General features: G+C 71.1%; 49 protein-coding genes and 3 pseudogenes (1 of these 52 cut by a window edge). 25 read left to right on the plus strand and 27 right to left on the minus strand.

The genetic code is table 11. From position 1 onward, the window contains the following. Positions 1–215: 215 nt before the first annotated feature. From ACFW2G_RS21060 to ACFW2G_RS21075, 4 genes are all read left to right on the plus strand, one after another. Positions 216–1439, plus strand: coding sequence for an arginine deiminase (locus ACFW2G_RS21060; protein ID WP_384456531.1), 1224 nt, complete (start codon positions 216–218; stop codon positions 1437–1439). Between the two features lie 72 nt (positions 1440–1511). After that, positions 1512–2513 carry an ornithine carbamoyltransferase gene (argF, locus tag ACFW2G_RS21065; protein ID WP_384456534.1) on the plus strand — a complete coding sequence of 334 codons (1002 nt, stop codon included), beginning with the start codon at positions 1512–1514 and terminating at the stop codon, positions 2511–2513. Positions 2514–2546: 33 nt separating this feature from the next. Continuing rightward, a complete protein-coding gene (gene arcC, locus ACFW2G_RS21070) occupies positions 2547–3500 on the plus strand; it encodes a carbamate kinase (RefSeq protein WP_384585585.1) in 954 nt (317 codons plus the stop codon). Continuing rightward, a complete protein-coding gene (locus ACFW2G_RS21075) occupies positions 3497–5026 on the plus strand; it encodes a YfcC family protein (protein WP_384585582.1) in 1530 nt (509 codons plus the stop codon). The genes arcC and ACFW2G_RS21075 overlap by 4 nt, the downstream gene beginning before the upstream one ends. Positions 5027–5730: 704 nt before the next feature. On the opposite strand, the gene ACFW2G_RS21080 is transcribed toward ACFW2G_RS21075, so the two are convergent. The 3 genes from ACFW2G_RS21080 to ACFW2G_RS21090 all read right to left on the minus strand — a co-directional run bounded on the left by ACFW2G_RS21080 (position 5731) and on the right by ACFW2G_RS21090 (position 8420). Next, a complete protein-coding gene (locus tag ACFW2G_RS21080) occupies positions 5731–6663 on the minus strand; it encodes a universal stress protein (RefSeq protein ID WP_384452712.1) in 933 nt (310 codons plus the stop codon). 86 nt (positions 6664–6749) lie between these two features. Next, complete coding sequence (locus tag ACFW2G_RS21085; protein WP_384452828.1) at positions 6750–7124, minus strand: sigma 54 modulation/S30EA ribosomal C-terminal domain-containing protein; 375 nt, start codon at positions 7122–7124, stop codon at positions 6750–6752. Positions 7125–7733: 609 nt separating this feature from the next. Beyond that, entirely contained in the window at positions 7734–8420 is a 687-nt protein-coding gene (locus ACFW2G_RS21090; RefSeq protein ID WP_384579997.1) for a CBS domain-containing protein, read from the minus strand. Between the two features lie 343 nt (positions 8421–8763). On the opposite strand from ACFW2G_RS21090, the gene gap reads away from it, so the two are divergent. The 3 genes from gap (at position 8764) to ACFW2G_RS21105 (ending at position 13580) form a co-directional block, all read left to right on the plus strand. Continuing rightward, the gene (gene gap, locus ACFW2G_RS21095; RefSeq protein ID WP_384452717.1) at positions 8764–9792 is read left to right on the plus strand and encodes a type I glyceraldehyde-3-phosphate dehydrogenase; all 1029 of its coding nucleotides are present in this window, start codon (positions 8764–8766) and stop codon (positions 9790–9792) included. Between the two features lie 231 nt (positions 9793–10023). Next, positions 10024–12681 carry a bifunctional acetaldehyde-CoA/alcohol dehydrogenase gene (gene adhE / locus ACFW2G_RS21100; RefSeq protein ID WP_384452720.1) on the plus strand — a complete coding sequence of 886 codons (2658 nt, stop codon included), beginning with the start codon at positions 10024–10026 and terminating at the stop codon, positions 12679–12681. 227 nt (positions 12682–12908) lie between these two features. Next, positions 12909–13580 (plus strand): response regulator, encoded by a 672-nt coding sequence (locus ACFW2G_RS21105; protein WP_384579999.1) that lies wholly within the window; start codon positions 12909–12911, stop codon positions 13578–13580. A 151-nt stretch (positions 13581–13731) separates the two neighbouring features. Here the strand turns inward: ACFW2G_RS21105 and ACFW2G_RS21110 are convergent. Further along, positions 13732–13839: pseudogene (locus ACFW2G_RS21110) on the minus strand (universal stress protein); the annotation flags it as partial. Positions 13840–13920: 81 nt separating this feature from the next. Here ACFW2G_RS21110 and ACFW2G_RS21115 point away from each other — a divergent pair. The 4 genes from ACFW2G_RS21115 to pflA all read left to right on the plus strand — a co-directional run bounded on the left by ACFW2G_RS21115 (position 13921) and on the right by pflA (position 20696). Further along, positions 13921–14793 carry a universal stress protein gene (locus ACFW2G_RS21115; protein WP_384452724.1) on the plus strand — a complete coding sequence of 291 codons (873 nt, stop codon included), beginning with the start codon at positions 13921–13923 and terminating at the stop codon, positions 14791–14793. Positions 14794–14867: 74 nt separating this feature from the next. Further along, positions 14868–17426: a pyruvate, phosphate dikinase gene (gene ppdK, locus ACFW2G_RS21120; RefSeq protein ID WP_384580001.1), complete on the plus strand. Its 2559-nt coding sequence runs from the start codon at positions 14868–14870 to the stop codon at positions 17424–17426. Between the two features lie 277 nt (positions 17427–17703). Further along, on the plus strand, positions 17704–19971 hold the full coding sequence (gene pflB / locus ACFW2G_RS21125) for a formate C-acetyltransferase (RefSeq protein WP_384452727.1): 2268 nt from the start codon (positions 17704–17706) through the stop codon (positions 19969–19971). After that, complete coding sequence (pflA, locus tag ACFW2G_RS21130) at positions 19968–20696, plus strand: pyruvate formate-lyase-activating protein (RefSeq protein WP_384580003.1); 729 nt, start codon at positions 19968–19970, stop codon at positions 20694–20696. The genes pflB and pflA overlap by 4 nt, the downstream gene beginning before the upstream one ends. 73 nt (positions 20697–20769) lie before the next feature. Here pflA and ACFW2G_RS21135 read toward each other — a convergent pair whose 3' ends face one another. The 3 genes from ACFW2G_RS21135 to ACFW2G_RS21145 all read right to left on the minus strand — a co-directional run bounded on the left by ACFW2G_RS21135 (position 20770) and on the right by ACFW2G_RS21145 (position 21831). Then, positions 20770–21072, minus strand: coding sequence for a 3-oxoacyl-[acyl-carrier-protein] synthase III C-terminal domain-containing protein (locus tag ACFW2G_RS21135; RefSeq protein ID WP_384452733.1), 303 nt, complete (start codon positions 21070–21072; stop codon positions 20770–20772). Further along, positions 21069–21509, minus strand: coding sequence for a hypothetical protein (locus tag ACFW2G_RS21140; protein ID WP_384580005.1), 441 nt, complete (start codon positions 21507–21509; stop codon positions 21069–21071). The genes ACFW2G_RS21135 and ACFW2G_RS21140 overlap by 4 nt, the downstream gene beginning before the upstream one ends. A gap of 121 nt (positions 21510–21630) precedes the next feature. Continuing rightward, positions 21631–21831: an acyl carrier protein gene (locus ACFW2G_RS21145; protein WP_384580007.1), complete on the minus strand. Its 201-nt coding sequence runs from the start codon at positions 21829–21831 to the stop codon at positions 21631–21633. Between the two features lie 14 nt (positions 21832–21845). On the opposite strand from ACFW2G_RS21145, the gene ACFW2G_RS21150 reads away from it, so the two are divergent. Then, complete coding sequence (locus ACFW2G_RS21150; RefSeq protein ID WP_384580009.1) at positions 21846–22121, plus strand: hypothetical protein; 276 nt, start codon at positions 21846–21848, stop codon at positions 22119–22121. A 121-nt stretch (positions 22122–22242) separates the two neighbouring features. On the opposite strand, the gene ACFW2G_RS21155 is transcribed toward ACFW2G_RS21150, so the two are convergent. The 4 genes from ACFW2G_RS21155 to ACFW2G_RS21170 form a co-directional block, all read right to left on the minus strand. Next, complete coding sequence (locus ACFW2G_RS21155) at positions 22243–23154, minus strand: universal stress protein (RefSeq protein WP_384580011.1); 912 nt, start codon at positions 23152–23154, stop codon at positions 22243–22245. Between the two features lie 262 nt (positions 23155–23416). Continuing rightward, positions 23417–23890 carry a universal stress protein gene (locus ACFW2G_RS21160; RefSeq protein ID WP_384580013.1) on the minus strand — a complete coding sequence of 158 codons (474 nt, stop codon included), beginning with the start codon at positions 23888–23890 and terminating at the stop codon, positions 23417–23419. A 214-nt stretch (positions 23891–24104) separates the two neighbouring features. Beyond that, the gene (locus tag ACFW2G_RS21165; protein WP_384580015.1) at positions 24105–25697 is read right to left on the minus strand and encodes an oleate hydratase; all 1593 of its coding nucleotides are present in this window, start codon (positions 25695–25697) and stop codon (positions 24105–24107) included. 248 nt (positions 25698–25945) lie between these two features. After that, complete coding sequence (locus tag ACFW2G_RS21170) at positions 25946–26146, minus strand: hypothetical protein (protein ID WP_384452752.1); 201 nt, start codon at positions 26144–26146, stop codon at positions 25946–25948. A gap of 266 nt (positions 26147–26412) precedes the next feature. Here ACFW2G_RS21170 and ACFW2G_RS21175 point away from each other — a divergent pair. After that, positions 26413–26760 (plus strand): annotated as a pseudogene (locus ACFW2G_RS21175) (hypothetical protein); the annotation flags it as partial. A 187-nt stretch (positions 26761–26947) separates the two neighbouring features. On the opposite strand, the gene ACFW2G_RS21180 reads toward ACFW2G_RS21175, so the two are convergent. Then, positions 26948–28471, minus strand: a complete 1524-nt coding sequence (locus ACFW2G_RS21180; RefSeq protein ID WP_384580018.1) for an aldehyde dehydrogenase family protein — start codon at positions 28469–28471, stop codon at positions 26948–26950. 53 nt (positions 28472–28524) lie between these two features. Then, the gene (locus ACFW2G_RS21185) at positions 28525–29835 is read right to left on the minus strand and encodes a GAF domain-containing protein (protein ID WP_384580021.1); all 1311 of its coding nucleotides are present in this window, start codon (positions 29833–29835) and stop codon (positions 28525–28527) included. Positions 29836–30346: 511 nt separating this feature from the next. On the opposite strand from ACFW2G_RS21185, the gene ACFW2G_RS21190 reads away from it, so the two are divergent. Next, positions 30347–30529: a hypothetical protein gene (locus ACFW2G_RS21190; protein ID WP_037921642.1), complete on the plus strand. Its 183-nt coding sequence runs from the start codon at positions 30347–30349 to the stop codon at positions 30527–30529. Between the two features lie 190 nt (positions 30530–30719). On the opposite strand, the gene ACFW2G_RS21195 is transcribed toward ACFW2G_RS21190, so the two are convergent. Then, a complete protein-coding gene (locus ACFW2G_RS21195) occupies positions 30720–31718 on the minus strand; it encodes a polyprenyl synthetase family protein (protein ID WP_037921644.1) in 999 nt (332 codons plus the stop codon). A 502-nt stretch (positions 31719–32220) separates the two neighbouring features. Beyond that, a complete protein-coding gene (locus tag ACFW2G_RS21200) occupies positions 32221–33000 on the minus strand; it encodes a hypothetical protein (RefSeq protein WP_384452764.1) in 780 nt (259 codons plus the stop codon). 132 nt (positions 33001–33132) lie between these two features. Here ACFW2G_RS21200 and ACFW2G_RS21205 point away from each other — a divergent pair, with 132 nt between their 5' ends. Further along, positions 33133–34047 carry an oxygenase MpaB family protein gene (locus ACFW2G_RS21205; protein WP_384580023.1) on the plus strand — a complete coding sequence of 305 codons (915 nt, stop codon included), beginning with the start codon at positions 33133–33135 and terminating at the stop codon, positions 34045–34047. A gap of 149 nt (positions 34048–34196) precedes the next feature. On the opposite strand, the gene ACFW2G_RS21210 is transcribed toward ACFW2G_RS21205, so the two are convergent. After that, complete coding sequence (locus tag ACFW2G_RS21210; RefSeq protein ID WP_384580025.1) at positions 34197–34796, minus strand: class I SAM-dependent methyltransferase; 600 nt, start codon at positions 34794–34796, stop codon at positions 34197–34199. 176 nt (positions 34797–34972) lie between these two features. On the opposite strand from ACFW2G_RS21210, the gene ACFW2G_RS21215 reads away from it, so the two are divergent. From ACFW2G_RS21215 to ACFW2G_RS21235, 5 genes are all read left to right on the plus strand, one after another. Then, entirely contained in the window at positions 34973–35752 is a 780-nt protein-coding gene (locus ACFW2G_RS21215; RefSeq protein ID WP_384452831.1) for an MHYT domain-containing protein, read from the plus strand. 125 nt (positions 35753–35877) lie between these two features. Beyond that, positions 35878–38541, plus strand: a complete 2664-nt coding sequence (locus ACFW2G_RS21220) for a nitrate- and nitrite sensing domain-containing protein (protein WP_384580028.1) — start codon at positions 35878–35880, stop codon at positions 38539–38541. Further along, positions 38541–38984: a roadblock/LC7 domain-containing protein gene (locus ACFW2G_RS21225; protein WP_384580030.1), complete on the plus strand. Its 444-nt coding sequence runs from the start codon at positions 38541–38543 to the stop codon at positions 38982–38984. Before ACFW2G_RS21220 ends, ACFW2G_RS21225 begins: the two co-directional genes overlap by 1 nt. Before the next feature lie 16 nt (positions 38985–39000). Beyond that, complete coding sequence (locus tag ACFW2G_RS21230; RefSeq protein ID WP_384452779.1) at positions 39001–39384, plus strand: DUF742 domain-containing protein; 384 nt, start codon at positions 39001–39003, stop codon at positions 39382–39384. Further along, positions 39384–40064, plus strand: a complete 681-nt coding sequence (locus tag ACFW2G_RS21235; protein ID WP_384452782.1) for an ATP/GTP-binding protein — start codon at positions 39384–39386, stop codon at positions 40062–40064. Before ACFW2G_RS21230 ends, ACFW2G_RS21235 begins: the two co-directional genes overlap by 1 nt. A 23-nt stretch (positions 40065–40087) precedes the next feature. On the opposite strand, the gene ACFW2G_RS21240 is transcribed toward ACFW2G_RS21235, so the two are convergent. After that, positions 40088–40525: a PPOX class F420-dependent oxidoreductase gene (locus tag ACFW2G_RS21240; RefSeq protein ID WP_384452785.1), complete on the minus strand. Its 438-nt coding sequence runs from the start codon at positions 40523–40525 to the stop codon at positions 40088–40090. Between the two features lie 106 nt (positions 40526–40631). Between ACFW2G_RS21240 and ACFW2G_RS21245 the strand changes: the two genes are divergently transcribed. Both ACFW2G_RS21245 and ACFW2G_RS21250 read left to right on the plus strand, forming a co-directional pair. Continuing rightward, a complete protein-coding gene (locus tag ACFW2G_RS21245) occupies positions 40632–41030 on the plus strand; it encodes a roadblock/LC7 domain-containing protein (protein ID WP_037921662.1) in 399 nt (132 codons plus the stop codon). 101 nt (positions 41031–41131) lie between these two features. Further along, a complete protein-coding gene (locus tag ACFW2G_RS21250) occupies positions 41132–41980 on the plus strand; it encodes a DUF6397 family protein (RefSeq protein ID WP_384452788.1) in 849 nt (282 codons plus the stop codon). On the opposite strand, the gene ACFW2G_RS21255 is transcribed toward ACFW2G_RS21250, so the two are convergent. The 3 genes from ACFW2G_RS21255 to ACFW2G_RS21265 are packed head-to-tail and all read right to left on the minus strand — an operon-like array spanning position 41944 to position 45843. Next, positions 41944–42345, minus strand: a complete 402-nt coding sequence (locus ACFW2G_RS21255; RefSeq protein WP_384452791.1) for a YchJ family protein — start codon at positions 42343–42345, stop codon at positions 41944–41946. The two genes, ACFW2G_RS21250 and ACFW2G_RS21255, sit on opposite strands and share 37 nt — an antisense overlap. A 47-nt stretch (positions 42346–42392) precedes the next feature. Continuing rightward, positions 42393–43268: an acyl-CoA thioesterase gene (locus tag ACFW2G_RS21260; protein WP_384452794.1), complete on the minus strand. Its 876-nt coding sequence runs from the start codon at positions 43266–43268 to the stop codon at positions 42393–42395. A 52-nt stretch (positions 43269–43320) separates the two neighbouring features. Then, complete coding sequence (locus tag ACFW2G_RS21265; protein WP_037921670.1) at positions 43321–45843, minus strand: RNA helicase; 2523 nt, start codon at positions 45841–45843, stop codon at positions 43321–43323. Positions 45844–45985: 142 nt separating this feature from the next. On the opposite strand from ACFW2G_RS21265, the gene ACFW2G_RS21270 reads away from it, so the two are divergent. Beyond that, complete coding sequence (locus tag ACFW2G_RS21270) at positions 45986–46777, plus strand: metal-dependent hydrolase (protein ID WP_364853309.1); 792 nt, start codon at positions 45986–45988, stop codon at positions 46775–46777. A 176-nt stretch (positions 46778–46953) separates the two neighbouring features. On the opposite strand, the gene ACFW2G_RS21275 is transcribed toward ACFW2G_RS21270, so the two are convergent. The 5 genes and pseudogenes from ACFW2G_RS21275 to ACFW2G_RS21295 all read right to left on the minus strand — a co-directional run bounded on the left by ACFW2G_RS21275 (position 46954) and on the right by ACFW2G_RS21295 (position 52029). Continuing rightward, positions 46954–48735 carry an ABC transporter ATP-binding protein gene (locus tag ACFW2G_RS21275; RefSeq protein WP_384580032.1) on the minus strand — a complete coding sequence of 594 codons (1782 nt, stop codon included), beginning with the start codon at positions 48733–48735 and terminating at the stop codon, positions 46954–46956. Next, positions 48732–50627, minus strand: a complete 1896-nt coding sequence (locus tag ACFW2G_RS21280; protein ID WP_384452798.1) for an ABC transporter transmembrane domain-containing protein — start codon at positions 50625–50627, stop codon at positions 48732–48734. The genes ACFW2G_RS21275 and ACFW2G_RS21280 overlap by 4 nt, the downstream gene beginning before the upstream one ends. 158 nt (positions 50628–50785) lie before the next feature. Further along, the gene (locus ACFW2G_RS21285) at positions 50786–51094 is read right to left on the minus strand and encodes a hypothetical protein (RefSeq protein ID WP_384580242.1); all 309 of its coding nucleotides are present in this window, start codon (positions 51092–51094) and stop codon (positions 50786–50788) included. A gap of 55 nt (positions 51095–51149) precedes the next feature. Then, positions 51150–51520: pseudogene (locus tag ACFW2G_RS21290) on the minus strand (FAD-binding oxidoreductase); the annotation flags it as partial. Positions 51521–51573: 53 nt separating this feature from the next. Continuing rightward, complete coding sequence (locus tag ACFW2G_RS21295) at positions 51574–52029, minus strand: MarR family winged helix-turn-helix transcriptional regulator (protein WP_037921682.1); 456 nt, start codon at positions 52027–52029, stop codon at positions 51574–51576. Positions 52030–52162: 133 nt separating this feature from the next. On the opposite strand from ACFW2G_RS21295, the gene ACFW2G_RS21300 reads away from it, so the two are divergent. Both ACFW2G_RS21300 and mltG read left to right on the plus strand, forming a co-directional pair. Then, positions 52163–54025, plus strand: coding sequence for an ABC transporter ATP-binding protein (locus ACFW2G_RS21300; RefSeq protein WP_052030542.1), 1863 nt, complete (start codon positions 52163–52165; stop codon positions 54023–54025). Positions 54026–54088: 63 nt separating this feature from the next. Further along, positions 54089–54931: an endolytic transglycosylase MltG gene (mltG, locus tag ACFW2G_RS21305; RefSeq protein ID WP_384580034.1), complete on the plus strand. Its 843-nt coding sequence runs from the start codon at positions 54089–54091 to the stop codon at positions 54929–54931. Positions 54932–54952: 21 nt separating this feature from the next. On the opposite strand, the gene ACFW2G_RS21310 is transcribed toward mltG, so the two are convergent. Together ACFW2G_RS21310 and ACFW2G_RS21315 are read right to left on the minus strand one after the other, a co-directional pair. Further along, positions 54953–56056, minus strand: a complete 1104-nt coding sequence (locus ACFW2G_RS21310; RefSeq protein WP_384580228.1) for an NAD(P)-binding domain-containing protein — start codon at positions 56054–56056, stop codon at positions 54953–54955. A 123-nt stretch (positions 56057–56179) separates the two neighbouring features. Further along, positions 56180–56365: the 3' portion of an HAD family hydrolase gene (locus ACFW2G_RS21315; protein WP_384452808.1), read on the minus strand. Its footprint extends 501 nt past the window's final position; the window shows 186 of its 687 coding nt (coding positions 502–687); the start codon falls outside the window, past its right edge — the gene reads right to left on this strand; the stop codon is at positions 56180–56182.

A 56365-nucleotide genomic window follows, 5' to 3' on the forward strand; every position in this document is an offset into this window, starting at 1 on the left:
GCGCAGGGCCCTTCGGCCCTGCGCAGCGACCGAACGGGACCTCTCGGAGAGTGCCGACCGGCCCGCCACCGGGGACTGTTGCCGCCGGGCATGAGGGGGCGCGAGTGACAGAGTTCAAGTGCTCCCCGAGGCGCCCCCAGAGGACGCCCGGCCGGGTGCACATCCCATTACGGCGCCCGTCGAGCGCACCTTCCGTCTCATCTCCGGGGGACCCCATGACGTTTCACGTCGACTCCGAGACCGGCCGGCTGAAGCAGGTCATCCTGCACCGCCCCGACCGCGAACTGACACGCCTCACGCCCACCAACAAGGACGAGCTCCTCTTCGATGACGTGCTGTGGGCCAAGCGCGCCCGCGACGAGCACGACGCGTTCGCCGATGTCCTGCGGGACCGCGGAGTGCGTGTGCACCTCCTCGCCGACCTGCTTACCGAGACGTTGGACGGCATCGAAGCGCGGCAGCTCGTGTTGGACCGGGTCTTCGACGAACGCGAGTTCGGCATCCTCGGCACCGACCGGCTCCGCACGCACTTCGACTCCCTGGAGCCGGCCGCCCTGTCCACCTGCCTCATCGGCGGCGTCACCAAGGCGGAACTGCTCGAGCGCACGGGCCCGATACCGAGCGTACGCCTGCACGCCATGTCGCCCGACGACTTCCTCCTCGCGCCGCTGCCCAACCATCTGTTCACCCGCGACACCTCGTGCTGGGTGTACGACGGCGTGAGCGTCAACCCGATGAACAAGCGGGCACGCCGCCGTGAAACGGTTCACTTCGAAGCCCTCTATCAGCACCACCCCCTCTTCACGAAGGGGGAGTTCCACCGGTGGGCCGACGGGCAGGCAGCCTATCCCGCCACCATCGAGGGCGGCGACGTCCTGGTCATCGGCAACGGCGCGGTGCTCGTCGGCATGAGCGAGCGCACCACGCCTCAGGCCGTGGAGAATCTCGCCCTGCGCATGTTCGCGGCGGGTTCCGCCCAGCGGGTCGTGGCCGTCAGCCTGCCGAAGAGCCGCAGCTTCATGCACCTCGACACGGTCATGACGATGGTCAGCGGCGACACCTTCACCCGATACGCCGGCCTCGGCATGCTGCCTTCCTCCACGATCGAACCGGGGGCCGGCGGGGAGGGCCTGAGGGTCACCGACCACGCCCCCGAGGACATGGACCGGGCCATCGCCGATGCGCTGGGTCTGCCCTCCATCAACGTCCTCACCCCGAGCCAGGACCTGCGGTCCGCCGAGCGGGAGCAGTGGGACGACGGCTGCAACGTGCTGGCCGTGGAGCCCGGTGTGGTCGTCGCCTACGAGCGCAACGTGACCACCAACACTCACCTGCGCAAGAGCGGGATCGAAGTCATCACCGTGCGAGGCAGCGAACTCGGCCGGGGCCGTGGTGGTCCGCGGTGCATGACCTGCCCCATCGAGCGCGAGGCCGCCTGACCACCCCTCCCGCGCTCCCGCGTCCCCCTCACCGCCCGTCGCACACACCCCGTACATATCAAGGAGCTTGCCATGCACGACGACCTGCACCAGCGCCCGTTCGTGAAGGAACTCGACTTCACTCCCGAGGAGTTCCGCCACCTGCTGGAACTCTCCGCCTCCATCAAGACGGCCCGCCGTGAGGGGCGCGAGGAGCAGCGGCTGCGCGGCAGGAACATCGCCGTCATCTTCGAGAAGACGTCGACGAGGACCCGGTGCGCCTTCGAAGTGGCCGCGCACCAGCAGGGCGCGCACGTGACCTACCTCGACCCGGCCGGCTCCCAGCTCGGGCACAAGGAGTCCATCAAGGACACCGCACGCGTCCTCGGCCGCTACTACGACGGGATCGAATACCGGGGCAGCGACCAGCGCCTGGTGGAGGAACTGGCCCAGCACGCCGGCGTTCCGGTCTGGAACGGCCTGACGGACCAGTGGCACCCCACCCAGTCACTCGCCGACGTTCTCACCATGTGGGAGCACACCGACAAACCGCTGAACCAGGTGTCCTTCGCCTACCTGGGCGACGCCAGGAACAACGTCGGCAATTCCCTGCTGATCGTCGCGGCGATGCTCGGCATGGACGTACGCATGGTCGGCCCGCGATCCCTGCACAACGCCTCCGACGTCGTCGACCAGGCGCGGCGGGCGGCGGCCGTCAGTGGCGCGCGGATCACCCTGACCGAGGACGTGACCGAAGGCGTGGCCGGCGTCGACTTCGTCTACACCGATGTATGGCTCTCCATGGGAGAGCCGCCGGAGATGTGGGACGAGCGCATAGCCCTGCTCAAGCCGTACCAGGTGACAACGAAGACTCTGGAGGCGACGGGCAATCCGGCGGTCAAGTTCATGCACTGCCTTCCGGCCTTCCACAACAGCGACACCACCGTCGGAGCCAAGATCGCTGCGCGGACCGGCATGACCGCACTGGAGGTCACCGACGAGGTCTTCGAGTCCTCGCACTCCATCGTGTTCGACCAGGCCGAGAACCGGCTCCACACCATCAAGGCCGTCCTCGTCGCCACCCTCGGCGACTGAACCGGCATCCCCTCGACCTCCGGAGAACACGTCATGCGTGTAGTCGTCGCACTGGGCGGCAACGCCCTGCTCCGCCGCGAGGAGCGGCCGGACGCCGCCGTGCAGCTCGCCAACATCCGCGCCGCCGTGTCCGCGCTCGCCCCCCTCGCGCACGAGCACGAACTCGTCATCACCCACGGCAACGGACCTCAGGTCGGCGTGCTCGCTCTCCAGAGCGCCGCCGACCGCTCCCTGAGCAGCCCCTACCCCTTCGACGTCCTCGGCGCGGAGACCCAGGGCATGATCGGCTACTGGCTGCTCCAGTCCCTGCAGAACGCGCTGCCCGAACGGCAGGTCTGCGCCCTGCTCAACCAGACCCTTGTCTCCGCGGCCGACCCCGCCTTCACCGACCCGGCCAAATTCGTGGGCCCGGTCTACGACCGGACCGAAGCGGATCGACTGGCCGCCGAACGCGGCTGGACGGTCAAGCAGGACGGCGCCCACTGGCGACGCGTCGTACCGTCCCCCCGTCCACAACGGGTCGTGGAGACCCGGCTCATCCGGCTGCTGCTCAACTCGGGAGCGGTGGCCGTGTGCGCAGGAGGCGGCGGCGTGCCGGTGATCCGTGACGAACAGGGGCAGCTGACCGGCGTCGAAGCCGTGGTGGACAAGGACCTCACCGCCGCCCTCCTGGCCGAGGCGCTCGACGCCGACGCACTCCTGCTGCTCACGGACGTTCCCCACGTCTCGCTCGGCTACGGCACCCCCGGCGCCGAGCCCATCGGACGGACCACGCCCGCGGCCCTGAGGGCCCAGCAGTTCCCCGCCGGATCCATGGGCCCCAAGGTCGACGCCGTGTGCCGGTTCGTCGAGCTCACCGGCGGAATGGCGGCCATCGGCGCTCTCGAAGACGCCCGAGCCATCCTCGACGGAGCCGCCGGCACCGTCGTCACACCCAGCGGCAGCTACCGCGAAGCCCGCCATGACGGAACACAGGACCTGACATGACCCTGCAGAGCGCACCCGCATCCCCGCCGCCGGCCAGAGCCAGAACGGACTCCGGCGCGCCCGACGCCCCACGGCGGCTTCGGTTCCCGTCCGCCTTCACCGTCCTGATCGCCGTCACTGTCGCAGTCTGGGCCCTGACGTTCGTCATCCCCGCCGGCCGCTACGACACCAAGGACGGCAGCCCCGTACCGGGCACCTACCACTCCGTAGAACTGACCACCGGATTCTGGGAGCGGCTCAAAGACCTGTTCCTCGCCCCGGTCAACGGTCTGTACGGCGTCACCGATTCCGGGACCGGCCTCACCGCACCCGGCGGGACCGGCTCCTTCGCGGGCGCGGCCGGCGTGTTCCTCTTCATCCTGGCCGTGGGCGCGTTCATCACCGTCACGATGCGCACCGGGGCCCTCACGGCGGGAGTGGCGCGCCTCGCGCAGCGACTGCACCACCGCAGGACCATGCTGCTCGTGGTCCTGCTGACGGTGTTCTCCCTCGGCGGGACCACGTACGGCATGGCCGAGGAAACCCTCGGCTTCTACGGGCTGATGATCCCCCTGATGCTCGGCCTGGGCTACGACCGCATGGTCGCCGCGACAGTCGTCATGGTGGGAGCCGGGGTCGGCACCCTCGCCTCGACCGTCAACCCCTTTGCCACCGGGGTGGCCTCCGACAGCGCCGGCATCGGCACGGGAGACGGCATCGTCCTGCGACTGGTGATGTGGGCCTGCCTGACAGCCCTGGCAGCCGCATACGTCGTGCGCTACGCCCGCCGCGTCACCGAGGACCCCTCCCGGTCGCTGACACCCCTCACCGAGGACGACCTCCGCATTAAGGCTGAGGGCAGCGAAGCGGCGAAGCTCACGAGTCGCCAGCGCACGGTCCTGTACCTCTTCGCGGCCGCGTTCCTCTTCATGGTCTTCGCCGTCGTCCCCTGGTCCGATCTGCACGTCACCTTCCTGCCCACCCTCGGCTGGTACTTCCCCGAACTCGCCGCTCTGTTCATCGTCGCGGCGGTCGCCGTGGGGCTGGTCGGCGGCCTGGGCGAGAAGGGCACGGTGAAAGCCGTCACCGCCGGCGCAGGGGACTTCATCGGAGCGGCGTTGATCGTCATGCTGGCCCGCGGAGTCACGGTGATCATGAACAACGCCAGTGTCACCGACACCATCCTCGACGTCCTGCGGAGTGCTGTGGCCGACACGTCCTCCGGCGTGTTCGCCGTCCTGATGTTCCTGGTGAATCTCCCGCTGGCCTTCTTCGTCCCCTCCTCGTCCGGCCACGCGGCACTCGCCATGCCCATCCTCGCCCCCCTGGCCGACTTCGCCGGAGTGAGCCGGGCCCTGGTGGTGACCGCGTACCAGTCGGCTTCCGGATGGGTGAACCTCGTTACGCCCACCTCGGCCGTCGTCATGGGCGGCCTCGCCTTGGCCAAGATCCGCTACGACCGGTACCTGCGCTTCATGGCACCACTGATGGGCGCCCTGCTGGTGGCCGTCGCCGGATTCCTCGCACTCGGTGCGGCAGTGCGCTGAATCGCTGCGGGCAGGCAAGTGGCCGGCTGGTCGGGACACCGACCAGCCGGCCACCGTCGTGTGCCCGGCACGAGGCGGACCTGTGGGCTCCGCCGGACGGTGCCGACAGAGCCCTGGGCGCTTTTCCGGGCCGCGACCGTGAGCTCCGGCGAGTGCAGGGTGTCCGTGGCCGCTCAAGGAGGTGGGACCTCATGCCCGGACTGCCGGCCATCGGAGCGACTGCACGGGCGCGGTTCCCGTCCTCGCTGTGGACTGGCAGTGCGAGAGCGCCGACGGGCCACTGGTGGGACGCTCGCCTCCACCGCATGGCCGTGTCACTGCGGCTGCTGATGCGGATACGTTCACGGCGTCGGGCGGCCACCCATCGGGGGTGGCAGGCCTGAGAGTTGCGTCGGCGCAGGCGGGCGGGCAAGGCCTGCACGGACGCTGTGGTCGAGGTGGTGGGGGAAGGGCGGGGACGGCCGCAACGGTCCTTCGCGGCCGGCCTGTGGACCCGGACCGACCGCCCCATCGCGCCCCTCGCCGAGGTGGTTTCCGTCTTTTCCACCCGGTACGACAAGCAACGCACCGACCACTGCGGTCGCAGCACACCAGGAGCCCTCGTCGCGCAGCTGCGCGACGAGGGCTCCTGGTGTCAAGGGGCGACGGCGTCCGTCGGGGGACCGCAACCGGGGCGTATCCGTCCTGGGTGCGGCTCGCGACGATCAGAGATGAGGGACGACCGCCACGGGCGTCGTGGCGTGGTGCAGCACTGCGTGGGCGACCGGGCCGATGTGTGCTCCGACCGCCGCCCGGCGTATGCGCCGTCCGACGATCACCAGCGAGGCTTCCTTCGACGCTTCCACAAGGTGGCCCGCGGGCCGTCCCACCAGGCACTGCTCCTTGACCTCGACCTGGGGGAACTTGCCGCGCCACGACCGCAGTACGTCGGTGAGTGCGCTTGCCTCGCGCTGTCCCGGCGCGACGCCGTGGCCGGGGTCGGCCGCCGCAGGGTCGTACCCTTCGACCACCGGTACGCTCCAGCCGTGCACGACCCGCAGGGTGGCCGCTCGGGCAGCGGCGGCTTCGAAGGCGTACGCGAGCAGCTCGTCGCACGGCCTGGAGAGGTCGAGGCCGAGCACCACGTCAAGGCACTGCCCCTTGCGCTCCCGGTGGCCGCCCGTGCCGGGGAGCGGTTCACACTCGGCCCGTTCCCCGGCCCGTACAGCGACGACCGGACGCTCCGCGTGCGCGATGACGGGCAGGGACACCGATCCGGTCAGGAAGCCGGCCAGGCTACCCAGCCCTCGTGAACCCACGACCAGGACTTCCGCCTTCTCTGCGGCGGACAGCAACACCTCCGCGGGGCGGCCGTGCACCTGCTCGACGGTGATGTCCAGGCCGGGATGCGCGGCCCGCAGCCGGTCGGACGCGTCGTGGGTGACCTGCTCGGCGTAGTGCTGTGTGGCGGTCGCCCCCTCACAGGGCGTGGTGTCCAGGCCAGTGAACGGGGCGTGGGCGAAGGCCCGTGACCAGTCCTGCCAGACGTGCAGGAGGTGCAGGGGCAGGCGGCGCATCTGTGCCTCGCGGGCGGCCCAGTCCGCGGCGGCCAGCGACTCGGCCGAGCCGTCCACAGCGGCGATGACGGTACGTGACATGATTCCTCCGGGTGAGGGGTCTTCGGGTGGTTTGCGGCACGGGTCCGGGGACCGGCGGCCGGGCGCGCGGCGTCGCCCGGAACGTGTTACCGGGACGGAGTGATCAGCCCGTAGTGGCCGTCGTAGCGGTGGTAGAGGACGCAGCCCCGGCCGGTGGCCGTGTCGTTGAAGAAGACGAAAGGCAGCCCGGTGAGGTGCAACCGTGAAACGGCCTCGGTCACACTGCTCGTTGGCACGGGAACCGTGCTCACGCCGAGCAGACCGTCGACCTCCCGTTCCTGACCCAGAGGTCCCAGCGAAGCCATGCGATGCCGCCCGGTACGGACGTCGCGGTAGACGACGCTGTCGTGCCCGGAGGCCAGGTCCGTGAAGAGCCAGAAGTCGTGGTCCATGGCTTCCAGGTCGATCACGGCGTCCTCAGGCGTCTGGTGGACCAGGCTGAAGGACTTGTGCCGCACGATCCGGCGCTTTTCGGCGGGAACGTGATGCCGGTGCTGACGGTGGTCGTGCCCTGCGCCGTCCCTCGATGTCCGGCTGGGCGTGCTGTTGCGGTGGGGGCCGTCCGCCGCATACCGCCGTGGCCGGACGGTTTGCCGAAGTGTTGACGGCTTGCGTGAGCTTCACCCGCACGGTCAGCACGGGTCCGCGCACGTGGCCGATCACCGCTAGCATCTTTCCCTGGGCGTACACGTCCGCGCCATCGGGCACCTGCCCTCGGTTGCGGACCTGAACGTCGGCTGTCCGGCTGGTCTTGGGACCGCTCATGAGAACTCCTCCTCCATCCCTTCCAGCCTGTCTGTCGGCGGCCGCTCCCGGGCAGAGCCGTCCGGACCCCGCCACGGCGCCACTGGTACCGACACCACCCGAGAACCCGGGACTTCCGGTCGGCCGGGCAAGGCCGTTCGGCCTCCAGACCCAGGGACGGGTAAGTCGACGTGCCCCGGCCCGATATCGCGTGACGTGCCGGACGGACAGCACCGCTCGGGTCGGCGGCTCCAGGTCGCCGCGACCGGCCGCGGTGCCCGCCGCCGCTCGGCCGACGGAAGAGCCCGTGGTGTCCCGCCCTGTTGTCAGTGATCGCTCTCGCGGCCGGTTGTCAGCCGGTTCACCACACCCACCACACCGTCCACGCCCCACGTGACGCTAATCAACGTCGCTGAATCGAGGGCAGGTTCAGATAATCCCGCCATGGTGACCATCCCGTCGCGAACGTCGATGCGGAGCCCGTCGATGTGGTGGGCGGCCAGCGCCCGTCCGGAGACGGCATCGGCGACGTCCGCGAGGATCTCCTCGTCCGTCCTCAGGAAGACGCGCAGCAGATCACGCCGCGTGGTGATGCCGATCAGACGGTCCTCCTCGTCCACCACCGGCAACCGGTCGACGTGGCGACGTTCCATGATGCGCGCGGCGTCGGCGACGCGCTGTTCGGGATGCACGGTTACCGCTGGGCTGGTCATCAGCTCGCCTGCCGCCGGGGCGGGCCCCGCGACGGAGTGGGCGTCGGCCGGTCGCCATGGTGTGTGCGCCATCCGATGCCGCCCGGATTCGTGCCGGCCGAGACAGCCCTGTTGCCGGGCGAGGTCTTTCCGGGAGACGACGCCCATGACCTTGTCGTCGTCATCCACCACCGGCAGCCCGCTGATCCGATGGGCGATGAGCATGCGAGCCAGTTCTTCGAAGGAGGTGTCCGGGCGGGCCTGGACCACCTCGGTGGTCATGACTTGGCCCACCGTCCGCTTTTCGACCACGGTGCTCATCTCCACTCGTTGCGCAGGTTTCCGGATACCGCCGATGGCGCCGCGACCTCTGACTGCCCGCCGACCGCTGTGCTCAGCGCGCCGGGGGCCGGGAAGCCCCGGGTTCGTCTGCTCCTCATGCTTGCCGTTGCTTCCAGAGTGGGGCGGAGGACGGCCGGGGGACAGAACCGGTCAGGACCTGCACGCCGGGCCGTTCGGCCCGTGACAGGCCGGTCCGGGCGGGGCCGCCGGGGGGAAGGCCCAACGGCCCTGGCGTGCACCCCGTTCGACCCCTGCCCGCGGCGCGACATGCCCCCCAGGGTGGCACCACTCGCATCGGCACCCAAGGGAAGGGGCGGCGGAGATGACCGTACGCATCGGAATCAACGGTTTCGGACGCATCGGCCGGAACTACCTGCGCTGCGTCATGGAACGCGCGGAGACGAGCAACGGCACCCCCATCGAGGTGGTGGCCGTCAACGACCTCACCTCCCCGGCTGCGCTGGCCCATCTGCTCACCTACGACTCCACCTACGGCCGACTCCACCGCACCGTTGATCACGACGGCGAATCCATTACGGTGGACGGTCACCGCATCGCGGTCACGTCCCGGCGCGACCCCGCCGACCTCGGGTGGGACGCGCTCGGCGTGGACGTCGTCATCGAGGCCACCGGCCGCTTCCGCACCAAGGAGGAAGCCGGCCGGCACCTGACGGCAGGAGCACGCAAGGTGCTGCTGTCCGTCCCCGGCAAGGGCGTCGACGCCACCATCGTCATGGGCGTCAACGAGTCCGCGTACGATCCGCGCGTCGACCACGTGATCTCCAACGCGTCCTGCACAACCAACTGCGTGGCCCCCATGATGAAGGTCCTCAGCGAGCGCTTCGGCATCGTCAAGGGGCTGATGACCACCATCCACGGCTATACCAACGACCAGGTCGTGCTCGACGGCCCGCACAAGGACCTGCGCCGCGGCCGCACGGCCGCGGTGAACATCATCCCGACCAGCACCGGCGCCGCCCGTGCCATCGGCCTGGTGCTCCCGGAACTCGCGGGCACCCTGGACGGCATCGCCGTGCGCGTGCCGGTCGAGGACGGCTCGCTGACCGACCTCAGCCTGGTGCTGGCACGGCAGGTGTCCGCACAGGACGTCAACGACGCTTTCCGGGAGGCTGCCGAGGGACCACTGAAGGGTGTCCTGAGGGTGAGCGATGCCCCGATCGTCTCGCGCGACATCGTCGGAGACCCCGCCTCGTGCATCGTGGACGCCCCGCTGACGCAGGCCAACGGCGACCTGGTCAAGGTCTTCGGCTGGTACGACAACGAGTGGGGCTACACCAACCGTCTTGTCGATCTGACCCAGTACGTCGCCACGCTGCTCGACGCCCGGTGAGCCGGCGGCAGCCCGGGCAGCGGACGCCGTAGAGGCACGGAAGGCCCGGTGGTGGCGCAAGCCTCTGCGCTGCCACAGCGGCCGGAGACCATCGGGCCCCGTCGAGGGACCTTCGGGACCTCAGCCGAGGACGCGTCCCGGGCAAGGCTGTAGGTGACAGGACGGAACGGGTGGCCACCCCGGTGGCCGGCCACGTGTGGCCACAGTGCCACCCACACCAGGGAGCTTTCCATGACACAGGCGACCAGCGACCCCCGCACCACCACCGACGGCACCCCGTCGGACACGCTCATCTCCGTGAACCTCCTGGTCGACAATGCCACCAAGGCGCTCGCCGACTTCGAGTCCTTCACGCAGGAGCAGGTCGACCACATCGTCGCCAAGGCGTCGGTGGCCGCCCTCGACCAGCACACCGCCCTCGCCCGGCTGGCGGTGGAGGAGACCGGGCGGGGTGTCTTCGAGGACAAGGCGGCGAAGAACATGTTCGCCTGCGAGCACGTCACCCACAGCATGTCCCGGGCCAGGACGGTCGGCGTCATCGGCCGCGACGACATCGAGGGCATCATCGAGATCGCCGAACCCGTCGGCGTGCTCTGCGCGGTCACGCCCGTCACCAACCCGACGTCCACCACCATCTTCAAGGCGCTGCTGGCGCTGAAGACACGCAACCCCGTCGTGTTCGCCTTCCACCCCTCCGCGCAGGTGTGCAGCACCGCAGCCGCACGCATCGTGCGGGACGCCGCCGTCGCCGCCGGAGCGCCCGAGCACTGCGTGCAGTGGATCGAGGCTCCCTCCATCGAGGCCACGAGCCTCCTCATGCGACATCCAGGCGTCGCGCTGATCCTGGCGACCGGCGGCAACGCCATGGTCAAGGCCGCCTACTCGGCCGGCAAGCCCGCCGTCGGCGTCGGCGCCGGCAACGTGCCCGCCTACGTGCACCACAGCGCGGACCTGCGCCGGGCGGTCAACGACCTCGTCCTGTCCAAGTCCTTCGACAACGGCATGATCTGCGCGTCCGAGCAGGCGGTCATCCTGGACACCGACGTGTACGACGAGGCGCTCGCCGAGTTCCGGCGCCTGCACGCGTACATCGCGACGGCCGAGGAGAAGCGGAAGCTGGAGACCTATCTGTTCCCGCCGGACCCGGCCGGCCGACAGGGCCGCGTCAACCCGGCCGCCGTCGGGCAGAGCCCCGACCGGATCGCGGAGCAGGCCGGGTTCACCGTCCCAGCGGACACATCGCTCATCCTGGCCGAGGCGAGCCACGTCGGGCCCGACGAGCCGCTGACGCGGGAGAAACTCTGCCCGGTCCTCACCGTGCTGCGAGCCGAGTCGACGCAGGAGGGCTTCGACCTCGCGGCCGACATGGTCGACTTCCACGGACAGGGACACAGCGCGGTGATCCACACCGGTGACCCGGCCCTCGCCGAGCGCTACGGCCGCCGTATGAGGACCGTACGGATCATCGTCAACTCGCCGTCCTCGCAGGGAGCGATCGGCGGCATCTACAACCGTCTGGTTCCGTCCCTGACCCTGGGCTGCGGGTCCTGGGGCAGTACTTCGGTCTCGGACAACGTCTCGGCTGCCCAGCTGCTCAACATCAAGCGCGTCACCACCCGGCAGAACAACATGCAGTGGTTCAAGGTGCCGCCGAAGATCTACTTCGAGCCCCAGGCCATCCGCTACCTCGCGGCGATGCCCGACGTTCACCGCGTCACCGTGGTCACCGACGCGACCATGACCCGGCTCGGTTACGTGGAGCGCGTCAGCCGTGTCCTGCAACAGCGGCAGCAACCCGTGACCATCCAGGTCATCGACGACGTCGAGCCGGAGCCGAGCATCGACTCCGTACAGCGTGGCGCCGCCCTCATGCGCGACTTCCGGCCGGACACCATCATCGCCCTGGGTGGCGGATCCCCCATGGACGCGGCGAAGGTGATGTGGCTGCTGTACGAACAGCCGGACGTCGACTTCGCCGACATGCGGCAGAAGTTCTCCGACATCCGTAAGCGGGCCTTCCGCTTCCCCGTGCTCGGCAAGCAGGCCCGTCTCGTCTGCGTTCCCACCACCTCGGGAACCGGCGCCGAGGTCACCCCCTTCGCTGTGATCTCCGACCCGGCGACCGGCAAGAAGTATCCGCTGGCCGACTACGCCCTGACCCCCAGTGTCGCGATCGTCGATCCCGTCCTGACCGCCGGGCTGCCGGCGTCGCTCGCCGCCGACAGCGGCTTCGACGCTCTCACCCATGCCACCGAGGCGTACGTGTCCGTCTATGCCAACGACTTCACCGACGGTCTGGCGCTGCACGCCATCAGGCTGGTCTTCGACCACCTCGAGGCGGCGGTCACCGGCGAGTCGGCACGGCGGAGCGTGGCACGGGAGAAGATGCACAACGCGGGCACCATCGCCGGCATGGCCTTCGGCAACGCCTTCCTCGGCATCGTCCACGCGATGTCCCACACCCTGGGCGCCACCTTCCACATCGCCCACGGGCGGACCAACGCAATCCTCCTGCCGCACGTGATCCGCTACAACGGCACCGTTCCCGGCAAGCTGACGGGATGGCCCAAGTACGAGAGCTACCGCGCGCCCGAGCGCTTCCAGGACATTGCCCGTGCCCTCGGGCTCCCCGCATCCACCCCCGCCGAGGGCGTGGCCTCGTACGCCGCCGCGGTGGAACGCCTGCGGGACGCCGTGGGCATCGAACCGTCTTTCCGCGCCCTGGGACTTGACGAGGCCGCCTTCATCGGCGCGCTGCCGCAGCAGGCACTGAACGCCTATGAGGACCAGTGCGCCCCGGCTAACCCGCGCATGCCGATGCTGGACGACATGGAGGACATCATGCGTACGGCCTACTACGCCGGGCCCCGGCCGCTTCCCTCCTTCTGACCGCGCGTCGGGCGGCGGCCTCTCTGCGTCCGGGCCACCGTGACCGTGTGGGACCCGCTGCTCCAGGGCAGCCGTATGGGATGCGGCCGCGTATGAGGGCCATCCGGCCCTGGCTGAAGGTCATGCTCGCACGGCACGATGCAGTGGATCCGCCGGCGGGCGGACGATCCGGCGAACTCGGAGTGTGCGATGACGGACAGCAGCGGCGGCCTCACCGGAAGGAACCGGTGAGGGTCTTCCTCCTCGACGATCACGAGGTCGTGCGCCGCGGTGTGCACGATCTGCTGGATGCCGAGCCGGACCTGACCGTGGTCGGGGAGGCGGGCACGGTCGAGCAGGCGCTCATCCGGGTGCCCGCGCTGCGCCCGCAGGTCGCCGTCCTGGATGTGCGCCTGCCGGACGGGGACGGCGTGAGTGCCTGCCGGGAGCTGCGCTCCCGAATGCCCGACCTCGCCTGCCTGATGCTGACGTCATTCGACGACGAGGAGGCGCTGCTCGACGCGATCATGGCTGGCGCGTCCGGATACGTGCTCAAGCAGATCACCGGAACCGACCTGGTGAACGCCGTGCGGACGGTCGCCTCCGGCCAGTCCATGCTGGACCCCGGCGCCACGGCGCGGGTGATGGCCCGGCTGCGCGGCGGACCTCCGCAGGAGGAGCTTCCGCCGGGTCTGCCCGGCCTGACGGAGCGCGAGGGTGAGATCCTCGCTCTGGTCGGGGAAGGGCTGACCAATCGTGAGATCGGCCAGCGGCTCTACCTGGCGGAGAAGACGGTCAAGAACAACATCTCCCGGCTGCTCGCCAAGCTGGGCGTCGAACGGCGAGTGCAGGCCGCCGTCATCGCCACGCAGGCTCTGGCCGCCCAGGGAGACCAGATCGGGCGGCTCGGCAAGGTGTGACGACTGTCCCAGGAACTGAGCGCTGGTTCACGCGCCCGCGAAACGGCTGAGCGGCCCGGCCCGGCGTACTTCTCGGACGTCGGGCCGGGCCGCTTCCCCATGTCTGCCGGAGAGGCCGGGCCGGGGCCGCACCCGAAGCGGGGCGGGGCCGTCAGGCGTGCGGCACGACAGCTACGGGGCAGCGGGCGTGGTGCAGCGTGGCGTGGGCGACCGACCCGATGCGGGTACCGACAGGCGTGTGGCGTGCCCGGCGGCCGACCTGTGGCCCCTCTGCGGGCGGGTCGTGGGCAGGCCACTGTGGAGATGCAAGGCCCTTCCCCGTTCTCCCGAGGAGCCGTTCATGTCCCGCCCCGTCACCGTCGGCTTCGACGGATCCCGTGAAAGCCTCGCCGCCATGGACTGGGCTGCCGGGGAGGCAGTCCGCCGCGCGGCGCCGCTGCGGCTTCGCCAGGTCTGGAGCAAGGACGACGATCCGCGTACGCGTCTGGTGGCCCCGGCGACCGCCCAGGGGTGGGGTGAGCGGGAGCTCGGTACGGCGGAGAGGCGACTGCGCCGACGCCACCCGGGTCTGCGGACCGAAACGCGGTGGGTCTGTGGTGACCCGGTGGAGGAGCTGTGTGCCGCCGCGGACGAGACGGAGCTGCTGGTGCTCGGCTCCCGTGGCCTGGGCGGGCTGGCCGGCTTCCTCGCCGGGTCCGTCTCGCTGGCCGTGCTCGCCCGCACCCGGCGCCCGGTCGTCCTGGTCCGCCCGCACAACCGCCCGGCTGCCGGGAAGGACGGGCCGGCCGGAGAGGTCGTGGTCGGCCTGGACGTGTCCGCACCCGGCGACGAGGTGCTCGCCTTCGGTTTCGCGGCGGCCGACCGGTACGGCTGCGGTCTGCGGGTACTGCACGCCTGGGCCGTTCCGGCGCTCTACGGAGCCGACACGGGCGCTGCCCTGCAACTGATGTGGGCGGAGGTCGCGCAGGACGCGTGCCGGGCGCTCGACGAGGCGCTGGCCCCGTGGACGGAGAAGTACCCCGGTGTGTCCGTCGTCCGTGAATGCCGCCAGGGCCGGCCGGCGCAGGACCTCGTTGAAGCCTCGCGGGGGGCCCGGCTGGTCGTGGTCGGTCGCAGGAACCGGCGTGCGCGGATCGGCACGCACATCGGGGCCGTTACCCACGCCGTCATCCACCACTCCCTGGCTCCCGTCGCGGTCGTGCCGCACGACTGACCGACCAACCGGCCGCTACCGTGCCGCCCCGCTTCCCGGGACCCGACATCCACCGAAGAGACAGGCGAGCAGCCATGACTACCTACGTGTACGACTTCTCCGAGGGCGGCCGGGACATGGCCGGTCTCCTGGGAGGCAAGGGAGCGAACCTCGCGGAAATGGCGCGCATGGGTCTGCCCGTGCCGCCCGGCTTCACCGTCACCACCGAAGCCTGCCGGATCTTCCTCGCCACGGGGCGGGCTCCGGACGGCCTCGACCGGCAGATCGGCGAGCATCTCGCGGCGCTGGAACGAGCCGCCGGGAAGCGGCTCGGTCAGGTGGACGACCCACTCCTGCTCTCCGTCCGCTCGGGGGCGAGGTTCTCGATGCCGGGCATGATGGAGACCATCCTCGACATCGGGTTGAACGATCTCTCGGTCCTGGGCCTGGCCAAGACCCCCGAGCGCGAACGCTTCGCCTGGGACTCCTACCGGCGCCTCGTGCAGATGTTCGGCAGTACGGTCATGGGCGTCGACGGCTCCCACTTCGAGGCGGCGCTCGCCGCAGTCAAGCAGCAACACAGCCGGGGCGACGACACGCAGTTGGACACCTGCGACCTCATTCGGATCGTCGAGACCTTCAAGGACCTGATCCACGAGCGGACCGGGGAGGAGTTCCCGCAGGATCCGGCCGAGCAACTCCGGCGGGCGGTCCTTGCCGTCTTCACCTCTTGGAACGGCGAGCGCGCACGCCTCTACCGCCGACGCGAGCACATCCCGGACGACCTGGGCACCGCGGTCAACATCCAGACCATGGTCTTCGGCAATCTCGGTCCGGACTCCGGCAGCGGCGTCGCCTTCACCCGGGATCCGGCGACCGGCCGACCGGGCGTCTACGGCGACTACCTGCCCAACGCCCAAGGGGAAGACGTCGTCGCCGGCATCCGCAACACCGTGCCACTCCAGGACCTGGCAGGCATCGACCCCGCGTCGTTCGCGCGGCTGCGCGGCTACATGGGGCAACTGGAGGCCCACTACCGCGATCTGTGCGACATCGAGTTCACGATCGAACGCGGCAGACTGTGGATGCTCCAGACCCGCGTCGGCAAGCGCACGGCCCAGGCCGCCTTCGCCATCGCCTCCCAGCTCGCCGACGAAGGACTGATCAGCGAGCGGGAGGCGCTGGGCCGGGTCGGCGGCGAGGCGCTCGCACGGCTGATGTTCCCCCGCTTCGCCACCACGGACTCGAGCGAGGTCGTCGCGCGCGGCGTGCCCGCCTCACCGGGAGCGGCCGTGGGAGCCGTCGTGTTCGACTCGGCGGAAGCGGTCCGCAGGGCGGCCGCCGGCGAGAAGGTCGTGCTCGTACGTCAGGAGACGACGCCCGACGACCTGCCGGGCATGGTCGCCGCCCAGGCGGTGCTCACCAGCCGGGGCGGGAAGACCAGCCACGCCGCGGTCGTCGCACGCGGCATGGGCAAGGTGTGCGTCTGCGGGGCGGAGGGCATCGTCGTGGACACACGGGAGCGGCGCTTCGACGCCGGTGGCGTGACGGTCCACGAAGGCACGGTCGTCTCAGTCGACGGGTCGGAAGGGGTGGTGCGCCTCGGCTCCGTACCCCTGGTCGACTCCGACGTCGTGCGGTACTTCGAGGAGGGCGGTGTGCTGCCGGCCGACGGCACGGCCCGGCAGCAGGTGCGTGATGTCCACCGGCTCATGCGGCAGGCGGACGCCGTGCGGGGCATGGAGGTCCGGGCGAACGCCGACACCCCCGAGGACGCGGCCCGCGCCCGTCGCTTCGGTGCCCAGGGAATCGGCCTGTGCCGCACCGATCACATGTTCCTCGGCGACCGGCGCCCCCTCGTCGAGGCGATGATCCTCGCGCACGGCGACACCGAACGAGAGGCGGCACTCGCGGCGCTGCTGCCGCTCCAGAGGCAGGACTTCACCGGCATCCTCGAAGCGATGGACGGCCTGCCGGTCACCGTCCGGCTGCTCGACCCGCCACTTCACGAGTTCCTGCCGGACCGCACGGAACTCGCAGTCCGTCTCGCACGTGGCGAAGCGCTCGGCACACCGGCCGATCAGCACGGCAGCGAACTCCTGGCGGCCGTCACGCGCATGCACGAGGAGAACCCGATGCTCGGCCTGCGCGGCGTGCGCCTGGGGCTGGTGGTGCCGGGGCTGGTGGCCATGCAGGTACGGGCCCTCGCCGAGGCCGTCGTCGCGCGCAGGCGTGCGGGCGGCGACCCCCGGGCGGAGATCATGGTCCCGCTGGTGGACGCGGTCGAGGAGCTCCACCTCGTGCGGGAGGAAGTGGACCGGGTCCTGGCACAGGTTTCGCACGAGACGGGCGTCGACGTCACCTGCCCGGTCGGAACCATGATCGAACTGCCCAGGGCGGCTCTCACCGCCGCCCGGATCGCGAAGGAGGCGGCGTTCTTCTCCTTCGGCACGAACGACCTGACACAGACCACCTGGGGCTTCTCCCGGGACGACGTCGAAGCCGCGTTCTTCTCCGCGTACCTCGACAAGGGCGTCTTCCCCGTCTCCCCGTTCGAGACGATCGACCGTGAGGGCGTCGGCCGGCTGGTGCGGATCGCGGTCGAGGAGGGCCGGGCAGCCCTGGAAGCGAACGGCACCGACGCGAGCGCATAGCCCCCGAACCGTGCTGCCCGGGGGCGCGGAGAGCCACGTCGTCATGGACCCGTACCGCCGCGGCTGCGGGGTAGAGCTCGTGACGCTCTGCGGGAGGGCCCATGGTCCCTCGCCTCGACGGGACCACAGGCCCTCTCCCGCCCGGCTCACCAGGGCCGGTCAGCGGGCTCCGCCTCGCCTCTTCGACCCTGGCCGGCGACACAGCCGACGGGAACCATCAGCAGTGAGAAAGGGCGATCGCCCACCTCGCCTTCGTCCCGGCCCAGGAGATGACGACATGACCGTGACCGTCCAGCACCCTGCCGACGCCAGTCGCACCATTGCCCTGTGGCGCGGCTTCACCGGCGAGGAGTGGCAGCGACACATCGACGTCCGTTCCTTCATCCAGGCCAACTACACGCCCTACGAGGGCGATGCCGCATTCCTCGCCGGTCCCACGGAGCGCACCCGCACGGTGTGGAAGACCGTCACCGCGCTCTTCCCGGAGGAGCGCCGCAAGGGTGTGCTCGACGTGGACACCGCCATGCCGTCCACCATCACCTCCCACGCGCCCGGCTACATCGACCGCGACCGGGAACTGATCGTCGGATTGCAGACCGATGCTCCGCTGAAGCGGGCGATCATGCCTAACGGCGGGCTGCGGATGGTGGACAACGCGCTGCGCGCGTACGGCTTCGCACCGGATCCGTTCGTCACCAAGGTCTTCGGCACGTACCGCAAGACCCACAACGACGGTGTCTTCGACGCCTACACCCCCGAAATGCTGGGTGCCCGCAGGGCGGGCATCATCACCGGTCTGCCGGACGCCTACGGGCGAGGCCGCATCATCGGCGACTACCGCCGCGTCGCGCTGTACGGAACCGCCCGGCTGATCGAGGCCAAGCGAGCCGAGCGGACCCGGCTGGACGAGACACCGTCCACGGCCGACGTGATCCGCGACCGCGAGGAACTGGCCGAGCAGATCAGGGCACTGGGCGAGCTGGAACGGATGGCCGCCTCCTACGGCTGCGACGTGTCCCGTCCCGCAGCCACCGCGCACGAGGCCGTCCAATGGCTCTACCTCGGCTTCCTCGCCGCCGTGAAGGAGCAGAACGGCGCGGCGATGTCCCTGGGCCGCACCTCCACCTTCCTGGACGTCTACCTCCAGCGTGACCTCGACGAAGGAAAAATCGACGAGAGCCGCGCCCAGGAACTCATCGACGACTTCGTGATCAAGCTGCGGATCGTGCGGTTCCTGCGCACACCGGAGTACGACGCGCTGTTCTCCGGCGACCCCACCTGGGTCACCGAGTCCATCGGCGGCATCGGCGAGGACGGCCGCCCCCTGGTCACCCGCACGTCCTTCCGCTTTCTCCAGACCCTGTACAACCTCGGCCCCGCCCCCGAGCCCAACCTGACCGTGCTGTGGTCCCCCCGACTGCCGGAGGGCTTCAAGCAGTTCTGCGCCCAGACATCCATCGACACCAGCTCCATCCAGTACGAGTCCGACGACCTCCTTCGCCCCCGAACCGGCGACGACACCGCGATCGCCTGCTGCGTCTCCGCGATGGCGGTGGGCCAGCAGATGCAGTTCTTCGGTGCCCGTGTGAACCTGGCCAAGGCGCTGCTGTACGCCATCAACGGTGGCCGCGACGAGATGACCGGCGAACAGGTCGCCCCGGCGACGGCCCCGCTGACCGGCGAGCAGCTCGACTACACCGATGTGGCCAACGCGTACGACCGCATGCTGGACTGGCTCGCCGCGACCTACGTCAACGCGCTCAACGTGATCCACTACATGCACGACAAGTACGCCTACGAGCGCATCGAGATGGCCCTGCACGACCACCCGGTCCACCGCACGATGGCCTGTGGCATCGCTGGACTGTCTGTGGCGGTCGACAGCCTTTCGGCCATCAAGCACGCCCGTGTCACAGTCGTTCGGGATGCCACCGGGCTCGCCGTCGACTACCACGTCGAAGGCGACTACCCGGCCTACGGCAACGACGACGACCGCGCCGACCGCATCGCGGTCGACCTGGTCCGCTCCTTCATGGCAAAGGTGCGCCGCCACCCGGCCTACCGGGGTGCCGAGCACACGCAGTCGGTACTCACCATCACCTCCAACGTCGTCTACGGCAAGCACACCGGCAACACCCCCGACGGCCGCCGTGCGGGTATGCCGTTCGCCCCGGGCGCCAACCCGATGAACGGACGTGACCGACACGGGATGGCGGCATCGGCGCTGTCGGTCGCGAAGATCCCGTATGACCAGGCCCGCGACGGCATCTCCCTGACGTCCACCATCACCCCGGAGGGCCTGGGGCACGATCCGGCCGAACGCGCCGGGCACCTCGTCGGGATCCTCGACGCCTACACCGCCGCAAGCGGTTTCCACATGAACGTCAACGTCCTCGACCGAGCCACGCTCGAGGACGCCATGGAACACCCGGACAACTACCCTGACCTGACCATCCGCGTCTCCGGCTACGCCGTCAACTTCGTCCGCCTCACGCGCGAACAGCAACTCGACGTCATCAACCGCACGTTCCACGGTGCGCGATGACCACGGGCCGCGTCCACTCCTGGGACCTGTCCACCGGGGTGGACGGGCCCGGCACCCGGTTCGTTCTCTTCCTCAGCGGCTGTCAACTGCGCTGCCTGTACTGCGCCAACCCCGACACCTGGCACATGCGCGAGGGGCAGCAGGTCACCGTGGACGAACTGGTCGGGCGCATCGAGCGGTACCGGCAGTTCACCGCTCTGGCCGGTGGAGGCGTGACCCTGACCGGAGGCGAGCCCCTGCTCCAGTCCGCCTTCACCGCCGAGGTGTTCCGACGCTGCAAGGAGCTCGGCCTGCACACCGCACTGGACACCTCCGGCGCCCTCGGCACTCGCGCCGACGACGCGCTCCTGGCCGATACCGACCTGGTCCTGCTCGACATCAAGTCCTTCGACGCCGGCGTCTACCGGCGTCTGACCGGCGGCAACCTCACCGCCACCCTCAACTTCGCCGTCCGGCTGAACAGGCTCCGCGTCCGTACCTGGATCCGCTACGTCCTGGTCCCCGGCTGGACCGACGATCCGGCTGCCATCGATGGGCTGGGCCGCTTCCTCGCGGAACTGGACAACGTCGACCGTGTCGACGTCCTGCCTTTCCACAAACTCGGTACCCACAAGTACGACTTGCTCGGCATCCCCTTCCCGCTCCGCGACAAACCGGTTCCGGACGCCGCACTGGTCGAGCGCGTTCGCGACCAGTTCCGGGCGCACGGCTTGCGGGCACGGTGAACCAGCCGAATGCGCGTCACACGAGACAGTGCCGGCCTGTCCGCAGGCGGGCTTCTGCTCCGCCTTGGGGCTATTACAACCAGCGTTGTACGGTTCCGGCCCAGCTCATTCCGGCGCCGACAGCGGCGTGCAGAACGGTGGTCTCCGGGTGGATGCGGCCGTGGTCCCGCGCCACGTGGAGTGCCATCGGGAGCGAGGCCGCGCCCGTGTTGCCGAACGCATCGGCAGTGAGGACGAGTTGTGCGGCAGAGATGCCCAGTTCAAGACTCAGGGCTCGCAGCATACGAGGATTCGCTTGATGCGGAATGACGAGGTCGATCTCGTTCAGGGGCAGACCTGACAGTCGGAAGTAGGCCGCGACCTTCTTCCCGTTCATGTGGAGGTAGTGGCCGCCATCGGAGCGGGTGTGTTCGGCTGTGCGCTGCCGCCGGCACGGATTCCCACGATGTCGGCCAGCGCGCCATCAGTCCCCTGCGCGCTGCACAGGATCCCCCTTCCTGCAGCCGCACGGCCTACCACCGCTGCACCGGCACCGTCTGCGAACAGCACGCCTGTGGACCTGTCGGCGGGATTCTGGAACTTGGAGAACGTCTCGGCTCCGATGACCAGCGCGCGTCCATCGGGGTGGGATGCGGCGAGGATGTCGCGGGCCGTCTTCAAGGCGTAGAGGAATCCCGCGCATGCTCCGCCGACATCGGTGGCCCAAGCCCGGTCTGCGCCGAGACGGTGCTGTACCCGACAGGCTGTGGCGACCGCGAGGTGGGACGTGGCCTGGCCGGGCTCCGCGTACTGCCGCTGCCGGACACCGGTCATGCGCTCGAGCCACTCCGGGTCCACCCGTACTGGTCGGCGATGTCCGCATTCCTGACTCGGCGCTCCGGGATGTGCACACCCAGGCCCTGGATTCCCAATGCGATGGACGTCGCCTGGCCGCTCACGTGCGGACCTCCTTGGCGTTCGCCTTCTGCACCACGTGCGCACAGTGGGACACGGGCATGTCCTGCTCGGCCAGGAGCGTGTCGTCGATGGGCCTGCCGAATTCCTCCTCGGCTCGCACTGCGATCTCCACTACCTGAAGCGAGTCGAGGTCGAGGTCTCCGACAAGCCGGGATTCCCGCGGCGCGCCGACGAGCACAGGAGCGAGGTGTCATGACGACCACCGAGACGGCCACCACCGAAGCCGGCGAGATTCTCGTCCGCATCGACCCGGCGGAGAACTGGTACGCGAGCTTGGCCCGGGCAGCGGCAGAGGCCGAGAAGCGCGGGCTGGGGCTTCGCCTCGGCCATATCACAGCCCCTCAACAAGGCCTGCCCCCTGCCGCCGAGAGCCGAAGTGCCACTACCGGCCAGTGCCCCTCAGAAGAGGAACGGTGGGGCGAGGAAGACGTCCGTCGTGAAGAACGAGACACAGGCGGAACGCAGTAGCGCCAGGCACACGCCGAGCCCGGCCGGTGGTCATCACCCGGCCGGGCTCGGCGCGCATGGGTTGCTCCCAGGTCTGCGGTCAGCCGCAGACGGTCAGGGCAACCCGGCACACGTGATCGCTTCAAGCGTGCGGTACGACCGCGACCGGGGCTGTGGCGTGGTGGAGGACAGCGTGGACGACCGGGCCGAGATGGGTGCCGATGGCGGAGCGGCGTATCCGCCGGCCGACGACGACCAGTGAGGCGTCTGCCGAGGCTTCGACGAGCTGGTTGGCGGGTTGCCCCACCGAGCAGTCCACTTCGACACGGACTTCGGGGTACTTGTCGCGCCAGGGCCGCAGTTCGTCGGCGAGCGCCGTCGCCGTGGAGGTCGCCATGCCGTCGCGCACCTCGGGCGCGAGCAGCGTCGGGTCGAACGCGAAGGCGGGCGGCATGTTCCAGCGGTGGATCACGTGCAGTGGGGCCCGGCGTACGGCCGCCGCGTCGAAGGCGTGGTCGAGGAGCTCGGCAGACGGGTTGGAGAGGTCCAGCCCGAGCACGACCGACCGGTCGACCAATCTCCGTGCCCCGTCACTGCCGGATACGGGCAGGCAGTCGGCGTTCAGCCAGTCGCCCGGCCGCACGACCACGACCGGGCACTCGGCGTGGGCGAGCACGGCCTGGGAGACGGATCCGACGAGGAAACCGGTCATCGCCCCAAGCCCGCGCGAGCCGAGTATCAGTACCTCGGCCTCCTGCGCGGCAGCGACCAGGACGGTCAGCGGCCGCCCGTCCACCTGCTCCGTGGTGATCTCCAGGCCGGGGTGCCGCTCGGTCAACTGCAGCGCGACCTCCCGGGGGATGCGCTCAGCCCAGTACTGGGGTGACGGGGTGGACTCGGTCTGCGTCGTGTATCCGTAGGATGGGATCCACTCCTCCATGGCGTGCAACAGCTTGAGGGGGAGCCGGCGCCGCCGGGCCTCCCGGGCGGCCCACTCGGCGGCGGCAAGAGATGCAGGGGATCCGTCGATTCCCGCAATGACCGTACGTGACATGGTGTTTCCTCCGGAGCCTATGGGGCGAATACCGTCGTCGGCGGTGTGTGTCCCACCCTTCCCTTCCGTACCGTGGGGGAACGATGGTCCAGCAGACCCGGGGAATGGGCCGAACGTCCTACGTCGCCCGGCCGGACAGTGGCTGTGCCGGACACGGACGTGCGCGGTGCTCACACCGGTCACCAAGCACCTGCTACGCGAAGCAGCCCGCGTCCCTCACAGCGGGAACGCGGGCAACGGCGATGGGGAGCGCTGTGAAGGGTCAGTCGTGGGGGATTACAGCCACCGGTGTCCGGCAGTGGTGTAGGACCGTACGGGTCATACCTCCGGTGTGGGGACCGAGCCGGTGGGCCCGGGAGAAGGCGTGGTCCAGAACTTCGTCGCACGGGTGCGAGAGGTCCAGGCCGAGGACGATGCCGCCGTTCGGGATCGGAGCGCGGCCCGGAACCAGGACGACAGGATGCCGGGTACGGGCGACCACGGACAGGGCCACCAAACCGGACACGAACCCGGCGACCCCGCCCAGACCGCGGGAACCGAACACCAACAGCTCGGACTCCTCGGCGGCCCCGCACAGAACGGTGGCTGGCTCTCCGCACAGCTCCTGCGCGACCACGTCCAGGCCCGGATGCGTGCGCCGTATCCGCTCGGCCGTGGAGCGGGGTCCGCGTCGTACGGCTCCTGCCGGGGACGAGAGCCGATGAGTCGTGAATGGACGTCCGGTTCCAGGCCCCACACGTGCAGCAGGCGAAGGGCGAGACCGCGTCGGCGCGCTTCGTCCGCGGCCCAGGCGACGGGGCCAGGCTTTCGCGAGATCCGTCGAGACCAACGGTGATCGCCCGGGATCGCCGGACCCCGAGATCGGGTGGCGAGGTTGCTACGGGGGGAACACGGAAGGACCTCCGGGGCCGGGACGGCAAGCCGTGCGGTTGGGAGAGGCGAGCCGCAGCTCAGGCGAAGACGGCCTTGAGGGCCCGCAGCGCCGTCAACGGGTCGGACAGTGCGTGGTAGACGGCCGGAACCTCCTTGTCGACGACCAGCAGTTCGTACACCGCGTGCATCGCCCCGCGGACGGAGTACTCGACGGTGAAGACGACGTCTTCGGGGATCTCGGTGAACTGACCGAGGAAGGCGAAGTTGGCCGACCCGGAGGGGACCACCAACGGCCGGTCGTGGATGTCACGGCGCTCGAACTGGCTGGTGATGTAAGGCATCATCACGGTCGTGACGGCGGTGGTGGCGCACACCTCGTCGGCGATGTCGTCGAAGCCGAGATGCCCGAGCAGTTCGATGAGGATCTCCTGTCCCGTGGCCTCCGACATCTTCTTGCCGGTCAACTCGCCCGGCTCGTCCACGAACAGCCCGTACCCCCAAAGGGTGAAGACGTCTTCGGGCTGGCCGGCGAAGTGCGGCTGGTGGGGCACGACCACCGACATCAGCCACCGGGAGTCCTTGAACGTCATCAGCGCCCCGGTGCCGGGGGCATTGCCTGAGAACTCCTCGATCCGCTTGAGCAGTGCCGGGCTGCGCATCGTCAGAGTGAACGACTCCCACTTGGCCTCGTCGACGTTGCCGTTGAAGGATCCGGGCCGACCGAAGTCCGGGGCCTTGCGGGCCAGCGTCTCCCACAGGTTCCAGGCCCCGTCGCGCTTGTCGCGGACCAGCTCGGGGACGGTGTCGTCGCCTCCGTACCGGGCGTCCGCGGTCATGGAGCCGATGGTGATGAACGCGTAGTCCCGCGGCCCGATTCCGTACGATCCCGCTGTGCCGTCCCGCTCGAAGAGGATGCGCTCGGCCCGGCGCTCGCCGGCCTCGCCGACGGCGAACTCCACGTCGGTGACTCGGATTCCGTGCTCGATGCGGACTCCCTGCCGTTCCAGCCAAGCCTGTACCGGCAGAACGATCGAGTCGTACTGGTTCAGCCGCGTGCGCCGTACTCCGGCGAGGGTGTGGATACGGGGGAGTTCCTGGAGGAAGCGCAGGAAGTAGCGCTTGAGCTCGATGGCGCTGTGCCAGTTCTGGAAGGCGAAGGTGGAGCGCCACATCGCCCAGAAGTTGGTGGTGAAGAAGTGCTCGGAGAAGAAGTCCTCGATCCGGCGCGCGCCGATGACGGACTCGGGCAGGGCGAGCAGGCGGGCCATCTCCACCCGGTCGGCAGTGGTGAAGCCCAGCTCGGAGGCGTCGAGGATTCGGCCGGAGGCGTCGATGAGCCGGGCGTTGGCGTGGGTGAGCCAGCGCGCGTTGAACTCCTCGGTCTCCTGTAGGACGGACACGGTGTCGTTGCCGAGCGTGGGGATTGCCGCCAGGAGGTTCCACAAGCAGACGTAGGCTTCGTCCTCCAGCATTCGGCCACCCCGGGCGACGTAGCCGGTGTCCGGTGCACCACTGCCGTCGAGTGCGCCACCGGTCTGCGGCAGTTCCTCCAGGATGTGGATGTTCTCGCCGGGCATTCCCGCGTCCCGTACGAGGAAGACCGCCGCGGCCAGCGAGGCGATTCCTCCGCCGACCAGATAGGCATGGGAGCTCTGGGTTTCGTTCGTCATGGCCATGCCCTTCCAAGAGCGAGGTGCTTCCCTGCCACTCCGTCCAGTCAACTCCCCTGCCAGCAGGGCCCACAGGAGCCGAGGGGCCTGGTCGCCAGGTCCGTTGGTCCCTTCGGTGCCCCTGGTGGAGAATCGGTATCCGGGGGAGTACATGTGCCCGCCTTTGATGCGTCGCGTGTCGGCAGCCGGTCCTCACCGGGGCAGCTCCGGCCAGCTCCCAAGGGCACTTCTGCCCAGGGCAGGGACGATCACAGGCCAGTCGGCCTTCCGGTACCGCTGCCCTGACGGTCCAGGCTCGTGGCGGTAGCGAGAGCGATGAGGCCGACGGCCATCATGATCAGTCCGACCAGCGGCCGGTCGGCGGTGCGCCATTGCCAGTCCACAGCGAACGTGAGGATGGCGCCCAGACCGATCGATGTGATGGCGCCGATGGCAACGAGACCCGCCATGGCACTCACCTCCCTTGTCCGTCGTCCACGAGGCTCCTTGCCCCGTGCAGACCTCACTGTTCCGAAGGGTGCAGCGGGCTCCCAGGGGCCTGTCGGCCCCTCTCTCGGCCAACAGGGCCCTCACAGTGGCGAGAGCTAACCTTCCGGCCCCCGGCACTCTGCCCCCGCTTCCGAGATCGACGGTGAACCGCGCGGCCCTGACGGACCATTGGCGGCGCGGCGTAGGCCGTTCGCCCTCATGGCCCGCGCCCTCCGTGCGGGGACATTCCAAAGGCTTCCTGAGCCACGTCTCTGCCGGGCCGCTGGAGGAGACGTTCCACTCCTGGGCCGGGGCGGCCTGGGCCGACTGGACCTTCATGCTGGGACTGCTCGGCATCGGTCTCGCCTTGGCGAGCGGCGTCGCCCTACACGTCGCGGCTGGTGCGGGCACCACGATGATGGCGCTCATGTGGGCCCCCGAGTGGCCCCCTGCCAGGCACCTATCGGACGGCAGCCTCAGCATGTCCACGAATCCGTTGGTGGACTATCACGTCCTGTACGCGGCGGTTCTGGTGACCCTCGCGGCGATCGGAGCCGGACGCACCTGGGGTCTGGGCAGCCAATGGCAGAGCCTCACCGAGGCAGGCCACCCGCCCGGTGAGCGAGGTTTGGTCCGTGATTGGTCCGGAACAGCCGGTCTGGAGTGGGATACGGCTGGGAGGAACTGGCAGGAACAGTAAAAAAACAATGTCCGCGTCGAGCGGGTCGAGCCGACGGCGCCTGACGGGTAAAAGCCCAGGTCAGGCGCCGTTTTTCGGGCTCCTAGAAGAAGCCGAGCTTCTTCGGCGAGTACGAGACGAGGAGATTCTTCGTCTGCTGGTAGTGGTCCAGCATCATCTTGTGGGTCTCCCGGCCGATGCCAGACTGCTTGTATCCCCCGAAGGCGGCGTGCGCCGGGTAGGCGTGGTAGCAGTTCGTCCAGACGCGCCCCGCCTGGATCGCGCGACCCGCCCGGTAGGCCGTGTTGACATCCCGCGTCCAGACACCCGCCCCCAGGCCGTACGCCGTGTCGTTCGCGATGCGCACGGCGTCGTCGAAGTCCTCGAAGGCGGTCACCGACACCACCGGCCCGAAGATCTCCTCCTGGAAGATCCGCATGCGGTTGTCGCCCTCGAAGACGGTCGGCTGGACGTAGAATCCGCCGGCCAGGTCGCCTCCGTGGTCGATGCGGGCGCCCCCGGTCAGGATCTTCGCGCCCTCCTGCCGGCCGATCTCCACGTACGACAGGACCTTCTTCAACTGCTCCTCCGACGCCTGGGCGCCGATCATCGTGTCGGTGTCCAACGGATGCCCGGGAACGATCAGTTCGGTGCGTGCGACGGCCGCGTCGAGGAAGTCTCCGTACCGGCCCCGCTCGATCAGGGCGCGGGAGGGGTTCGTGCACACCTCGCCCTGGTTGAGCGCGAACATGGTGAAGCCCTCCAGGGCCTTGTCGCGCAGGTCGTCGTCCTGCGACCAGATGTCGTCGAAGAACAGGTTCGGGCTCTTGCCGCCGAGTTCGAGGGTCACCGGCTTCAGGTGCTCCGCCGCGTACTGCATGATCAGCCGGCCCGTGGCCGTCTCCCCGGTGAAGGCGATCTTCGCCACGCGCGGGCTGGAGGCGAGCGGCTTGCCGGCCTCCTCCCCGAAGCCGTTGACGATGTTCACCACCCCCGGCGGCACCAGGTCCGCGACCAGGCCAAGCCAGTAGTGGACGGATGCCGGGGTTTGTTCGGCTGGCTTGAGGACCACGGTGTTGCCCGCCGCCAGCGCCGGTGCCAGCTTCCACACGGCCATCAGGATCGGGAAGTTCCACGGGATGATCTGCCCCACCACGCCCAGCGGTTCGTGGAAGTGGTAGGCGACCGTATCCTCGTCGATCTGGCTGAGCGCGCCCTCCTGCGCCCGCAGCGCGCCCGCGAAGTAGCGGAACTGGTCGATGGCCAAGGGAAGGTCGGCCGCCAGGGTCTCGCGCACCGGCTTGCCGTTCTCCCAGGTCTCCGCGACCGCGAGGGCCTCCAGGTTCTGCTCCATCCGGTCCGCGATGCGCAGCAGGATCGAGGACCGGTCAGCGGCCGAGGTCCGGGCCCAGGCCGGGGCCGCCGCGTGTGCCGCGTCCAGCGCCCGCTCGACGTCCTCGGCGGTGCCCCGGGCGACCTCGGTGAAGGTCTGGCCGTTGACCGGGGAGGGGTTCGCGAAGTACCGCCCGCCGGCAGGGGCGACGTACGCGCCGCCGATGAAGTGGTCGTAGCGGGACGCGTACGACATGAGCGCCCCCTCGGTGCCGGGCGCAGCGTAACGGGCCATGGTGTCCTCCTCCTGCCGGGCGCCGGCCGCCGTCGGACAGCGCTCGGGGGAGGCTAGGAGCGGGCGGGTTGCGGATACGTTGCACGGCGTCCGCGCCGGTCCGGCCGGGCGGCCAGCTCGCGGTCCAGGGAGCGGGCCCGGGCCAGCGCGGACGCCCTCCCTGCGGGCGGCAGCGCCGCCGCCAGCGCCCGCCACGCCTCCGGGTCCTCCGCGCCCCACGCGCTGCACACCCAGTCCGCCAGCAGCCCGGCGTCGGCCCGCGCGATGACGGCCGCCCGCGCCTGCTCCTCGATCCGCCGTCGCAGCCGGACCACCCCGGGAGCCGTGGAGGCCGGCAGCAGTGGACCCGGATAGCGGTGGAGGGCCGCGGAGACGGCACCGGTCGCCAACTGCCGTGTCAAGAGGGTGAAGTCCGCGTCCAGCGGACCGGCCGCGCGGTAGGGGCGCGACAGCGGTGCCGAGGAGCCCAGCAGCGTGCGCAGCCGGGACATCTCGGCGCGCAGCGTCACCGGTGACACCGACTCGTCCTCGTAGAGGGCGATCGCCAGTTCCTCACCGGACAGGCCCTCGGGGTGTTGCGCGAGCAGGGCCATGATCTCGCTGTGCCGACGGCCCAGTCGCAGCTGCCGGCCCCCGGTCACCAGCAGCGCCTCGTCCCGCCCGAGGGCCGTGAGCCGGTCCGGCGCGCCCGGCCGCCCCTCGTCGAGCAGGGCCAGCTGGGCCTCCGCCGCCCGGGCCACTGCACGTACGAACGCCAGGGAGTGCGGGTGCGCCAGGCCGTCGCCGCCGGTGATGTCCACCGCGCCCAGCAGTCCGCCCGTCCGAGGGTCCCGCACCGGCGCTGCTGCACAGGTCCACGGGTGCACCCGGCGGCTGAAGTGCTCCGCCCCGAAGACCTGCACGGCCTCGTCCAACGCCACCGCCGTGCCGGGCGCGTTGGTCCCCATCGTGCTCTCCGCCCAGCGTGTTCCGGGGACGAAGCCCAGGCCCTCAGCCCGACGCAGCGTGCCCGCCTCTCCCTCCACCCACAGCAGGCTGCCCCGCGCGTCGCACACCGCCAGCAGGTGCGCCCCGTGGGAGGCGAAGGCGCCGACGAGTTCCCGGAACAGCGGCATCACCCGGGCCAGCGGGTGCTCCTCCCGGTACGGACGCAGCTCCGCCTCCGCCAGCTCCACCCGCGGTGTGCACTCCGGGCTCAGCCGGGCCCGCGCACACCGCCGCCAGGATCGCGCGATGACCGACCGGACCGGGGCATCCACCCGGCCCTCCCGGGTGAACGCGTCGTGTGCCCGGCGCAGTTCGCGCGAGCGGGCCGCCGGATCGGCCCCGTCCGGCAGCGCCACCGACGGTTTCCGGTCGCCCATCTCACCCTCCTGTGGTGCCGCGGTACCCGGAGCGCCCTCATCGTCGTCCCGGCACCGTGCCCCGGCAAGCGCTACGTCGGCCACGGCGCGGGGCAGACGCCGGCCCGATCCCGTCCGGACCGGGCCGGACGGTCCGCGCAGGCTCCGGCCTGTTCGGGCGGACCGTGCTCCACCGGAGGCGGCCCGGCGAGCGCGGCTTCAGCCCGCCCGCATCGGCCTCCAACGCCGCTGCGGGGTCCGGCGGCGACCGGCCCGACGGGATCCACCGGGGCCTGGGGTAGGTCCGGGAGCGGAGGCAGGGTGAGGTCGCCCCGGTCACCGAGGGGCTGGTGCCGGCCGGGGGAGAACGGTGCGCCGGGGGAGTGCGGGCTGGAGGGGAGGCCCACACGCGGCACATGCGCCTCACGGGGGTGGGGGTGGCCGCGGGCACCTCGACCCGGCACCCGGGAACGCGTGGTCCGGGCCGCGCGTTGAGGGGGTAGTGGTCGACGTCACAAGGAGGTGTCCGCAGATGTCCAATGGCGGAAAGGTCGCGGTTGCCGGAGTCGTGGCAGCCATCGTGTTGTTCTGGGCGGTGGGCTTCTGGGCGGGCCTGCTGGTTCTGATCGGGGTGCCGGCTGCGGCCTACCTCCTGTTGGATCCGTCCCAGAGGCGTCGGGTGCGCGGACTGTCCAGAAAGCAGATCGGCCGCTGACAGGGGACGCCTGACGCCTGACGTCAGGCGAGTGACGCGGGCGCGCAGTGCGTGGCGTGCTCTGTGACGTGAGGGCCGATCGGTGGAAGCGCCGGGCTCCGGCCGGTGTACGGAGCCCGGACGGCGCGGCCGTGGTGCGGGGCCGGTGCGGCCGCGGGGCGGGCTTGCGGCGCCGGCCCGCCCACCCGGCTCAGGCCGCGCCGCTCACGAAGGCCGGCGTGAAATCCGCTTCGAGCAGCATCTGGGACGCGTGGTCCACGAGGTTGCGCAGGACCGACTGGTAGGTCTCGTCGCCGCCCAGTTCGTCCAGGATCCGGTAGGCCTCCGCGCGGAAGCAGTCGATCTCGGCACGGTAGCGGTCGAGGGCGGCGGGGGTCCGCAGGAGGCTCGCGAGTTCGAGCCTGGCCGGATGTGACCGGCTCGCGGCGGCGCACAGTCCCAGGATGTGATCCCGGGAGAGGGGTGAGGCGTCCTCGATGACGGAGGCGAGCAGGTAGGTCACCGTGCCGTTGAGAAGGTCCTCGTCGCGGCCGGACAGGATGTCCTCCTGGTCGTTGAAGAGCTGCCACAGGATTCCGAAGACGTATCCGAATTCACGCCACAGGGCGACCTTTTCGCCCGTGGTGCCCGAGAATAAGGCGGCCATGGCCGTGATCATGCCGAACGGGGCGCCGGATTTGCCGCGGTACGTCTCCACTACTGACATGCGGGAGGCGCTGCGAATGTCTCCGCGCATGTCGTCTAACTGGCCGTCGGCTCCTATGATCCAGCCGTCGAGAATCTCGCTTATCAGCGCCCCGCGCGTCGCCTCCGGGAGATCTTGCGCCAGGATGATCTGAACGGGCAGTGCGTTTCCGGTGATGACGGCGGCGAGCAGTGCTTCGTCCTCGGTGAGCTCGCCCGAGATGGACGCGCCGTCGGCGTCGGCCAGGTCGTCGAGATAGCAAGCCGAGGTCCACCACAGCAGGTGCACTGCGGACAGTGGCACCGCCGGCCCTGGGTTTCCCGTTTCTATGGCGTGCGTGAGCAGGGGGAGCACCGAAAGGGGATGTCTCAGTTTGCGCTGTTCGAGGAGCTTGGCCACGGATTTCCTGGTCGTCGCCGCGACGAGTCCGAGCCGGTCCAGAGCGGTTGCGATCTCCGCGTCGATGTCCTGTGCGACCTTCCGGTGTAGGTCCAGGTACGACATGCAATTCAAGAGTGGCCTCCATCGGGGAATGTGCGTGGGGGTGAGGTGCGCACCCTTCGAGCCGCGTGACTGGCCGATTCGATCATTCCGGAGGAGGGGGATCCAGAGCGATTTTCAGTCGCCCTGACCGGATTTCATTAGTTGACTCGTTAAACTACCGACGGTAATGGATGCTTTTCGCCATTGTGTCGATCATTAATGGTCATTCATGAAGGTGGGCGCCCGATCTGGCTGTCGCGGCTCGCCGCATGGCCCGAATTCGACTATTCGGGGAATCCGGGGACTCCGTTCGGGAGCCGGGTGGGTTGTCCCCTGCGCCGAGTCCCCGGCGCACACCGAGGCTGCCCGCCCGTGCCACCCGGCACCGTGGGACGTCCGGCCGGCCGGGCCCGTTCCCGCCTCGATGCGGAAAGAGCACGACCAGCGCCCGGTCCGCCTGTCCGCACACCGCTGCCCGGTCCGCCCACGTCCCCGGTCCGCCCACGTCCCCGGTCCGCCCGGGTCACGCCGGGCGGACGGCCACGCGGTCGAGTGCAGCCAACAGGTCCGGCACGTCGATATCCCCCTCCCGGGGGACCATGAGCACCTCGCCCGGTTCCTCGTCCAGGAGGAGAAAGGCCGCCTCACCGGTGCGGGCCACCAGCGACCAGCCGGGCCCGTCCACCCGTAGCGTCCGGGCCCCCTCGCCGGCGAAGGAGGACCGCACCCGGCCGGGCGGCGGTGGCATCCGCGTGTACTCCAGGGCCTCCTCCAGCGCACGTGCGAGCCCGGGGTGAGCCGCGGCCGCGGCCCCGCCGTCCGAGGCGACGCGCTCGCGCCAGTCGGCCCATTCCCTGGCGATCTGGTCCGCCCCCAGCCGCCGCTGCACCGGACCCCACGCCTCCGCCGACGGCGGTGCCAGCGGCACCCGCCCCGTACCGTCCGCCCCCTGCTCCGGATCGTGCGGCGCCGGGATCCCCGGCGCGGCCACCGACAACTCCACCGGCCAGCCCGCCAGCGAGACCACGATCGTCCGCTCGTCGGGCGACAGGTCGTACTCCATGCCGCAGTCCCACGAGGCGATGGCCGCGGCCACGAGCGAGACGTCGTCGACGACGACCGTCCAGCGCGCGCCGTCCTCGTCCTGGCCCAGCACCAGCCCGTACCCCTCCCGGTCGGGCGCCACGCCCAGCAGGGCACACGCCTCGGGGAAGTCGTCGCCCAGGAAGCCGGGGAACTGCGCGGGGGTCAGGAGTACGGCTGTCAGCACGTACAGCGAGCCGCCACCCTCGTCGTCGGACACCTGGCCTCCCTGCTCTCTCGTCGGCGCACCTTAACCAGCGGGTAACCCGCGCGTCGAGAGCCTGCGGGCCACGATTTCCAAGGTCGCGCGCTGCACGTAGAGTTGGGCACCCGCCACAGAAAGGGACCCGCGGTGCAGCGTTACGACCGGCTGAGGGAGATCCTCCGGCTCGACCCCGACGATGACTTCCTCGCCATCTACCGGCTCACCGCCACCTACGAGTTCCCCTGGGACTTCACCCGTGCCCTGGAGCTCGCGCTGTTCCGGACGTACGCCGTGCCCGCCATCGGAGGCCTGCTCGCCGAGACCGCCGAGTTCACCGACCGTGCCCAGAAGCGCTACGACGACACCGCGCTGCTCCTCGACGCGGTCGTCGAGCACGGTTTCGACAACGACACCGCGCGCACGGCGATCCGCCGCGTCAACCAGATGCACCGCAGCTACGACATTTCCAACGACGACATGCGCTACGTGCTGTGCACGTTCGTGGTGATCCCGTCGCGCTGGCTGGATGCCTACGGCTGGCGCCCGATGACGCACCACGAGCGCCGGGCGAGCGCCAACTACTACGCCACCCTCGGCCGACACCTCGGTATCACCGACATCCCGGGCTCCTACGAGGAGTTCGAAACCACCCTGAACGCCTACGAAGCGGACCACTTCGGCTGGGACGAGGGCGGCCGCAGGGTCGCCGACGCCACCCTCGACCTGATGGCGTCCTGGTATCCGGCGCCGCTCGCACCCGCCATGCGCCGCGGGGGGATCGCCCTCCTCGACGACTCGCTGATCGACGCTTTCCGGTACGAGACCCCACACGCGGGTGTGCGGAAGCTGGTGCGGGGGGCGCTGCGGCTGCGGGGCCGCGCGGTCCGGCTGCTGCCGCCGCGCAGGGCCCCGCACTACGCCCGCCAGAACCCGGAGATCAAGGGCTACCGGGGCGGCTACGACGTGGGTGAGCTCGGCACGTTCCCGGTGCCCGGGTCGGGCGGCTGCCCTGTGCCGCATCCGCGCCGACCCACCGGAGCTGATGCCCAGCCCCCGGCCTGACCCCGGGCACCCCCGGCGGTGGCCGGGTGCGCCGCCGCCGTAGGGGCATCGTGTCGCGGCGGACGGGCGGACGGGCGGACGGGCGGACGGGCGGACGGGCGGACGGGCAGGCAGGCGGACGGGCGGACGGGTGCGTGGCGGGGCCGGCATCACGCCCGCCGCACGGCCAGCGCCAGGAAGCGGTGGTCCTCGTCTGCGTACGAGCCCAGGTCCCAGCCCGCGGCCGACAGGAGAGGGCGGAGGTTGTGCTCGGCCCGCGGGTCCTGCGGGGTCAGCCGGCGGCCCTGGCGCGCGGCGAGGGCCGCCCGCCCGATCGGGTGGAAGAGCGCGAGCCGGCCACCGGGGCGCACCACCCGAGACAGTTCGCGCAGATTCGCCTCGGGGTCGGGAAGGTGCGCGACGAGGCCCGCGGCGAACACCGCGTCGAGCGATCCGTCGCGCAGCGGCAGCCGGGCCACGTCGGCGAGCAGCAGCGCGCCCGCGTCCGCGCGTCCGGCCCGCACCGCCGCCGCCAGCATCTGCGGGGTCAGGTCCACGCCGAGCACGGTCCCGGCGGGGCCGACGGCGGCCCGGAGCGCGCCCAGGGCCCGGCCGGTGCCGCAGCCCGCGTCCAGCACGCGGTCCCCGGGCCGCAGCCCGCACTCGGTCACGGCGGCGGCGAAGGCGGGTCCGTCCTCCGGGAACTTGCGGTCCCAGCCGGCGGCCCGGGCCCCGAAGAACTCCTGCACGTGCGTGTGGTCCTCGCTCATGGGCACATGATCCCCCACCGCTGCACCGCCAGGTGTCGGCGGCCCGTACGCAAGGTGCACGCGGGGTGATCGAACGTGAACGTAGCTCTGTCATATTCCAGCACTTCCAGCTGCTTTCGAAATGCGCCCCCTGTTCGCGCCCTCACCCGGACTAGCGTCCGTTGGCCATGGGACACCTGGGACATCTGGACCATGCCGCCTTCGGCTGGCTGACACCCGTGCTGTCGTACGTGATGGCATCGATCGGCGCCGCCCTCGGGCTGCGCTGCACCGTCCGCGCGCTCGCCGCGACCGGGACCGTCCGCCGCAATTGGCTCCTCACCGCCGCCTCCGCCATCGCCACCGGCATCTGGACCATGCATTTCGTCGCGATGCTCGGTTTCGAGGTCACCGGCACGGAGATCCACTACAACGTGCCGCTCACCGTCCTGAGCCTGCTCGTCGCCCTGCTGGTCGTCGGCGCCGGCGTGTTCGCCGTCTGCTACGGCACGGCGCGCGGCCGCTCCCTCGTACTGGGCGGCCTCACCACCGGGCTCGGTGTCGCCAGCATGCACTACCTGGGCATGGCGGCCCTGCGCCTGCACGGCGAGATCTCCTACGACCCGCTCCTGGTCTGCCTGTCCGTCGTCATCGCCGTGGTCGCGGCCACCGCCGCCCTCTGGGCCGCCCTCAAGATCAGCTCGCCGGTGGCCGTGGCCGCCGCCTCGCTCCTCATGGGCGCTGCGGTCAGCAGCATGCACTACACCGGGATGGCGGCCGTCTCGGTCAGCGTCAGCCCCTCCGACGAGGCCCTGCCCGGAGCCGACGCGATGCAGTTCGTCTTCCCGCTCGCCGTCGGACTGGGCTCCTACCTCTTCATCACCGCCGCCTTCGTCGCGCTCTCGCCCAGAGTCGGCGAGCGGGCCGCCGCCGACTCGGCCCGGCACCCGGGGGAGCGGCCCGTGGCCGCGCACTGACCCCCGCCTCCGTGGGACCGCGCGCCGCGCCCGTCCCGCCGCCTGTCCCGCCGGTGATCCCACGGACCGGCGGTTCCCCCCACCGACCGACCGCACCCCTGGGCACCGCCCGGAACGAGGAGCCCATGCGAACACCCCGCAGAAGACCGGACGCAGCGGCGCCGCGGCTGCCAGCGCCCCCGGCACGGGGCCGTCGGGCCCACGCCGGGCCACCGGCAGCGGAACCAGCGCAGGAACCGCCGCAGGAACCAGCGCAGGAACCGGTGCAGCAGCGACCGCGCCCGTCGGACGCCGCCCGCCCGCCCGGCTCCGGCGTCCCCCGGGAGCGCGGCCCCCGGCCGCGACTGCGCCCCGCCACCGTCCGCGCGAAGATCCTCTCCCTGTTGATGGTGCCGGTCGTCTCGCTCCTCGCGCTCTGGGCCTTCGCCACCGTCAACACCGCCCAGGACATGGCCCGGCTGGGGCGAGTCCAGCGGGTCGACTCCGAGATACGCGCCCCCGTCACCGCCGCCGTCACCGAGTTGCAGGCCGAACGGCGAGCAGCCGTCCGCCTCCTGGCCGATCCCGCGGCCGACGCGGGCACACTGGACCAGCAGGCCCGCCGCACCGACGGCGCCGTCCGCGCCCTACGGCTCGGAGACCGCCACACCGTCGCCGATTCCGGTGGCTACCGCCCCGACACGGTGGTCCGTCTGGGCGCGTTCGTGGTCGCGGCCGAGGCGCTGGAATCGGCCCGTAAGGACATCACCGACCGTCGCGCCACCCCCGAGGCCGCCTTCGCCATCTACACCCGGGTGGTCGACGCCGCCTTCGCCGTGGGCGGCTCCCTCTCCGGGGGCGAGAGCGCCGAGCTGGGTCCCGACGCGCGGGTCCTGCTCGAATTCGCCCGGGCCGCGGAACTCCTGTCCCGAGAGGACGCCCTACTCGCCCTGCCGGGGCAGCGTAGCGCCGAAACGCTTCGGCAGCTGACCGGCGCCATCGAGTCCCGCCGCGCGCTCACTGAGGCCGCGACCCGCGACCTGCCGGCCGCCCAGCAGGACGCCTGGCGGTCCGTCGCCAAGAGCGCCGCCTACGCCGAACTGACCGGCGCCGAGGACCGGGCGCTCGCCGCCGGAACCTCCCGGGACGGCCGGGGTGCGCCCGCCGGATGGGAGACCGCCCACAGCGGCGTCAGCACCTCGATGCGGGAGATCGAGGAGGCCGCCCACACCGCGGCCGCGGACCGGGCCGACCCCGTCACGGAGGGGGCCTTCAGCCCCGCGGGCGCCGCCGTGCTGCTCGGTCTGCTGGCTGTCGCGGCCTCGCTCGCCATCTCCGTCCGGATCGGCCGGGTCCTCGTCGTCGAACTGGTCTCCCTGCGCAACGCCGCCCTGGAGATCGCCCACCGCAAACTCCCCGAGGCGATGGATCGGCTGCGCGCCGGCGAGCACGTCGACGTGCCCGCCGAGGCCCCGGCCGGCCCGCCCGCCGACGACGAGATCACCCAGGTCGGCGAGGCACTGGGTACCGTACACCGGGCTGCGCTCAACGCCGCCGTCGAGCGGGCGGAGCTCGCCGGAGGGGTCTCCGGGGTCTTCGTCAACCTCGCCCGCCGCAGCCAGGTCCTCGTGCACAAACAGCTCATCCTGCTGGATTCGATGGAACGGCGCGCCGACGACCCGAGCGAGCTCGGCGACCTCTTCCGCCTCGACCACCTGACCACCAGGATGCGCCGCCACGCGGAGAGCCTGATCATCCTTTCGGGCGCGTCCCCGGGCCGGGCCTGGCGGATGCCGGTCCCCCTCACCAGCGTCGTCAGGGCCGCCGTCTCGGAGATCGAGGACTACCCGCGCGTCGAGGTGCACGGGCTCGCCGAGGCCGCGGTGGTCGGCGCGGCCGTCGCCGACCTCACCCACCTCCTCGCCGAACTCATTGAGAACGCGGCCCAGTTCTCTCCTCCGCACACCAAGGTCCGGGTCACCGGCGAACCGGTCGGCACCGGTTACGTCCTGGAGATCGAGGACCGCGGACTGGGCATGGGGCGCGCATCCCTGGCCGACGCCAACCGGCGCATCGAGCAGTCCGAGGGCCTCGACCTCTTCGACAGCGACCGGCTCGGCCTCTTCGTGGTCAGCCGGCTCTCGGCCCGCCACGACGTCAAGGTGCACCTGCGCACGTCGCCCTACGGCGGCACCACCGCCGTGGTGCTCCTGCCCACCTCCGTGCTCCAGAGCGCCACCTCCGCCTCCGCGACCTCCACCGCGACCGCGGTCGGCACCGACGACGCCGACGCGGCGGGCCCGCAGCCCGGCCACCGGGAGGATTCCCCGGGCGCCCGGGACCGCGCCGCGCTCCCGTCGCCCACACCGGCCGCGGAACCGGGCGCGCCCGTGCAGCAGCCCGCCGCGGTCACCGTCGTACGGGACCGTGCGCGAAGCGGCGTACGGGACGGCGTGCGCGGCATTCCGGCACGGGACGTGGCACCCGCGGCAGCGGCGGACGAACCGCGCCCGGCGCCGGTGGCGCCGCTGCGGCCGCGCGCCGCCGTCGGCACGGGCTTCCGTACGGAGGCCGCCGCATCCCCTTCCGCCTCCGTGGCGGAACTTCCGCGCCGGGTACGCCAGGCCAGCCTCGTCCCCCAGCTCCGCGAGGCGCCCGCGCCCGAGGAGCAGGCCGCCGGACGGCCGGCCGGGGACGCGCCGGGGCGCAGCCCACAGGAGGTCCGGGACCGGATGGCGGCCTACCGGGCGGGATGGCTGCGCGGCTCCGAGGAGAACTCCCCCCACGCAGGCAGCGAAGGAGAAGCGTGATGATCGAACACCAGAGGGTCGGCCACGACGGCATCCGCAGGTCGGGCGAGCTCGACTGGCTCCTGGACGACCTGGTGCACCGGGTCATCGAGGCCCGGCACGCCGTGGTGCTCTCCAACGACGGCCTGGCGGTGGGTGCCTCCAGTGCGCTCGGCCGGGAGGACGCCGAACACCTCGCGGCGGTGGCCTCCGGCTTCCACAGCCTGGCCAAGGGCGCGGGACGGCACTTCCAGGCCGGGGGTGTGCGCCAGACGTTGGTCGAGATGGACGAGGGTTTCCTCTTCGTCGCGGCGGCCGGGGACGGATCCTGCCTCGCCGTGCTCAGCGCCGCCGGCGCCGACATCGGCCTGATCGCCTACGAGATGGCCCGGCTGGTGAAGCGGGTCGGCGAACACCTCTGCACTCCGCCCCGGTTCGCGGCGCGGCCGCCGGCCGCCGGCTGAGGGCGCGGTCCGGCACATGAACGGCCAGTGGTACGACGACGAAGCGGGCCCGCTCGTCCGCCCGTACGCCATGACCGGGGGGCGTACCAAGCCGGGACCGCACGGGGTCCGCTTCGACCTGATCGCCCTGGTCGCGGTGGAGCCGCAGGGTGGCGCGGACGAGGCGGCCGAGTCCCTGCTCGGCCCCGAACACCGGGCACTGCTGGGGCTGTGCCGGTCCGAGACCCAGTCGGTGGCGGAACTCGCCGCCGACGCCGACCTGCCCGTGGGAGTCGTTCGGGTGCTCCTCGGGGACCTGCTGGAGGGCGGGCACGTCAAGGTCAGCCGCCCGGTGCCGCCCGCCCAGCTGCCGGACGAGCGGATTCTGCGTGAAGTCATCGAGGGATTGAGAGCGCTTTGATGGGACACCACGACAATCTGACCGCCGGATCCGGCGGACCTGCCGGCGACGGTCCGGACGCGGAGCCGGGGACCGTGGAGGAGGACGCCGAACTGGCCGCGCTCGCGCTGAAGATCCTCGTGGCGGGGGGATTCGGGGTGGGCAAGACCACGCTCGTCGGAGCGGTGAGCGAGATCCGGCCACTGCGCACCGAGGAACAGCTCAGCGAGGCCGGAGAAATGGTCGACGACACGGGCGGCGTCGAGCAGAAGACGAGCACGACCGTGGCGATGGACTTCGGGCGGATCACCATCCGGTCCGGTCTGTCCCTCTACCTGTTCGGCACTCCGGGGCAGGACCGGTTCTGGTTCCTGTGGGACGAGCTGTCCACGGGGGCGCTCGGCGCGGTGGTGCTCGCCGACACGCGGCGCCTGGAGGACTGCTTCCCGGCGGTCGACTACTTCGAGCACCGGCGCATCCCGTTCGTGGTCGCCGTCAACTGCTTCGCGGAGGCGCGGCGGTACGGGGCGCACGACGTGTCGCGCGCACTGGACCTGGAACAGGGGACGCCGGTGGTGCTGTGCGACGCACGGGACAGGGACTCGGGCAAGGAAGTGCTGATCCGGCTGGTCGAGTATGCCGGGCGGGTGCACACCGCCCGGCTGCTGGACTCGGTGGGGCCGCAGGCCGGTTCCGTGTGAGCAGGTCCTGCCACCGGGGTGGGTCAGTCGGCCACCCGGGCTTCGGCGATCACCTGGTCGATCGGGACACGGACCAGGAGCGAGCCGGGGACGCCGTTGCGGCGGCCGATCGCCTCGGCGTCCGCCTCGCCCATGTAGCGGGCGGCGATGCGGGTCGCCCAGGTGAGCACCTCGTCGGCGGCGTCGGCGTAGTCGCTGATCTCGGCGCGGCCCTGGAGGATGACGTAGGCGAAGGGCGGACGCTCGTCGTCCACGCAGAGCGCGACGCGGCCGTCCCTGGCCAGATTGCGTCCCTTGACGGTGTCCTTCCCGGTGTTGAAGACGAAGGAATCGCCGTCGAGTACGAACCAGACGGGGGCGACGTGCGGACTTCCGTCCTCGCGGACGGTGCAGAGCTTTCCGGTGCGGGCGGAATCGGAAACAAATGCCCGCCATTCCTCTTGAGTCATCTTCTTCGCCATGGGCACATCCTCCTTGCCGGAAAGGCACTGGTGGGGAAGGCTTGCCGCACGAGTACGCGGGGTGGGGCACGGCCGAGCGGGCCACGTCAACGGGGAGGGGCCGGGAATGGCACTGGACAAGCAACTGGACTGGCTGTTGGACGACCTGACACGCAGGGTCCCGCAGGTGCGGCACGCGGTGGTGCTGTCCAATGACGGCCTGGTGACGGCGGCGAGCGCGGGGCTGCCGAGGGAGGACGCGGAACACCTGGCGGCCGTCGCGGCCGGGCTGCAGAGCCTGGCGAAGGGGTCGGGACGGCACTTCAGGGCCGGCGAGGTCCGTCAGACGATGGTCGAGTACGACGACGGGGCGCTCTTCGTCATGGCGGCGGGCGCGGGCAGTTCCCTGTGTGTGCTGAGTGCGGCCGAGGCGGACATCGGCCAGGTCGCGTACGAGATGACGCTGCTGGTCAACCGGGTGGGTGAGCATCTGGGAGTGGCGGAGCGGCGCATCACCGGAGGCTGAGCCGGCGCCCCGCGGAGGTTGTCCACAGGCCTCGCGAGATCCCGTCACAGTGAGTTATGGTCCTCACGTAGAGTAGTCATTGTTCGTGGGGGAGGACCGTGATGACACAGATGGTGACTGCGCCGCCGCAGGATGGGGCCGCGCACCAGGGAGACAGGCCCACGGGCCGGGCCGACGACGCCGCGGAGGCGCTGATGGGCAGTGCGCGGGCCGCCGGGGAACTGGGCCTGACCCGGGGTGAGCTGGCCAGGGCCGTCCAGCTGGGGATCGTACGGGCCGGGCCGCCGGCGGCCGGCGGTGCCGCGCGTTTCACGCGGGCGGAGCTGGCGCGGGTACGGGCCGTGGCCGCGGGCCCGTCGGACACCCTGCGCCGGCGGGTCGAGGCGGTGGCCGGGGCCCAAGCGGCGGCCGAGGTGCTCGGGGTCGGCCCGAGCCGGTTCACCCGGCTCGCGCGCTGCGGGCACCTCACGCCCGTCGGCTACCGGATCAACCGCTACCGCGCGGTCGTGTGGCTCTATCTCGCCTCGGAACTTAGGGAGTTCGCCGACGACCGGCCGGGGATGCTGCGCGGGACGGCATCCGCCGAGGACCGGGAACTGCTGGCGGCCAAGGGGGACCTGCGCCCACGCACCTGGCGCGGGCGGCACGTGGGGCTCCTGCTGAGACGGACCACCGATCCATGGGCCCGCGCGGCGGTCCTGGCCCGCGTACTTCCCGAGGACGACCTGCGCGGAGCCGTGCCCGATCCAGCGGAACGGATTATCCTGGCCGCACTGGCCCCGCCTCCGCCGTACGGTCACCCACAGGTTCCCGCCGCCGCGGCGGTGGCGGAGGGGCTGCTGCGCGCCGGGCCGCCGGACGAGGTTCTCCGGTACCGAACCAGGCTGGAGGTCGCCCTGGCGGCGGCCCGGCGTCAGTCGAAATCGACGGGGGACAGGGGGCCGACGTAGACCCAGGCCCCCGCCTCGCGGGCGAAGCTGCTGTGCTCGTGCAGCGAGCCGGTGTGGCGGCCCTCGCGGTAGTGCGCGCGGAACTCCACCGAGCCCTCCGTCTCGAACATCCCGCCGCGCTCGGTGGTGAGGATCTCCAGCCGCTCCCAGCGCTGCCCGGGATCGAGGTCGAGCACGGCCGGGCGCGTGGAGGGGTGCCAGGAGCGGAGCAGGTATGCGGTGTCACCGACGGCGAAGGCGCTGAAGCGGGAACGCATCAGCAGCTCGGCGGTGGGCGCCTGCCGTTGACCGGAGTGGAAGCGGCCGCAGCACTCCGCGTAGGCGGCGGGCAGCCCGCAGGGGCACGGCATGGCGGGAGTGGGCATGGGTCTGCTCAGTTCTTCGGTACGGGAAGGGATGGCCGGCCCGGAGGTCACGCCCGGGCGGGATGGGGGCGGAAGAGGCCCTCTTGGACCACGGAGACCAGCAGCCTGCCCTCCAGGTCGTAGATGCGGCCCCGGGCCAGGCCCCGGCCGCCGTGTGCGATGGGCGATTCCTGGTCGTAGAGGAACCACTCGTCCGCCCGGAAGGGCCGGTGGAACCACATGGCGTGATCGAGCGAGGCCATGTCGAAGCCGCGCATGCCCCAGAGGGGTTCCACGGGGATGCGCACGGCGTCGAGGAGGGTCATGTCACTGGCGTAGGTGAGGGCACAGGTGTGCACGAGCGGGTCGTCGCCCAGCGGGCCCACGGCGCGCATCCATACCGCGCTGCGCGGATCGGCACCCTTGAGCTCCTCCGGAGTCCAGCGGAGCCGGCTCACATAGCGGATGTCGAAGGGCTGGCGGCGGGCCATCCGCTCCAGCGCCTCCGGCAGCGCCCCGAGGTGCTCGCGGATCTCGTCCGCGACCTTGGGGAGCGTGTCGGGATGGGGACAGTGGTGGGGAGGCAGCTGGTGCTCGATGCCGCCCTCCTCCGGGTGATGGAAGGAGGCGGTGAGATTGAAGATCGTCTTGCCCTGCTGGACCGCGGTGACCCGCCGGGTGGTGAAGGACCGCCCGTCACGCACCCGCTCCACCTGGTACACGATCGGCACCCCGGGAATGCCGGGGCGCAGGAAGTACGCGTGCAGTGAGTGGACCGGGCGGTCGCTCTCCACGGTGCGGCCCGCGGCCACCAGGGCCTGGCCCGCGACCTGGCCGCCGAAGACCCGCTGGAGGGACTCCTGCGGGCTGGCGCCGCGGAAGATGTTGACCTCGATCTGCTCCAGATCGAGCAGATCGACCAGTCTCTCGGCGGGGTTCGTCATCAGAGGATCTCCACTGTCGGGTCCGGGCGGTCCGGCGGCGTGCCGGGACGCTTCACAGGGCGCCGAGCTCGCCGACCGAGGTCACCCGGACGACCGCCCGGCCCTCCTCGTCGGACGCGGCCAGGTCGACCTCGGCGCTGATGCCCCAGCCATGGTCGCCGTTGGGGTCGGCGAAGGTCTGGCGGACGCGCCACAGGCCGTGCGCGGGGTCCTCCTCGATCTGCAGCAGCTTGGGGCCGCGGGCGTCGGGGCCGGTACCGAGGTCGTCGTACTCGTCCCAGTACGCGTCCATGGCCTCGCCCCAGGCGTCGGCGTCCCAGCCCGACCCGGCGTCCAGCTCGCCCAGCGTGTCGACGTGGTCGAGGGCGGCCAGCTCGACGCGGCGGAACATGGCGTTGCGGACCAGGACGCGGAAGGCGCGCGCATTCGCGGTGACGGGCTTGACCTGATCGGCCTTCTCCTGAGCCTGTTCCGCCGTCTCCACCTCGGGGTTCGCCAGCTGCTCCCACTCGTCGAGCAGGCTCGAATCGACCTGGCGGACCAGCTCGCCCAGCCAAGCGATCAGGTCCTCGAGGTCCTCGGACTTGAGGTCGTCGGGGATGGTGTGGTCCAGCGCCTTGAACGCGCTGGCCAGGTAGCGCAGCACGATGCCCTCGGTGCGGGCCAGTTCGTAGAAGGAGGTGAACTCGGTGAAGGTCATCGCACGTTCGTACATGTCGCGGATGATCGACTTCGGGGAGACGGGGTGGTCGCGCACCCACGGGTGGCTCTTGGAGTACACGTCGTAGGCGTGGGAGAGGAGTTCTTCCAGCGGCTTGGGATAGGTGACGTCCTGGAGCCGCTCCATCCGCTCCTCGTACTCGATCCCGTCGGCCTTCATCTGGCCGACCGCGATGCCGCGCTCCTTGTTCTGCTGGGCGGCCAGGATCTGGCGTGGGTCGTCCAGCGTGGACTCCACGACGGACACCATGTCCAGCGCGTAGGAGGGGGACTCCGGGTCCAGCAGGTCGAAGGAGGCCAGCGCGAAGGTGGACAGCGGCTGGTTGAGGGCGAAGTCCTGCTGGAGGTCGACGGTGAGCCGAATGGTGCGGCCCTCCGCGTCCGGGGTGTCGAGCTTCTCCACCACGCCGCCGTCCAGCAGCGAGCGGTAGATCGCGATGGCCCGGCGGATGTGCCGCAGCTGTGCCTTGCGCGGCTCGTGGTTGTCCTCGAGGAGGTGGCGCATCGCCTGGAAGGCGTCTCCGGGCCGGGCGATCACCGACAGGAGCATGATGTTGGTGACCTTGAAGCGCGAGGTCAGAGGCTCCGGATCGGCGGCGATGAGCTTTTCGAAGGTGGTGTCCGACCAGGCGACGAACCCCTCGGGCGCCTTCTTGCGGACCACCTTGCGGCGCTTCTTCGGGTCGTCGCCCGCCTTCGCGAGCGCCTTCTCGTTCTCGATGACGTGTTCGGGCGCCTGGGCGACCACGTAGCCCGCCGTGTCGAAGCCGGCCCGTCCGGCCCGTCCGGCGATCTGGTGGAACTCGCGGGCGCGCAGCGTGCGGACCCGGTTGCCGTCGTACTTGGTGAGCGCGGTGAACAGCACGGTGCGGATCGGGACGTTCACGCCGACGCCGAGCGTGTCCGTACCGCAGATGACCTTCAGCAGGCCGGCCTGCGCGAGCTTCTCCACCAGGCGCCGGTACTTGGGCAGCATGCCGGCGTGGTGCACGCCGATGCCGTGCCGCACGTAGCGCGAGAGGTTCTGGCCGAACTTCGTGGTGAAGCGGAAGTTCCCGATCAGCTCCTGGATCTTGTCCTTCTCCTCGCGGGTGCACATGTTGATGCTCATGAGCGACTGCGCCCGCTCGACCGCCTGGGCCTGAGTGAAGTGCACGATGTAGACGGGTGCCTGCCGGGTCTCCAGCAGCTCGGTGATCGTGTCGGTGATCGGGGTGGTGACGTAGTCGTACGACAGCGGCACCGGACGGGTCGCGGAGCGGACCACCGAGGTGGGCCGGCCCGTGCGCCGGGTCAGGTCGTCCTCGAAGCGCTTGACGTCGCCGAGGGTCGCCGACATCAGGACGAACTGCGCCTGCGGCAGCTCCAGCAGCGGGATCTGCCAGGCCCAGCCGCGATCGGGCTCGGCATAGAAGTGGAACTCGTCCATCACGACCTGGCCGATGTCGGCGTGCTTGCCGTCACGCAGGGCGATCGAGGCCAGCACCTCTGCGGTGCAGCAGATCACCGGGGCGTCTGCGTTGACCGAGGCGTCGCCGGTCAGCATGCCGACGTTCTCGGTGCCGAAGAGCTTGCACAGGTCGAAGAACTTCTCCGACACCAACGCCTTGATCGGGGCGGTGTAGAAGGTCACCTTGTCCTGGGCCAGTGCGGTGAAGTGCGCACCGGCCGCGACCAGGCTCTTGCCGGATCCGGTCGGGGTGGACAGGATCACGTTCGCCCCGGAGACGACCTCGATCAGCGCCTCCTCCTGAGCCGGGTACAGGGTGATGCCCTGCTCCTCCGCCCACGAGGAGAAGGCCTCGAACAGGGCGTCGGGGTCGGCGGTCGGCGGGAGCTGATCAATGAGGGTCACGCCCCCATCTTGCCTGCCTTCCCGCCGGATCAGGGAACCGGAGGACAGAAGGAAGATCATCGACGGTACGCTGTGCCGTCGATGCGGCCCGAACGAACCGGTCAACAGGGCCCGACACACACCAGCGGGGCGGGGAACAACCATGATGGGTCCGGCGCACTCACTCTCCGGGGCGGCGGCCTGGCTGGGGGTGGGCGCGGCCACTGCGGCCGCCGGCCACCCCATGCCCTGGCCGGTCCTCGTCGTCGGCGCGCTGATCTGCGCCGGCGCCGCCCTCGCCCCGGATCTCGACCACAAGTCGGCCACGATCTCCCGTGCCTTCGGCCCGTTGTCCAAGGGCCTGTGCGAGGTGGTCGACAAGATCTCCTACGCCGTCTACAAGGCCACGCGCTCCACGAAGGACGCCCGCCGTTCCGGTGGCCACCGCACCCTGACGCACACCTGGCTGTGGGCGGTGCTGATCGGCGGCGGAGCCTCCGCGCTCGCCGTCACCGCCGATCGCTGGGGCGTGCTGGCGCTGCTCTTCGTGCACCTGGTGCTCGCGGTCGAGGGCCTCCTGTGGCGGGCCGCCCGGATGTCCAGCGACGTCCTGGTGTGGCTACTCGGCGCGACCAGCGCGTGGATCATGGCCGGGGTGCTCGACCAGCCCGGAAACGGTGCGAACTGGCTGTTCACCGAGCCGGGACAGGAGTACCTCTGGCTCGGCCTGCCCATCGTGCTCGGCGCCCTGGTCCACGACATCGGCGACGCTCTGACGGTCTCCGGCTGTCCGGTCCTGTGGCCCCTGCCGATCGCCGGGAAGCGCTGGTACCCGATCGGCCCGCCGAAGGCGATGCGTTTTCGCGCCGGCAGCTGGGTGGAGCTGAAGGTCCTCATGCCCGTGTTCATCCTGCTGGGCGGCTTCGGAGGCGCCTCGGCCCTCGGCTTCATCTGAGGGCTCTCCCGCCCGTCCCCGGCGGGCTGCGGACTGCCGGACGACCCTTGTCCCGGACGTCGCGGGGTCGGCGGGCGTGCTGGCCCACGGCGGCCCCGGGCACCAGGGGGCGGAGCGATGCTCATCCCCGGTGACCGGGGCCGTCGGGCCGTTCCGGGCCGGCTGGTGCCCCGGGCTCAGCCGTGCCAGGACCTCCAGAGTGCCGCGTACGCCCCGTCCGCCGCGACCAGCTCGTCGTGCGAGCCGAGTTCGCTGATCCGGCCGCCCTCGACCACCGCGATCACATCCGCGTCGTGGGCGGTGTGGAGCCGGTGGGCGATGGCGATGACCGTGCGGCCGTCCAGTACCCGGGCCAGCGAGCGTTCCATGTGACGCGCCGCCCGAGGGTCGAGCAGCGAGGTGGCCTCGTCCAACACCAGCGTGTGCGGATCCGCGAGCACCAGCCGGGCCAGCGCCACCTGCTGCGCCTGCGCCGGGGTGAGTGCCGTGCCGCCGGAGCCGACCTCGGTGTCCAGGCCGTCCGCCAGGGCCCGGGCCCAGCCGTCCGCGTCCACTGCCCTCAGCGCCGCCCACAGCTCGACGTCCGTGGCCTCCGTCCGCGCGAGCCGGAGGTTGTCGCGCAGCGATCCCACGAAAACGTGGTGCTCCTGGTTGACCAGGGCCACGTGCTCGCGCACCCGCTCCGCCGGCATCCGCGACAGCCGGGCCCCGCCGAGGGTGACCTCGCCGGTCCGGGGTCCGTAGATGCCCGCGAGCAGCCGTCCCAGGGTGGACTTGCCCGCGCCCGAAGGGCCGACGAGCGCCATCCGGGTGCCGGGGGGCACCGACAACGCCACCCCGTGCAGGACGTCCACGCCGTCCCGGTAGCCGAAGCGGACCTCCCGTGCCCGGACGTCCCGGCCGTCGGGGGCCGCCTTCGCGTCCCCGGCGTCCGGTTCGATCTCCCGCACACCCACCAGGCGGCCCAGCGACACCTGGGCGATCTGGAGCTCGTCGTACCAGCGAAGGATCAGGCCGATCGGATCGATCAGCATCTGCGCCAGCAGCGCGCCGGTGGTCAGCTGACCCACCGACATCCAGCCCTGGATCACGCAGTAACCGCCGATCAGCAGCACCGAGCCGAGGATCGTCACGAAGGTGACGTTGACGACGGGGAAGAGGACGGTCCGCAGGAACAGCGTGTATCGCTCCCACGCCGTCCACTCCTTGATCCGACGCTCGGACTTCGCGATCCGCTCCGGACCCAGCCGGTGCGCCTCGACCGTGCGGCCCGCGTCCACCGTCTCGGTGAGCACGGCGGCGACCGCGGCGTAGCCGGCGGCTTCCGAGCGGTACGCCGAGGGAGCCCGCCGGAAGTACCAGCGGCAGCCGAGCACCAGGACCGGCAGTGCGACGAGCGTGGCCAGCGCCAGTGGCGGCGCGGTCGCCGCCAGGGCGCCGAACAGCAGGCCCGCCCACACCACGCCGATCGCCAGCTGCGGTACGGCCTCGCGCATCGCGTTGGCCAGCCGGTCGATGTCGGTGGTGATCCGCGACAGCAGGTCCCCGGTACCGGCGCGTTCGAGCACGCCCGGCGGCAGACCCACCGACCGCACCAGGAAGTCCTCGCGCAGATCGGCGAGCATCTCCTCGCCCAGCATCGCCCCGCGCAGCCTGACCAGCCGCACGAAGCACGCTTGCACGGCCAGCGCCGCCGCGAACAGCAGGGCCATCCGTCCCAGTTGCAGCTCGCGGGCCCCCGCCGCCAGGTCGTCGACGACCCGGCCCAGCAGGTACGGGCCGACCATGGAGGCGATCACCGCGACGGCGTTGACGCCCACCAGCAGCAGGAACGCCCGCCGGTGGCGCCGGAACAGGCCGCGCACATAGCCCCGTACGGTTGCCGGCGTCCCCACGGGCAGGGTCGCGGCCGTCTCGGGGGCCGCCGGATCGTGTTCCGGTGGCGCCACGCCGATCATGCGGATTCCTCGATCTCTGTGAGTGCTTCTTCCAGCTCTGTCATGCCGAGTCCGGCGAGGCGCTGCTCCTCGTCCGTCTCGCGGGTGACGACCGCCCGGTAGAGCGGCTCGCGGTGCAGCAGCTCCTGGTGGGTCCCGACGGCCGCCACGGTGCCGCCGTCGATGAGCACGACCCGGTCCGCACGGTCCAGCAGGAGCGGCGAGGACGCCAGGACGACCGTGGTCCGTCCGGAGCGCAGGGCCGTGATCCCGTCCGCGATCCGCGCCTCCGTGTGCGAGTCGACCGCGGAGGTCGGCTCGTCGAGCACGAGCACCTCCGGGTCGGTGACCAAGGACCGGGCCAGCGCCAGACGCTGGCGCTGGCCGCCGGACAGCGACCGGCCGCGTTCGGTGATCCGGGCGTCCATCGGGTCCTCGACGCCGTCCGGCGCCGACTGCAGCAGCGCGTCCAGTACGTCCGCGCACTGGGCGGCGGCGAGAGCGGCGCCGGAGGCGACCGCCCCGGAGGCCGGTACGTCGAACAGCTCGCGCAGTGTTCCCGACAGCAGCACCGGGTCCTTGTCCTGGACCAGGACCAGCCTGCGGGCGGTGTCCAGTTCGAGGTCGTCCAGGGCCACTCCACCCAGGAGCACCGAAGGTTCGTCCTGCGCCGGCCGGTCGCCGCTTCCGTCCGCCTCGCCGCCGTCGCCGTCCTGGTCCCGCTCCTGCGCGTCCCCCGCGGCCACGGCATGGCCGCCGAGGCGCTCCGCCAGCCGCCCCGCCAGGTCCGGATCCCCGCAGACGACGGCGGTGAACCGGCCCGCGGGTGCCAGCAGCCCGGTCCGCGGGTCGTACAGGTCCCCGCCCGCGGCCGGTTCCAGCACCGCACCGTCCCGCACGGGACGCTCCACCGAGTCCGTCCGGGCCAGGGACAGCACCCGGGCGGCCCGCTGGGCCGAGGGGCGCGAGAAGGAGTACGCCATGGCGATCTCCTCGAAGTGGCGCAGCGGGTAGAGGAGCGTCGCCACTGCGCTGAACGCCGCGACGAGTTCACCCACCGCGATGCGCCCGTCCAGGGCCAGCGAGGCGCCGTACCAGACGACGGTGATCAGCAGCAGGCCGGGGAGCACCACCTGGATCGCGGCGATCAGCGCCCACATCCGGGCACTGCGCACGGCGGCCTTGCGGACCTCCTGCGAGGCCTCGCGGTACCGGCCGAGGAACAGCTCCTCGCCTCCGATGCCGCGCAGCACGCGCAGCCCCGCGACGGTGTCCGAGGCCAGCTCGGTCGCCCTGCCCGCCTTCTCCCGCTGGATGTCGGCGCGCCGGGTGGCCCGCGGCAGCAGCGGCAGCGCGGCCAGGGCGATCAGCGGTACGCCGACGGACACGACGACGCCCAGCTCGGGTGCGTAGAACATCAGGCCCACGCACACCAGTACGACGGCGAAGACGGCGGCGAGGAAGCGGGAGACCGCCTCGACGAACCATCCGATCTTCTCCACGTCACCGGTGGACACCGCGACCACCTCACCCGCGGCGACCCGGCGCGTCAGGGCGGAGCCCAGCTCTGCGGTCTTGCGGGCGAGGAGCTGTTGCACACGGGCGGCGGCGGTGATCCAGTTGGTGACGGCGGTGCGGTGGAGCATGGCATCGCCGACCGAGATGGCGACGCCGATCAGAACCAGCAGTCCGCCCACGAGCAGCAGCCGGTCGGCATCGCGGTCCACGACCGCGTCGACGCCCAGGCCCACGGCGTACGGCAGTCCGGCGACGCCGCCGAAGTGCAGCATTCCCCAGCACAGGCTCTTGAGTTGTCCGCCGAGCTGACCACGCCCCAGCCACAGGAGGAAACGGGGGCCGGAGCGCGCGTCTGGTACTCCCGGATCCGGATACGGAAGATCGCTGATCTGCATGACGCCCCATGACTGGTCGAGTGGTCCAAACCGTGCAAGGTTCGCCTTCCGGATCGGGGCCGGGCAATTGATTTTCCGTCTGCCCGGTGCCGGAGGAGACAGGTTTGCGTCTGCGGACACCGGCCGGACGGCAGGTCACGGAGGGCGCGCACCGGCGCTCACGGGCCGGTGGCGCGCTCCGGTTCGACGAGGGCCGAGTGGTAGCTGCGTCCCGTCGCCCGGCCCATCCCCACCTCGCACATCCGGTTCGCCGACAAACGGGCGTCGAAGGGCCGCGCGGTCACCTCCGCGGCCCACACGACCGAGTCGACGATCCGCAGGTCCTCGTGCAGCGAGGGGTTGTCCGGCGTGAGGTACGCGACCACCTCCCGGGCGAGGCCCAGGGTGCAGGAGGAGGCGTCGACGACCAGCGGCAACCGTCCTCCGGCCGTCCAGCCCCAGGCCGCCTCGACGATCCGGTTGGCCATCACCCGGCTGCCCTCGGCGTAGCCCTTGGAGTGCCGGATCGTCGAGCAGCAGGTGCCCCTCGACGCCGGCCGAGGCCCGCAGGGTGTGGGCGTCCATCAGCTCGACGGCGAGTGCGCCCGCCTGGTTGAAGCGGGGCACGGCCGCGGCCGCGGCGGGCAGTGAGGGGAAGAAGAGCAGGCGGTGCACCGTTCGCGGTCGAGCGGGAGGGTGTCGGAGACGACTTCGGAGATGAAGCCGAGGGTGCCCTCCGAGCCGACCATGAGCCCCCGCAGGATCTCGACGGGGGTGTTGCCGTCCAGGTAGGCGTCGAGCCGGTAGCCGGTGGTGTTCTTGATCTCGTGCTTGGCGCGGATCCGGGCGGTCAGCGCGGGATCGGCCTCGATCTGCCGCTTGATCGCCATCAGCCCCCGGCGCAGGTCCGGTTCCCACAGCGGCATCTGCGGCCCCTCGCCTCGTCGTGGCCCGCGGGCGGGCCCCTTCAGCAGGTGCGCTCCTCCGCCGGGGCGTCCGACAGAGCGTTCAGCAGACCGCCGAGCACCTCGCGCTGGTCGGCGGTCAACGGAGCCAGGATTTCCTCCGCGGCGTCGGTCCGCGCGTCGCGCAGACGGCGCAGCGTGGCCCGGCCGGTGTCGGTGAGCTCGATCCTGATGACGCGGCGGTTCGCCGGGTCGGGCACCCGCCGTACGCACTCGGCCGCTTCCAGGCCGTCGACGAGGGTGGTCACCGCGCGGGGGACCACCTCCAGCCGGGCGGCGAGGTCCGCCATCCGGGGCGGCTGCCCGCCCTCGTAATGCGAGACGAGCCGCAGCAGCCGACTCTGGGCGGGAGTGATCCCGAGCGGCACCATGTGGCGCTTCTGGATCCGGTGCAGCCTGCGCGTCAGGCGCAGCAGTTGTTCGGCGAGGAGGCGATCGGTGTCGGAGGCGGAGCTCATGCGGGAACGATATCAGGACCCCGTTCATTGTGAGTATAGGTAACAATGACCTATGCTCCCATGGTGCCGATCCTGTCGGAGCCGGCTCCGCGAACACCTCCGACCCCTGTTTCCTGACCCCGGGAGGGTGCCCATGCCACACGACGAACCGAAGTGGACCCCGTCGAAGGACCCCCTGGATCCGACCCGCCCCGCCCCGGCCGAGCAGCCTCGGGAGCTGCGCCGGATCGTCGGCCTGTTCCGCCCCTACCGCGGCCGGCTGGCCGTCGTCGGCCTGCTCGTCTGTGCCTCCTCGCTGGTCGGCGTCGCCTCGCCGTTCCTGCTCAGGGAGATCCTCGACGTCGCGATCCCGCAGGGCCGCACCGGACTGCTGAGCCTGCTCGCGCTCGGCATGATCGCCACCGCCGTCGTCACGAGCGTCTTCGGAGTCCTGCAGACGCTGATATCCACCACGGTGGGTCAGCGCGTCATGCACGACTTGCGCACCGCCGTCTACGAGCAGCTCCAGCGGATGCCGCTCGCCTTCTTCACCCGGACCCGCACCGGAGAGGTCCAGTCCCGCATCGCCAACGACATCGGCGGGATGCAGGCCACCGTCACCTCCACCGCGACCTCGCTCGTCTCGAACCTGACGGCCGTCATCGCCACCGTGGTCGCCATGCTCGCGCTCGACTGGCGGCTCACCCTGGTCTCACTGCTCCTGCTGCCCGTCTTCGTGTGGATCAGCCGCCGGGTCGGGAACGAGCGGAAGAGGATCACGACGCGGCGGCAGAAGCAGATGGCGGCCATGGCCGCGACGGTCACCGAGTCGCTCTCGGTCAGCGGCATCCTGCTCGGCCGCACCATGGGGCGCTCCGAGTCGCTGACGTCCGCCTTCTCCGAGGAATCGGAGAAGCTCGTCGACCTCGAAGTGCGCGCCAGCATGGCCGGGCGCTGGCGGATGTCCACCATCGGCATCGTCATGGCCGCTATGCCCGCGCTCATCTACTGGGCCGCCGGCATCGCCCTCCAGACCGGCGCCCCTTCGCTCTCCGTCGGCACCCTCGTCGCCTTCGTCACCCTCCAGCAGGGACTCTTCCGGCCCGCCGTCAGCCTGCTGTCGACCGGGGTGCAGATACAGACCTCGCTGGCGCTGTTCGCCCGCATCTTCGAATATCTCGACCTGCCGGTGGACATCACGGAGCGGGCGGACCCGGTCCGGCTGGACCGGGCCAAGGGAGAGGTCACCCTGGAGGGCGTGGACTTCGCCTACGACGCGGAGAACGCCCCGACCCTCACCGGGATCGACATCACCGTCCCGGCCGGCGGCTCCCTCGCCGTCGTCGGCCCGACAGGCTCCGGCAAGAGCACCCTCAGCTACCTGGTGCCACGGCTCTACGACGTCACCGGCGGGCGGGTCGCCATCGACGGGGTGGACGTGCGCGACCTCGACTTCGACTCGCTCGCCCGCTCGGTCGGGGTCGTCTCCCAGGAGACCTATCTCTTCCACGCCTCGGTCGCGGACAACCTGCGCTTCGCCAAGCCCGACGCCACCGACGAGGAGATCACCGAGGCGGCCCGCGCCGCCCAGATCCACGACCACATCGCGTCCCTGCCCGACGGCTACGACACCCTCGTCGGCGAGCGCGGCTACCGGTTCTCCGGTGGTGAGAAGCAGCGCCTCGCCATCGCCCGCACCATCCTCAGGGACCCGCCCGTGCTCATCCTCGACGAGGCGACCAGCGCCCTCGACACCCGCACGGAGCACGCGGTCCAGCAGGCCATCGACCGCCTGTCCGCGGGGCGCACCACCATCACCATTGCCCACCGCCTCTCGACCGTGCGCGACGCCGACCAGATCGTGGTCCTCGACGGCGGCCGCATCGCCGAGCGAGGCACCCATGAGGAGCTCCTGAAGGCGGACGGCCGGTACGCGGCCCTGGTACGCCGGGACCGGGACGCGGCCCTCACCCCCGAGCCGCCGGAGGAAGCGCAGCTGGCTCCGGTGAATGTGTGACCATATGACAGGAATGCGGGCGGGATGCATAAAAAGTGATGATCTGCGCGTTAGTGTTCCCGCATGCGTCATGAGTCCCGGCCGCACCGGCGCCGATCCCGGCTCACCCGCCGGGGCCGACTGGCCCTCTTCCTCGGCCTCCTGCTCACGCTCGGTGCGGTGGTCCTGATCCCGGTCCTGCGGGGCGCGCAGGAGCCGGAGGTGCCGAGCCGGCTGACGATTCCCGAGGGATGGCGCGCGTCCCAGGTGTACGCGGCGGTCGACCGGGCGCTCAAGCTCCCGCCGGGAACCGCGAAGTCGGCCGTGCCCAGCGCCGCTCTGGCGCTGCCCGCGGAGGCCGAGGGCAACCCGGAGGGGTACCTCTTCCCCGCGACGTACCCGGTGACCTCGAAGACGACCCCGGCCGCGCTCCTCGCCCGTATGGTGCGCACGGCCAACGAGAAGCTCGCCACCAAGGCGGTGGCCGACGGCGGCAAGGCCCACGGGATGACCCCCTACCAGACGGCGACGATGGCCAGCGTCATCGAGGCGGAGGCCGAGAGCCCCGCCGACATGGGCAAGGTCGCCCGGGTGGTGCACAACCGGCTGGCGAAGTCGATGCCGCTGCAGATGGACTCCACCCTCAACTACGCGCTGAACCGCAGCACCCTCGACACCACGCTGAGCGACACCCGGATCGACCACCCCTTCAACACCTACGAACGCCAGGGCCTGCCGCCCACACCGATCGACAGCCCCGGTCTGGCGGCGATGGCCGCGGCGGTCGCGCCGACACCGGGCGACTGGCTCTTCTTCGTCACCGTCAAGCCGGGCGACACGCGCTTCTCGGCGACGTACGCGGAGCACCGGAAGCACGTGGCGGAGTTCAACAGGTACCGCGCCCGGGCGGGCTCGCGCGCCGGGTGACGGGCCCGGGCCCGCACCGGATCAGGGCGCGGGTGCGAGGGCCGGTGCGCGCCGCAGCAGGCGGCGGATCTCACGCACCGCCGCCCGGCCCGCGCGGTTGGCGCCGATGGTCGAGGCCGAAGGACCGTAGCCGACCAGGTGGATCCGCTCGTCGAGCACGGCCCGGGTCCCCTCGACGCGGATGCCGCCGCCCGGTTCGCGCAGGTGCAGCGGGGCCAGGTGGTCGACGGCCGCGCGGAAGCCGGTGGCCCACAGCAGGACGTCCGCGTCCACACGGCTGCCGTCGGCCCAGGCGGCCCCGGTGGTGGTGATCCGGTCGAACACGGGCCGGCGGTTCAGGACGCCCGAGGCCAGGCCGGCCCGGACGGCCTCGTTCAGCGGCAGGCCCGTCACGCTGACCACGCTCTGCGGCGGCAGCCCCCGGCGCACCCGCTCGTCCACCAGGGCCACCGCGGCCCGTCCCTCGGCCTCGCCGAAGCTCCCGTCGCGGAAGACCGGGGGACGTCGGGTCACCCAGGTGGTCCGCTCCGCCACCTCGGCGATCTCCAGCAGGTGCTGGACCGCCGACGTCCCGCCGCCCACCACGATCACCCGGGCGCCGGCGAACGCCCGAGGCCCCGGGTAGTCCGCCGTGTGCAGCTGGCGGCCGCGGAACGTCTCCTGCCCGGGGTAGCGTGGCCAGAACGGCCGGCCCCAGGTCCCGGTTGCGCTGATCAGGGCCCGCGCCGACCAGCTGCCGGCCGAGGTCTCCACGCGCAGCCGCCCGTCGCCCGCCTCGCGTATGGCCGACACGTGCACGGGGCGCCGTACGCGTAGGCCGAAGTGCTCCTCGTAGGCGGCGAAGTACTCCCCGACCACCTCCGACGCGGGCCGCAGCGGGTCGGCGCCGGTCAGTTCCATGCCGGGCAGGGCGTGCATCCCGTGCACCTTGCCGTAGGTGAGCGAGGGCCAGCGGTACTGCCAGGCCCCGCCCGGGCGGGGCGCGTGGTCCAGGACCACGTGGTCGAGCCCCGCCCGCGTCAGGTGGTACGCGCCGGACAGGCCCGCCTGCCCGGCCCCGATGACCGCCACGTCGACCACCGCCGGGTCCCCGTCGCTGCTCGCGCCGTCCGCGTTCCGCCTCAGATCGTTCACGGTTCTACCAACTCGCGGTCGTCGCGGGATCTTCCCGCCCCCCACGTGCCGGGGGCACCGGCGGTCCGACCGCTTTGCTCCGCCCCTCGGCCGCCGCAGCTCCCCGCCGCTCCCTCAGGCGGCCGGGCCCGGGGAGCGCGTGCACAGCCACTCGTAGGCGGCGTCCGCGCTGAAACCGGACTGCCCGCCGGGGAAGAGCAGACCAGCGGACGTGAACGCCGTGTCACCGGCGATCTCCGCCGCGTAGGGGACCGCGATGCATCCCATGCCCGCTGCGCGGGCTGCCAGGGCACCCGGCGC

This window comes from Streptomyces sp. NPDC058880, from assembly GCF_042742535.1.
Classification (GTDB): Bacteria; Actinomycetota; Actinomycetes; order Streptomycetales; family Streptomycetaceae; genus Streptomyces.

Bases quoted from the DNA above. Each gene is read 5' to 3' on its own strand.
- ACFW2G_RS21165 (WP_384580015.1), bottom strand. From the start codon at position 25,697: ATGACGAACGAAACCCAGAGCTCCCATGCCTATCTGGTCGGCGGAGGA.
- ACFW2G_RS21170 (WP_384452752.1), bottom strand. From the start codon at position 26,146: ATGGCGGGTCTCGTTGCCATCGGCGCCATCACATCGATCGGTCTGGGC.
- ACFW2G_RS21180 (WP_384580018.1), bottom strand. From the start codon at position 28,471: ATGGCCCGTTACGCTGCGCCCGGCACCGAGGGGGCGCTCATGTCGTAC.
- adhE (WP_384452720.1), top strand. From the start codon at position 10,024: ATGACACAGGCGACCAGCGACCCCCGCACCACCACCGACGGCACCCCG.
- ACFW2G_RS21280 (WP_384452798.1), bottom strand. From the start codon at position 50,627: ATGCAGATCAGCGATCTTCCGTATCCGGATCCGGGAGTACCAGACGCG.
- pflB (WP_384452727.1), top strand. From the start codon at position 17,704: ATGACCGTGACCGTCCAGCACCCTGCCGACGCCAGTCGCACCATTGCC.
- ACFW2G_RS21140 (WP_384580005.1), bottom strand. From the start codon at position 21,509: ATGACCGGTGTCCGGCAGCGGCAGTACGCGGAGCCCGGCCAGGCCACG.
- ACFW2G_RS21090 (WP_384579997.1), bottom strand. From the start codon at position 8,420: ATGAGCACCGTGGTCGAAAAGCGGACGGTGGGCCAAGTCATGACCACC.
- ACFW2G_RS21150 (WP_384580009.1), top strand. From the start codon at position 21,846: ATGACGACCACCGAGACGGCCACCACCGAAGCCGGCGAGATTCTCGTC.
- ACFW2G_RS21270 (WP_364853309.1), top strand. From the start codon at position 45,986: ATGATGGGTCCGGCGCACTCACTCTCCGGGGCGGCGGCCTGGCTGGGG.
- ACFW2G_RS21260 (WP_384452794.1), bottom strand. From the start codon at position 43,268: ATGACGAACCCCGCCGAGAGACTGGTCGATCTGCTCGATCTGGAGCAG.
- ACFW2G_RS21285 (WP_384580242.1), bottom strand. From the start codon at position 51,094: ATGGCCAACCGGATCGTCGAGGCGGCCTGGGGCTGGACGGCCGGAGGA.
- ACFW2G_RS21245 (WP_037921662.1), top strand. From the start codon at position 40,632: ATGGCACTGGACAAGCAACTGGACTGGCTGTTGGACGACCTGACACGC.
- ACFW2G_RS21210 (WP_384580025.1), bottom strand. From the start codon at position 34,796: ATGAGCGAGGACCACACGCACGTGCAGGAGTTCTTCGGGGCCCGGGCC.
- ACFW2G_RS21250 (WP_384452788.1), top strand. From the start codon at position 41,132: ATGACACAGATGGTGACTGCGCCGCCGCAGGATGGGGCCGCGCACCAG.
- gap (WP_384452717.1), top strand. From the start codon at position 8,764: ATGACCGTACGCATCGGAATCAACGGTTTCGGACGCATCGGCCGGAAC.
- ACFW2G_RS21275 (WP_384580032.1), bottom strand. From the start codon at position 48,735: ATGATCGGCGTGGCGCCACCGGAACACGATCCGGCGGCCCCCGAGACG.
- mltG (WP_384580034.1), top strand. From the start codon at position 54,089: ATGCGTCATGAGTCCCGGCCGCACCGGCGCCGATCCCGGCTCACCCGC.
- ACFW2G_RS21185 (WP_384580021.1), bottom strand. From the start codon at position 29,835: ATGGGCGACCGGAAACCGTCGGTGGCGCTGCCGGACGGGGCCGATCCG.
- ACFW2G_RS21190 (WP_037921642.1), top strand. From the start codon at position 30,347: ATGTCCAATGGCGGAAAGGTCGCGGTTGCCGGAGTCGTGGCAGCCATC.
- ACFW2G_RS21080 (WP_384452712.1), bottom strand. From the start codon at position 6,663: ATGTCACGTACCGTCATCGCCGCTGTGGACGGCTCGGCCGAGTCGCTG.
- ppdK (WP_384580001.1), top strand. From the start codon at position 14,868: ATGACTACCTACGTGTACGACTTCTCCGAGGGCGGCCGGGACATGGCC.
- ACFW2G_RS21195 (WP_037921644.1), bottom strand. From the start codon at position 31,718: ATGTCGTACCTGGACCTACACCGGAAGGTCGCACAGGACATCGACGCG.
- pflA (WP_384580003.1), top strand. From the start codon at position 19,968: ATGACCACGGGCCGCGTCCACTCCTGGGACCTGTCCACCGGGGTGGAC.
- ACFW2G_RS21155 (WP_384580011.1), bottom strand. From the start codon at position 23,154: ATGTCACGTACGGTCATTGCGGGAATCGACGGATCCCCTGCATCTCTT.
- ACFW2G_RS21135 (WP_384452733.1), bottom strand. From the start codon at position 21,072: ATGAACGGGAAGAAGGTCGCGGCCTACTTCCGACTGTCAGGTCTGCCC.
- ACFW2G_RS21235 (WP_384452782.1), top strand. From the start codon at position 39,384: ATGGGACACCACGACAATCTGACCGCCGGATCCGGCGGACCTGCCGGC.
- ACFW2G_RS21300 (WP_052030542.1), top strand. From the start codon at position 52,163: ATGCCACACGACGAACCGAAGTGGACCCCGTCGAAGGACCCCCTGGAT.
- ACFW2G_RS21115 (WP_384452724.1), top strand. From the start codon at position 13,921: ATGTCCCGCCCCGTCACCGTCGGCTTCGACGGATCCCGTGAAAGCCTC.
- ACFW2G_RS21220 (WP_384580028.1), top strand. From the start codon at position 35,878: ATGCGAACACCCCGCAGAAGACCGGACGCAGCGGCGCCGCGGCTGCCA.
- ACFW2G_RS21230 (WP_384452779.1), top strand. From the start codon at position 39,001: ATGAACGGCCAGTGGTACGACGACGAAGCGGGCCCGCTCGTCCGCCCG.
- ACFW2G_RS21255 (WP_384452791.1), bottom strand. From the start codon at position 42,345: ATGCCCACTCCCGCCATGCCGTGCCCCTGCGGGCTGCCCGCCGCCTAC.
- ACFW2G_RS21295 (WP_037921682.1), bottom strand. From the start codon at position 52,029: ATGAGCTCCGCCTCCGACACCGATCGCCTCCTCGCCGAACAACTGCTG.
- ACFW2G_RS21060 (WP_384456531.1), top strand. From the start codon at position 216: ATGACGTTTCACGTCGACTCCGAGACCGGCCGGCTGAAGCAGGTCATC.
- argF (WP_384456534.1), top strand. From the start codon at position 1,512: ATGCACGACGACCTGCACCAGCGCCCGTTCGTGAAGGAACTCGACTTC.
- arcC (WP_384585585.1), top strand. From the start codon at position 2,547: ATGCGTGTAGTCGTCGCACTGGGCGGCAACGCCCTGCTCCGCCGCGAG.
- ACFW2G_RS21225 (WP_384580030.1), top strand. From the start codon at position 38,541: ATGATCGAACACCAGAGGGTCGGCCACGACGGCATCCGCAGGTCGGGC.
- ACFW2G_RS21240 (WP_384452785.1), bottom strand. From the start codon at position 40,525: ATGGCGAAGAAGATGACTCAAGAGGAATGGCGGGCATTTGTTTCCGAT.
- ACFW2G_RS21075 (WP_384585582.1), top strand. From the start codon at position 3,497: ATGACCCTGCAGAGCGCACCCGCATCCCCGCCGCCGGCCAGAGCCAGA.